The sequence below is a fragment of the Campylobacter gracilis genome (assembly GCF_018374135.1).
GTDB lineage: Bacteria > Campylobacterota > Campylobacteria > Campylobacterales > Campylobacteraceae > Campylobacter_B > Campylobacter_B gracilis_A.
In genome coordinates this window covers 1-46,328 of sequence record NZ_JAHAFS010000018.1, presented here as the reverse complement: position 1 = coordinate 46,328, position 46,328 = coordinate 1, and the positions used below count along the sequence as shown (strand labels likewise).

Genomic DNA, 46,328 nt, shown 5'->3' with positions numbered 1-46,328 from the left:
GAAATTTCTGCGCTCAAGTCCCTTAATTTCACGTAATCTTTCGCCGTGCATAGGATATGCTTCGCGTCCTCGCGCCTTAGCAGCTCTAAAATCCGCTCTTTTTTGAAATCGTAATGATCTGGAAAGAAGGCGTGGGCTTTTGCGAGCGGCAAAAAGCGCTCTAAGCGCCAAGGCTTGGCGATAGCGCTGATTAAGATCGTGCGGGATCTCTCAAAGCTCGTCTCTTTGGAATTTAAAATTTTATTCGCGGCGGCGGGGTTTAAATTTGAAATTTCATCTGTGGCGGTTTTCAAATTTAAATTCGAAATTTCATCCGCGGTGGAATTTGAAATCTCATCCGTGCCGTTTAGCTCCTCTTGCAGATCCGCCGCCGAAACAATTTTAAATTCCTGTGAAATATCGCTAGACGCCGGTATGAAATCCGCAAATTTATAAAAAAACGGCGGATAGCGATACGCGGCGAAGGGCAGGCAAAAGGGCAGCTTAGGCGCGCTTTGCGGGCGCAGCAAGATATCAAATTTAGTGATATTAAATTTAGAAAACCCGTCGTCTAGGATTACCAGCTCAAAGCCGAGAGTTTGCGCGCGCAAAATCCCTGCGGCGCGATCTTCACTGACGATCACGTTTGCACCGCGCAAAAACAGCGCGTATTCCATCGCCTCATCTCCGCTTTGCCGCACGTCGCAGAGTATCCGTCCGCCGAGCGCTACTTCGAGCAGGCCTCTGCTTTTGCGCCCGTATCCGCGAAGGATGATGCAGGTTTTAAGCTCCCCGCTAAATTCTTTAAAAAGCGCTCGCACCAGCGGGGTTTTGCCGCTTCCGCCGAGGGTTAAATTTCCGACGCTGATTATTGGAATTTTAAATTTTTGCGGCTTAGCAAAGAGCCTTTTTAGGCAGACGATAAGCGTATAAAGCAGCGATAACGGCGCTAAAATAACTCCGAGCGCAAGCCACGCGGGGCTCGGGTCGTATAAGTTTCGCTCGATTAGGAGTTTAAACACGATTTTGCGCTATCTCTTTGATCTGCTCGCAGATGTAACTCACATCGTCGTCGCTAAGCGCCGTGTAGATCGGCAGGGATAAAATTTGCTGATAGTTTTTAAGCGCATTCGGGAAATCATTGACTTTATAGTTGTATTTGCTTTTATAGTAGCTTAGCAGATGCACCGGTACGTAGTGCAGCGATACGCTTACTCCGCGCGCGATCAGCGCTTTGGCGAAATCGTCGCGGTTTTTGTCGATCTTTACGATGAATTGAGTGTAGATATGCTCCTCGCTGTCACTTGGAAGCGTCACGTGCGGGCAGTTTGCAAGCTGCTCGCGGTAGGCTGCGGCGATCTGCTTGCGGCGCTTTATAAAAGCGTCGGTTTTTTCAAACTGAGCGATGGCGTAGGCGGAATTTATAGCGTTAAGATCGTATTTTTGACCAATGCGATCGACATCGTAGGTAAAGGACATATTGCCGTCTTTGTAAAAGGCGTCTCCCACGATGCCGCCGTTTCTTAAAATTTGTGCGGCGCTTGCGATCTCATCGTCGTTCGTAACGAAAAAGCCCGCCGTAGAGATTGCGTCTTGCGCTTGAGGATTGATCTGAAAGCACGATATGAGCGAGCTTTTAAGCGCTCCGATTTTTGCGCCCTTATAGGTAGCGCCCATAGCGCGGCACGCATCGTCGATGAGGATGATATTTTCGCTTTTGGCGACCTCGCTGATGGCGTCCATATCTGCAGCAAGCCCAGCGATGTGCGAGATGAAAGCACATTTGAGCTTCTTGTGGCGGTTCTGATCTATCGTGCGAGCAAGGCTTTCGCTCGTGATGTTAAAGCTTATCGGATCGATATCTACGAAAACAGGCTCTGCGTCGAAGTGGCGGATAACTTCGGCAACGTTGGGGAAGGAATTTACGGAGCATAAAATTTTATCTCCGCGCTTAATATCCATCGCACAAAGCGCCAGATGAAGCGCCGTCGTGCCGCTCGTAGTCGATACGGCATGCTTTACGCCGAAATATTTACAAATATCCTCTTCAAAAATTTCGCTATATCTTATATCGCTGTTATAAAGGGCGCTTTTAATTAAGTCTTCCTCTTTTTTATCGATTTGAGCCTTATAAAACGGTATCTCTTTCATAAATCTCTCCTTAGTATGCGGGCTCTATGCGAGCGACCGCGGGTGCGCGAAGCTTAAAATTATTTTTAAGAATTCTACGGACGATAAATTTCACCAGCTCTTGATTATGGCGTGAGTTTTGCAGATATTTTAGATCGTTTGCGGTTATTTGCTCGCCTGAGCGAAATTTCGTCCGCAACGCTTCGTGCGAAAAAATATCTCTTAGCACGCTATCTAAGATCTCGTAGCTGTATCCAAGCTCACGTTCGTCGCTTTGATTCTCCCATAAATCGGCGCTTGGGGCTTTTTTGATGATCGCATCGTCTATGCATAAAATTTTTGCGAATTTAAACAGATCGGTTTTTAAAATTTCGCCGATTGGATTAAACGCGCAGGCTAGATCGCCGTAAATCGTGCCGTAGCCGAGCATCCTCTCACTAAGATTGCTCGTGCCTACGACTACGCCGCGTTTAGCCGCGCTGTAATCATAAAGCAAGCTCATTCTTACGCGCGCGGCGAAATTTCCGATGCGAAGAGCGCTTGCATCGGGATTTAAAGTGGTAAAATTTTCTACAAATGGTGCGATCTCTTGGATTTCGTAGGGGATATTAAAGGATTCGCAGTGAAAGATGCCGTCTGCCATATTTTCTAAATTTGAACCAGCGCTAGGCAGGATAAGCCCGTAAGTGGGGATCTCAGTAAGTGCACAAAGCGCAGAAACCACGGCGCTGTCAAGTCCACCGCTGATACCCACTACAAAGGCGTCCGCGCCCGTTTCATCGAGTCTCTCCGATAAAAAATCGGTCAGTTGCGGCAGCAAATCGTCCAAAAACATAATATTTAGCCTTAAAATTTTACGTTAAATTGTGCGAATTTTAACTATTTTTGGCTAAATTACGGCTTTAATTTAAGCTTAAAAGGAGGATTTAAATGCAAATTTTAAAAAAAGCTTTCGGTGATTATATGACGAACTGCTACATTCTAAAGGGCGAACAGGGCGATCTGGTGATCGATCCGGGGCAGGGCAGCTTTGATTGGGTGATGCAAAATACGGGAAAGATCGCCGCGGTTTTGAATACGCACGGGCACTACGATCATGTTTACGACGACGCGAAGTTGCAGAGAATGGGCGCTAAAATTTATATCCACGAGGAAGACGCCTTTATGCTGCGGGCGGATCCCTTTGAGACGATGCCGGAGCCCATAGAAGCTGACGTACTCGTAAAAGGGCAGGAGCAAAGCCTTGAAATAGCAGGCTTTAACGTTAAATTTAGCCTTTTTGCAGGACATACGCCAGGCAGCTGTATGATCGAAGTGGACGGCGTGGTTTTTAGCGGTGACGTAATATTTAAAGGCTCTATCGGCAGGTGGGATTTTCCCTTTTCAAGCGGCGCACAGATGAAAGAGTCTTTGCATAAAATTTTGCAGATAAAGGGCGATTTTACGCTCTATCCGGGGCACGGAGCAAATACGAGCCTAGTGGCCGAGAGGCAAAATTTAAAATATTTTTTGCAGCTTTTTGAGCGCTGATCGTTTAAATTTATTTAACTGCGCTTCGTCGCACAAGAAGCAGTGAAGCGGTGTGAAGCTGCTCGGCGCCGAAAAATTTATACCGCTTTGCTCGTGGGCGTTAGAATTTATGCCGCTTAATTTACGGTCGCGGGCGCTAAATTCTGCGCTACGTTCGTACTGCGCGCATTGGCGAAGATGCACAGATAAAATTTTAAAATTTACCGCCACTTGATTAAATTTAGCAAAATTTCGCGCCGCCGCGAGTGCAAGACGCAAAACGTAACGCACGAGGCGAAATTAAAATTTGCGTCGCCGTACCGATCTGGATCGCTACAATGCGATCTAATCCAATTCGAGCTCGCTAAATTTAGCTAAATTCCGCGCTCTGTCGAATGCAAAATCATCCCTGCGAACTGATTAAATTCAGTAAAATTTACGCGTTTTTAGAGGCACGGATCTCATTTCATATCGGTGCACGGGTACACGAAAGATGTTTCAAAGGTGCAGATCACGCCCGAAGTCGCACATAAATACGCCGTGGGGCGGGGTAGCCCTCGATCGTGCGCGAGCTATCGAGCGGGTCAAGGAAATTCTCCAGGCTCTGCCCGTCGATCCACTCCGTTTTGCGCTGCTCGCTAGCATCCGTGGGCTTTTGAGCCAAAATTTCAAAATCTTTAAATTTCGCCCGTTCGCACCAATTCTGCAGCGTGCCGACGGTCGGGACGAAGTAGATATTTGAAATTTTTGAGTAGCTGTTTTTCGGACACAGCGCGAAATCGCCCGCTCCTTCGATATACATCGTGTCTAAAAACACCTCGCCGCCCGCATTTAGCGAGGCTCGCAGATCTTTTAGCATCTTTACGGGATCGCTGCGATGGTAGATGACGCCGAGGCAGAAGATCGTGTCGAATTTGTGCTCGTAAAACGGCAGATGCTCCACGCCCAAAAGCTCGAATTTCGCGCCGCTGCGGAGGAATTTTTCGATGAAGCGAAACTGCAGATAAAATAGCGCGCTCGGGTCAAACCCCACTAGTCGCGCAGGCGCTAGAGCGCTTGCGCGAAACATATAGTAGCCGTTGTTGCAGCCCACGTCGGCGACGGTTTTGCTGCTCAGATTTAAAAACGGCCACAGCAGGTTAAATTTCACGAAGCTTCGCCACTCGGCGTCGATAAAAAGATCATTCAGCGCAAAAGGCCCCTTGCGCCACGGCTTTAGCGCTCGCGCGATACGCAAAATTTCATCTCTCTGCTTCGCGCTAGCGCTAAAGCTTGCCCGTACGACGTCGCCGCACTCGCAGTCGCACTTGTCTATTCGTAGCGCCTCGATCGCGCTTAAAATTTCGCGGTTTTGCCCGCTTTGCAGCTTTTTAAAGTTCTCGTCTCTGATTTTTTGCAGATCCATTTTAATCCTAAAATTTCAAAATTTAGCGCCATTTTAACATAAAATTTTATCCATTTTAAGGCGCAAAGAGATAAAATCGACTTGCAATTCGAGCAAAGGAGCAAAAAATGCAAGAAGCAAAAACGAGAAAATTCAGTCTCAGGTTTAATCACGAAATTTCAAGTAGCGGCGCAGAGGTGCGGCTTTGGCTGCCGTTAGTGCTGCAAGAGCCGTATCAGAGGTTGCTTGGCGAATATCATGCCCGCTCAAATGCACAAGAGTCGGCTATCTGCGGAGATCATATAAGCACGTACTACGCGCGCTTCGCACCCGATAAAGAGGCAAGAGCGGGCGTCGGCAAATACGGCGAGCAAGGTGTCGTAGGCGAAGATGACGATTATTTTGAGCTTAGCTTCGATATTGAAATTTCGGAGCGAAACACCGATTTTAGCAAGGTAAGCTTTAATGAAAACGAGCGCTTGAGCCCTGAGATCGAGGAGTTTTTAAAGCCTTCAAAGCTAATTCCAGTAGAAGGCGCTGCGAAACAAAAATCAGACGAGATCACCAGCTCGCTTAAAGGCGATCTGGAAAAGGCGCGCGCGATCTACGAGTGGGTCGCAAAAAATATGAGTCGCGATAATAGCGTGATCGCATGCGGCAGCGGCGACGCAGCGACAATTTTAAGCAGCGGTAAGCTAAGCGGCAAATGCGCGGATATAAATAGCGTGTTCGTCGCGCTCTGCAGAGCAGCGGGCATTCCTGCGCGCGCTATTTACGGCATCCGCACAGGCGCGGCGCAGAAATTTTCGCCTGAAATGGGTGCCATGGGCGCCCTAAACGGCGGTGCGCTTGAAATTTCGGGCGCGCAGCACTGCAGAGCGGAATTTTATCTAAAAGGCTACGGCTGGATACCTGTCGATCCCGCGGACGTTACGAAGGTGCGACTCGGCGAAGGCTTAAGCGAGGATGATTCCAAGCTGGCGCGGGTACGGGAGTATCTTTTCGGTAACTGGGAGCCGTGCTGGCTGGGCTTTAACTACGCTCGCGAAATTGTGCTAAATCCGCGCCCAGTGCATGTCCCGATTGAAATTTTTTCGCATCCGTATTGCGAAGTGGGCGGCACGCCGAAAGATCCGTACTCGCCTAAAAATTTTATCTACGAGTATTTTTCGCGCGAAATTTAGCCTTCTGACGGCTTGCATTTTACCGCCTTACCGCCGCATTTTGCTTAAGCTAAGCTACCGCGCTTCGTCGAAGCTTAACCATTTCATCGAAGCGTACGCTTGGCTTTGCGACAGCGGCGCTTTTTGCGTGGTTTTGCCTACGCCGCCCGATACATACTGCCTACGCGCCTAGTTTGCGGGCTATCATGCCCGCTTTGGCGAAATTTCGCGCTATGTCTTAAAACGGAATTTTGAAATTTTAAAATTCCGCAGCGGGCAAAATTATAAAATTTTAAAGCGAGCGAAATTTTGAAATTTTAAATATGGATAGAATTTTAAAATTTACGGCTTGCGGAATTTTAAAATTTAGCGATTTCAAAGCCGCAAAAGGCTAAAATCAGCGCGTAAATTAGGGCTAAGGCTTAGCCATTTTATTTTGAAGGCATTTCATGCAAAGACGCGATTTTTTAAGAAACACTGCGATTTTAGGCGCCGTTATGGCAACTCCGAGTACCATTTTGGGTGGGGAAAAAGCCATTGGCAAAAAGAGAACTTTCGGGCTATCGCTAAATCACGAAATTTTGGAAGAGGGCAAGCATACTCGGCTTTGGATACCGCTTCCTCTTATCACGGAGTATCAAAAGGTAAGCGACATAAAATTTGACGGCAATTTCAACGATCCGTCCGTGGACTACGGCGAAATTCCGACGCTCTATGCTGGCTACGTCGGGGTGGTAAAGCCCACGCTAAACATTAAATTTAGCGTCGAGACCTTTGAGCGAAATACCGACTTTAGCAAGGTAAAATTTAATCCGAACGAAAAACTTAGCCCAGAAGTAGCGAAGTTTTTAGAACCTAGCACGCAGATTCAAATCGACGGCGTCGTCAAGCAAAAATCAGACGAGATCGCAGGCAGCATAAAAGGCGATCTGGAAAAGGCGCGCGCGATTTATACGTGGGTGGCGAACACTATGCAGCGCGATAACAGCGTGCTAGGCTGCGGGCTAGGGGACGTGAAGCAAATTTTAAGTAGCGGCAAGTTAAGTGGCAAATGCACCGACATAAATAGCGTTTTCGTTGCACTTTGCCGCGCACAGGGCATCGCCGCAAGAGAGATGTTTGGCATCCGCGTCGGCGCGTCAAGATTTAGCGCTCAAATGGGCGCTGCGCCTAAAGACGGCGTCAGCCATATCTCGGGCGCGCAGCACTGCAGGGCGGAATTTTATCTAAAAGGCCACGGCTGGATCCCGGTCGATCCCGCAGACGTTACGAAAGTGCGCCTAGGCGAGAAGCTAAGCAATGACGATAGCAAGCTCGCTAAAATCCGCGAGTATTTATTCGGCAACTGGGAGATGTGCTGGATCGGCTTTAACTACGGCAGGGACTTCACGCTAAGCCCGCGCCCGGCGCAGTTTCCGATCAATAATTTCGGCTATCCTTACGGCGAAGTGGACGGTAACACGCTTAATTACTACTCGCCGAAAGATTTCAGCTACGATTACAGATCGAAGGAGCTGTAGTGGCTCGCGTTTTGCTATGCGATGCGTCGGGTTTGGGCTTTTGAGCAGCATGCAAAGAGCTTGGCTAGGCGACTTTGAAGCGGATACGTAAAGGTGCACCTGATCTGCGCGCTGCCGCTCCTAGTTTGACTATGCGCGCTGGGGCGCGTAAAAGCGCGCCTTGTTTTAGCGCCAAATTTTGGAATTTTTTAGGATTTTGCGAGCGACATAGCGGCGAAATTTTGAAATTTTAAAGCGAGTAAAATTTTGAAATTTTTCGGCGCGTGAAATTTTAAAATTTACGGCTTGTGGAATTTAAATTTTACCGCTCTGCCCCACTCTACGCGAAATTTGGTAGCGATAAAATTTGTAGATAAAATTCCGCGCGCCGGGTTAGCGGCGGCATGGCAATACCTATAACTGAAAGGCAAAATTTGAAAACCGAACTAGAAAATCCCGCGCAAGAAACCTTGGCGCAAAAGCGAGAAGATCCTGGCAAAAATCGCTTCGGTGCGCGCAGTCTCTGGCTGATATTCGCCGCGATTTTTAGCGCGGTCGCGGCGACGTTTTGTTGCCTGCCTGCGCTTTTATTTTTGATTTTCGGCGCGAGCTTTTCCATTTTTTCAGGCGCGGAGGCGCTGGAAGGTTACCGCGCGCCGCTTTCTGCGTTAGCGCTTTTTTGCTTCGCGCTTTCTGCATTTTTCTTTTTCAAAAAGCCGCGCGCATGCTCACTGCAAAGCGGGCGTAAAAAGTGGATTTTAATCTACGCGCTCTTAGGAGCCTTGCTTGCCTTTATGCTTACATATCCCGAAATTTTAGGAGGGCTTTATGCGTAAAATTTTGTTTTTGATGCTTGGATTTACGACGCTTTTTGCCGACAAAGAGGTTAAAATTTACGTGGAAAAAATCCACTGTCCGCTCTGCACTACGATCGTGCGAAAGGCGCTTTTGCAAACGTCAGGCGTGATAAGCGCGAAGGTTTCGCAGCAGAGCAAAACCGCAATCGTCGCGGCAAAGGATGACGCAAACGAGACCGCGATGCTTGAGGCGATCGCAAGAACGGGCTATGAGGGCGTAATCGTAAAATAAAAATCCCCGGCAAAATTCGGACTAAATTTTAAATAAGATTCTTGCTAAATTTCGGTAAAATTCCTGTGATTTGCATAAAATTTCATTTTGCGCAGCTTGCCTGTGGCGTAAGCTGGCGCGATTGAAATTCTGCGCGTATTTTGCGGAAGCGCTATGTCGGCGCTGTCGCGTTTAAATTTAGCAGAATTTCGCAAGCACTTAAGCGAGTGCGGGCGTGCTTAAATTTAACGGGCGTGTCGCAATAACGCGCGGATATAATAAATTCAAAAGGAGCAAACATGCAAAAAAACGAGGTTATGAACGATTTTAAAAAGCTGTGCGAGATACCGCACTGCAGCTGCGAAACGGAGCAGATGAGGGAGTTTTTAGCGGATTTTGCGCGCTGCCTGGGCTTTAGCGTGAGCGTCGATGAGGCGGGCAACATCCACGCCGTAAAGGGCGAGCCTAAAATCTGTCTGCAAAGCCACTACGACATGGTCTGCGTGGGCGCGGCGCCGAATTTAGAGCTTATCGAAGAGAACGGGATACTAAGAGCGAAAAACTCGACTCTGGGCGCTGACGACGGTATCGGCGTGGCGATGATGATGGGCGCGATGCGGGAGTTTGCGAATTTAGAGTGCCTATTTACCAACGACGAAGAGGTCGGGCTCGTGGGCGCAAACGCCTTTAATGGTAAAATTTTATCGCCGAATCTGCTAAATTTAGACAGCGAGGAGGACGACCGCGTGACGCTGGGATGTGCCGGCGGTATAAACGTGAGCGCAAAAATCGGCGCTGCGAGCGTCAAAAAGAGCGGTAAAATTTACGAGATCGGCGTCACTGGGCTTAGCGGCGGGCACTCGGGCAACGAGATACATAAAAATATCCCAAACGCGACGAAGCTACTGGCGAAATTTCTCGCCGAGGAGGGCTGCGAGCTAATCAGCCTGGATTTTGGCGAGAGGAGCAACTCGATCCCCGCAAATGCCGTGTGCAAGGTGCTCTGTGCGCATGAGCCAAAACAGCGCGGGCTGGCGTGGGTAAAGAGCCTGGGCGAGGGCGAAGCGGACGTGCTGGTAAACAGCGGCAAAATTTTGGCGCTAATTAACTCCTTCGCCCAGGGCGTGCGCAGCTACGACACGCAGCTTGGTATGGTAAACGAAAGCATAAATCTCTCGACCGTTAAGCAAAAAGAGGGCGTGATCGAGTTTGACTTTTTCGGACGCGCGATGAAGCGAGAGGGGCTCGAAAATCTGGGTTTTGAGACCGCTACGCTGGCTAGCGCGCTGGGTTTTGAGGTCAAAGTAGCCGACCGCTCGGCGAACTGGGCGCCGAGCATCAGCGACTTCGCGCATCTAGTGCTTGAAGAACTGCAAAAACAAAAGCCGCAGGCCAAATTTGCCGCCGTGCACGCAGGCCTTGAGTGCGGCGTACTGGTCGCAAAACAGCCCGAGCTGCAAGCCTGCTCCATAGGCCCCAACATCCACTCGCCTCACTCGGTGAACGAGCACTGCGAGATAGCGTCAATGGAGATGATGGCGGAGGTGGTGAGAAACATCGTCGCTAGGTTGCAATAAATTTAGCGGCTTGTCTTTTGTTGTCTCATGCTTCGTTGGATTTAAATTTTACTCGGTCACTACCGATTAGGTAGCTCCCATCGTAAAATTTAAATCCGCCTCGTCTAGAACAAAAATACTTCGCCTTAGCTTCTTGCATTACAAATTTGATTTTAAAATTTGCAGCGATTTTTATAAAACACAGATCATAATAAACACAGCTACCAAGAATCAAAATTTTAAAATTCCGTCAAATTTAAGTTCGTAAATTTAAGCTCGCATTTGCAGGCTGAAATTTTACGGAAAATTCTTATCCTTGCTGCTGCACAGCTCGTTTAAAAAGCACTCCTTGCAGTTTGGCTTTATCGCCTTACAGGTGTAGCGGCCGAAAAGCACCATGCCTTGGTGCAGCTTGCCAAGATCCGTCTTAAAAGCCTCGCTCAGATCGCGCTCCGTAAGCTCGGGCGTCTTTGCGCGGCTCAGCTCCAGGCGATGCGCGACGCGAAAGACGTGCGTATCCACCGCCATCACGTTTGCGCCCGCACCCTCTAAAAGCACGACGTGAGCGGTCTTTTGCCCTACGCCCGCAAGAGATTTGAGCCCCGCTTCATCAAGCGGCACGACGCCGTCAAAGTCGCGAACCACCGCCTGCGCCATTTTGATTAAATTTACCGCTTTGTTGTTGTAGAAATTGCACGAGCTAATTAGCAGCTTAACGCTCGCCAGATTGGCCTTTGCAAGCTCTGCAACGCTAGGAAATTCCGCAAAAAAGCGCGGCGTGATCAAATTTACCCGCTTGTCGGTACACTGCGCGCTAAGCATCACGCAGACCAAAAGCTGATAGTTGTCTTTAAATTTCAGCTCGCTGCGCTCTTCTGCGAAGTTTTGCAGAATTCTCTTTTTTATCTCTAAAATATCTTTTTTACTTCTCATTTGCACTTCCTCAAGGCGGAATTCTACCCTAAAATTCTAAAGTACAGTTTGATTGTTAACAACTTTGAGTTATAATCGCCATTAAAATTTTTTTAAGGAATTATGATGAAAAAAGTTTTATTTACAGCACTTAGTTTGGCTGCCGCTATCAGCCTCAACGCTACCGTTTACGCTACCGTAAATGGCAAAGACGTAACCGAAAAAGAGCTTGCTCCGCTACTTCAAGGCATAGGCAATGTAGATATCGCCGCTCTTAATGCCGATCAAAAAAAGGAGCTTATCGATAAAGGCATCGATCTGATGCTGCTAACGGATGAAGCTAAAAAATCGGGCGTTATGGACGAGGACGTTTATAAAAAAGAGCTTGAAATCGTAAAAGATAACTTAGCGCTTCGTGTATGGCAGGCTAAAGAGGCCAGCAAAATAAATATCGACGATAAAGAAATAGCCGATTTTTATAACAAAAACAAAGCGCGCTTTACCGAACCTGCGAGAATAAAAGCAGCTCAGATCGTCGTTAAAACCGAAGCTGAGGCAAACGATATTATTAAGCAGTTAAAAGGGCTTAGCGACAGTGCGCTATTTACTAAATTTGCAGAGCTTGCCAAAGCTAAATCTATCGATCCGCAGGCCAAACAAACTGGCGGCGAGCTAGGCTGGATGCCTAGTGATCAGGTCAAGCCTTTTGCCGATGCGATCTCTAAGATAAAAGATGGTCAAATCACTACTAAAGCGATTAGAAGCAGGGTTGGATATCACGTCGTGTTAAAAGAGGAGTCTCAAGCTAAAAAGCAGTTAAGTCAAAGCGAGGCAAAGCCTTTTATTGAGCGCGTGCTTAGACAGCAAAAAGCGGCGAAAGTAGTCGAGCAAAAAGCGGCAGATCTTCACAAAAACGCTAAAATCGAGTATAAATAATATAGGAGCTAAAAATGGGCGTTTTAGATATAGTAAAACCGGGCGTTTTAAGCGGCGATGACGTAAGTAAGGTCTATGCGTATGCGAAGCAGCAGGGCTTTGCGATCCCTGCGGTAAACGTAGTGGGATCAAATTCCATAAACGCCGTCTTGGAAAGCGCTAAAATCGCAAATTCGCCCGTAATAATTCAGTTTAGCAACGGCGGCGCGGCGTTTTATGCGGGCGCTACTTGCCCTAATGCCGCAGTTTTGGGCGCTATTGCAGGCGCACGTCAAGTGCATGCTCTGGCAGCTCATTATGGCGTTGCGGTGATTTTGCATACTGATCATGCCGCGAGGAAGCTGCTTCCGTGGATTGACGAGCTCATTAAGGCCAACGTCGCGAATAAAAAAGCTCACGGCGTGCCGCTGTTTAGCTCGCACATGCTCGATCTTAGCGAGGATGATTTGGAGTTAAATTTAGCGACCTGCGAGAAGTATTTGGAAATTTTAAGCGATCTTGGAATTTCGCTTGAGATCGAGCTTGGCGTCACGGGCGGCGAAGAGGACGGCGTCGATAATACCGGCGTCGATAACGCGCGGCTTTACACCCAGCCCGCAGATGTCGCGCTTGCTTACGAGCGACTTGGCAAAATCAGCGATAGATTCAGCATTGCAGCGAGCTTCGGCAATGTCCACGGCGTGTATAAGCCGGGCAACGTCGTGCTACGACCTGAAATTCTAAAAAATTCTCAAAAATTCGTGCGCGAGAAATTTAACCTACAATCCGAAAAGCCCGTAAATTTCGTCTTTCACGGCGGCAGTGGAAGCGAGACCTCCGACATCAAGGCAGCCGTAAGCTACGGCGTTGTTAAGATGAATATCGACACCGACACGCAGTGGGCGTTTTGGGACGGCGTGCGCGCTTATGAGGGCAAAAATCGCGGCTATTTGCAAGCTCAAATCGGCAATCCGGAAGGTGAGGATAAACCGAATAAAAAATTCTACGATCCTCGCAAGTGGCTAAGAGCTGGCGAGCAGAGTATGGTGGCGCGCTTGCAGGTCGCATTTGACAATCTAAATTGCCTAAATAGGAACTAATATGGATCGCCCAAATAACGAAGTGCTCGATATCACGCTACCTGAGGCGAAGGAGCGCTCGTTAGCGGGCGTTTTTTTTAAGATTGCAGCTCTGCCTATCGCGGTTTTTGTGGTGTTTTTGCTGGGCTATTTGGGGCTTATCGGGCTGAAGGTAGAAACGCACTCGATCCTGATGCTTGCAGTTTTGCTCATTATTGCACTAATTTTAGCTCGTCATAATGCAGAATATGGCTGCTTAAATTTTCAAAATAATATCGATGATTTCAAGCGTGAGCTGAAAAATTACATCGTCGCCAATCTCTTAAGTATCGGCGGCAAGAAAAAATCAGATGCCAGCTTTGATCTTTTTGTGGACGAATACGGCTATTCGCTGCGTAATCAAAACTACGCTTCCGTCGCGTCGGCAGTCTTTCCGATGCTTGGAATTTTAGGAACTTTCATCTCGATTGCGATTTCGATGCCACACTTTTCCTCAAGCAATATCGATGGGCTCGAAACTGAGATCGCGCAGCTTCTAGGCGGCGTAGGTACGGCGTTTTACGTCTCGATCTATGGAATTTTCTTAGCGCTTTGGTGGATATATTTTGAGAAAAAAGGCATTAGCAAATATGAGCGTCTGCTCATTAAATACAAAAATTCCACTAAAAATTTTTTCTGGAACAAAGACGAAATAACACAGGGCTATCTGAGTGAAATTTTAAACGCTAATTCTGAAATTTTGCGCTCATTTGCAATGATGAGCTCTACGAATTTTACTGAAAGGCTAAACCGCCTAATCGATGAAAAAATCGGCGCTTTTGAAAGCGTGATGGAAGCCGAGAAGCGAAGTATGGCGATTACACAAGAAGAGCTTGAAAAAGCAGGAGAGATGATCCAAAGGACAAATCTCGCTCACGGTGAGCTAGATAAGAGCTTCGCTCAAATTTTATCTGCGCTTAAGTCCGTGTCTGCAAGCCTAATCGAAATTCAAAACGGAATTTCCGCGCAGTATCTAAATCAGTCTAAGACTTTAACGGACGGGCAAGGCGAGCTGGCTAACGTTACGAGTGCATTAAGCGCTCAAATCAAGAGCCTAAATGCTTCCTTGGGAGGGTTTGCGGGCGAAATTTCAAGTTCGCATAATGCTTACGCCGCTAAAATTGACGCTAGCTTTAAGGGGCTAAGCGCGGATTTGAAGGCACTTTTAGCTGGAGAGGACACTGCGCGAACGAGCAACGAAAGCATCATCGAAGAGCTTCGAAAAACGCTTGCGAGCATCGATGAAAAAGCACTTTTAGATGAAAACGAATAACGAAGAAAAAGAGACCTTTTGGATTGCGTACGCCGATTTGATGGCGGGGCTGCTTTTTGTTTTCGTGCTTTTAGTAGGCGGCATCATTGTCAAATACTTCCTCACGCAAAGCAACCTGCAAGAGAAAGAAAGCCAAATTTCAAGCGCGCTAGCAAGCCTTCAAAGCCAGGAGAAAAAAAGCGCCGAGCTTGAAGCGCTGAATAAAATTTTTAGCGACCAGCTCGAGAAGCTAAACATCGAAAATACCGATCTTCGCAAGCAAAATTCCATCTATTTCATACAGATCGAAGACCTAACCGAGATGGCGGAGAAGCTGAAAAAAGAGAATTTAGACATCAACTCGCTTCTGCAAAAAGCGCGTGACGATGCCAACGCTACGATCAGCCAAAACGAGCTTAAAATCGCCTTTTTGCTCGATCAGCTCACGAAGAAGGAGAGCGATTTTAATAAAATTTTACAAGACCTCAATGTCACGAAAAATCGCATCCGCAACCTAACCGGAATGAAGGTCAAGATCATCGCCGATCTGAAGGAGAAGCTGGGCGGCAAGATCCGCATCGATAACGAAAGTGGCGCAATGGCGCTAAGCTCGTCGATCCTTTTCGACAAAGGCTCAAGCGAGCTGAAAGAGGGCGCCAAAGAGACGCTCCGCTCGACGCTGCAGAGCTATTTCGCCGCGCTTTTGAATAACGACGAAATTCGCGAAAATTTAGATCAGATCATCATCGAAGGGCACACGGACAGCGACGGCGGGTATTTGTACAACCTTGAGCTGTCGCAAAATAGGGCGTTTGCGGTGATGGATTTCATCAACTCGTGGAATAAAGATGAGCGACTGCAAAAATATCTCATCGCCAGCGGTCGCAGCTACACGCAGCCCGTGATGCGCAGAGGCGTCGAGGACAAGGACGCCAGCCGCCGCATCGAGATAAAATTTACCCTTTCAAACAAAGAGGCGATGGAGGAGATCAGGAAATTTTTGCAGTTCGACGCGAACGCTACAAATTAGCGGCTCGCTCGAAATTTTAACCCGCAAAAAGGAGAGCTTAAAATTTTAAAATTCCTGAAGAATTAACGGCTCATCTGAAATTTTAACGGCGGCGGAACGCATCTCTTTATTTTGGCGCAAATATTATGAACGGGGCGGCTCACTAAATTTTACGCAGCGTTTACACAGCATCTGACGCGGCGGAATGTGTTTAAAATTTAGACTCGCGTATTTTGACGCGCTTTTAGCGCTGCCGCGCGGATAATATGGTTTAAATTTAGACCTTTAAATTTAAGCCTTTAAATTTAAGCGGACTTCGCGAGCGGCTTAAAATTTAAATGAATTAAAAGCCTAGCTCGTTTAGTTTTTTATATCCGTCACAACCGACTTGAGATCCTAAATCGCAAGCCTTATTTAAATATTTTTTTGCAGTGTTTGTATCCTGTTTTACGCCTTCACCATAGAAATATGAAATCCCAAGATTATAGCAACCGTCGGCAAATTCCAAGTGACAAGCCTTCGAAAATAGCTCGTTTGCTTTTTTAGAATCTCGCTCTACGCCCTCGCCCGAATAGTATAGAACTTCCATATTGTAGCACCCATTGACTAATCCTAGATCGCAAGCCTTAGAATATAACTCATATGCTTTTTTGTAGTCTTGCTTTGTGCCACTACCATTTTCATATGAATTCCCGAGATTATAGCAGCTTTGGGCAAGCTCTAACTCACAAGCTCTGGAGTATAGTTCATTCGCTTTTTGGTAGCTTTGTTTTACGCCTTCCCCTTTTTCATATAAAATTCCAAGATTGTGGCAGCTTTCGCCATGTTTTAAATCGCAAGCTTTAGAATATAGCTCGCTCGCTTTTTTATAATCCTGCTTTACGCCTTCGCCCGAGGCATATAAAAGCCCGAGATTGTAGCATCCGTCACCTTCTTGCAAATCGCAAGCTTTGGAAAGCAATTCGGTTGCTTTTTTGTAATCTTGCTTTACTCCTTTGCCTGAGTAGTATAAAACACCCAGATTACCGCAAGCTATGCTATTTTTTAAGTCGCAGGCCTTAGAATATAGTTCGGTCGCTTTTTTATAATCTTGTTCTGCGCCCTTGCCGTATTCGTATGACGCCCCTAAGGTGGTGCAACCCCAGCCATCGCCCAAATTACAGGCTTTAGAATTTAGCTCTTTTGCTTTCTCATAATCCTGCTTCACACCATCCCCTGAATAGTATGCCATGGCGAGATTTACGCATGCTAAGGTGTTGTTATTATCGCATTTGCTTCGCAACTTGCTTATACCGGGATCCTCTTGTTCCGTCGATGACAAAGCCGCGGCTTCTGCTAGCGATAAAACCGCCGTGGCGATCAGCGCCAAAAATATCTTTTTCATACATCGCTCCGTTTAAAATTTCGGCTATTTTATTTCATTTTCGCTTAATCTTTTGAAAATCGGCGGGCCCAAAGGGTCTTTAAATTTATACAGTCACAAGCTTAAAGGCGAAATTTAGCAAAAAGCGTTAAAATTCCAAGCATTACAAGGAGCGAAAATGAAAATTTTAAGAAGTACGGACGCAAATTTCAAAGAGGAGTTTGCAAGGCTGGTGCGCCGCGGCGAGACGGATATGAGATCGGTAATGCCCGTCGTAAGCGGCATCATCGAGGAGATCAGAACGCGCGGCGATGAGGCGCTGGCCGAACAGATCGAGAAATTTGATAGATGGCGCGTGCAGGGCGATCTGGCTATCACTCGCGAGCAGATGAGCCACGCGTATGAAGGCTTAACTGCAGAGCTCAAAAACGCGCTTCAGATCGCATACGAGCGCATCTACGCCTATCACGAAAAGCAGCTTGAGAGAAGCTGGTTTAGCTTCGATCCAAGCGGCGCGATGCTTGGGCAAAAGATCACGCCGGTAGATCGCGCGGGGCTGTATATCCCGGGCGGCAAGGCGGCGTATCCGAGCTCGCTTCTGATGAATGCGATCCCAGCAATCGTCGCGGGCGTGGAGGATATCAGCGTCTGCACCCCTGCCGTGGGCGGTGTCGTAAACGAGCTACTGCTTGCGGCGATGCATGTACTGGGGATCAAAAAAGCCTACAAGGTGGGCGGCGCAAGCGCGATCGCGGCGATGGCATACGGCACGCGCACGATCGGCAAGGTCGATGTCATCACGGGTCCCGGGAATATCTTCGTCGCAACCGCTAAAAAGCTCGTGTTTGGCGACGTGAATATCGATATGATCGCGGGTCCTAGCGAAGTGGGCATCATCGCAAACGCCGCGGCAAATCCGCGCAACATCGCCGTGGATCTGCTCAGCCAGGCCGAGCACGACGAGATCGCAAGCAGCTTTTTGATAAGCGACGATGAAAAATTCGCCCTCGCCGTCGCAGAGCATATCGCGCGCGAGCTTCCTACGCTCGCGCGCGAGCCGATCGCTCGCGCTAGCGTACAAAACAAGGGCGCAATCATCATCACGCGCGATATGAATGAGTGCGTGGAGCTGATGAATGAGCTTGCGGTCGAGCACCTCGAGATCGCGACCGAGAACGCCTACGAGCTGCTTCCGCGCATACGCCACGCAGGCGCGATATTTTTGGGTCACTACACGCCCGAAGCGATGGGCGATTACCTCGCAGGCCCTAACCACACGCTGCCGACCGGCGGAAGCGCGCGATTTTTCTCGCCTTTGGGGGTTTATAACTTCATCAAACGAAGCTCGATCATAGCGCTAAATAAGCGCGCCATAGACGAGCTCGGAGGTGCGTGCATGGCGCTAGCGGATGCCGAGGGGCTCGGCGCGCACAAAAAATCGGTGCAGATTAGATTTGAAGAGAAGTGATTTTGCGCTGCAGCTCTAAGAGGCGGCGAGGTCGGAATTTAAAGATCGTCGGCGATAGTTGCGAAACCGCGAGCCGAAATTTAGAATTTAAAGACGAGTTAAATTTTAAAAAATGTAAGCGTCGCGACGAGAGTAAAATTTTAAAATTTCAAAAGCGCTATAAATTTAAAAAAACGGTCGTATTTGATTAAAATTTAAGGTAAATTTACTAAGCGAAATGATATACTTTCGCTGATTTTTTACAAGGAGAGAAAAATGAAAAAATCACTTTTAGTTTTGGCTAGTTTTGGCTTTGCGCTAAGTCTTAGCGCCGCAGATCTTTCAGATAGCTGCAAGGAGTATTTCGCAGATCTTGATAAGATGGTCGATACCTACAAACAAGCGGGTCAAGAGCAGCAGGTCAAGATGTATGAGGATCAAAAAAAGCAGTCTATGGATCAGATCAGCGCACTTCCTAAGGAGCAGCAAGAGGCCACTTGCAAACAAGCTAAAGAGATATTTAAGCAGATGATGGATCAGATGAAACAACAAGGCGCTATGAAATAAGCCACCTTTGCGGGCACGATGATGCCTTCTTCAGTCGCGGCGATGTGATATCGTCGCGATTAATTCTTTTTAAACTCACACTTTTTTAAAGATTTTTAAATTTTAAAATTCGGATGTTTTATCCTCGTTGCTTTCGGGGCTTGCTAAGAATTTCAGATTTGATATTTAGCTTGTCGCAGAAAGTCAAAACTAAATAAAGCGCTCACCGTCGTTAAAATGCTCCGCAAGGCGACGCATCTTGGTGGGATGCTGTGATGCACCAAAGATTTACGAGCCGTTTTGGCACGGCTCGAGACAGCGTCTCATCAATATGACGAATTCAGGGCTCGGTTTGCGGCTCTGCTTATGAAATTTGCGGCTAAAATCATCTCACAAAATCCCCTCGGATTTTAATCCTTAGTAACGATCGCGCCGTTTTGTATTTCGTGCACGCAGACATTTCTGTGCAGCAGCTCCTTACCGGCATCTAAAGTATAGTAGTGCGTTGTTACTGTGCAACGTAAATCGGCGTCGATGACGAACTCCTGCTTAGCGCGCATTGGCGGCTTGCTTTTACCGCAGTGCACGTAATCGGCGTAAATTTCGCGACAATCACTTATACGAAATGCGTCGTTTAAAAGGCACATAAAAACATATTCGTGCCCGTGCTTGCTATCTTGAAAATCCCTCAGATAAAGCCTTAGCAGAATTGTTTTAGCGCTCTTTTCGGGCAAACGACAAGCCCTTATCTCCCTAATCCTCTCCCAATACGCGCTTAGATTGTCGATTAAAAAATTCTTCTTTGCGAACGAAAACAGCTCATTTTTATCTAGTAAATTTTTATCGATAGCCGCTAAGGGCGAAATTTCTCCCGGATAGCGCATCGGCAGTTGCGCGATCGGCAGATTGTCGTAAATATCTTTCATACTCTGATAAATCTCCGGTCGCGGCGCATCGTCTCCCTTGGCCGCAGCATTTTCCATACCGCATAGCGCAAGTAGGCACAGCAAAAATGTCCACACCTGCTTCATAGCATCCCCCCTTGTTTCGATCGCAACCTCTTTGCTCCTGATCATACTGCAAATTTTAAAGCCTTAATATGAAGAAAAAAGATCAAAAATCAAAGCGCCCTTTTTACAACCACTCTCGCGCTGTCTTTTTCTGCCCTTGCTTTTGGGTTAATTTAATCCGATTTCTCTTGTTCTTGCGTGAAACGGACGATGCGCGACTATTCGCCTTCCGTAGCCTCTTCGGTGAAGCTAACGATGCGCGGAGCTGCGATGCGCGCATAATCCTGCGCGTTTAGAATGATCGAGTGATCGAGCAGACCCGCATTGAAGGCGATCTCATCAAAGCGTCCGAATAGCGACGGATCAGCGATTAGCAGCAGCTTGTCGTGGAAGCTAAACGGCGGTACCGAGCCAATGACGCAGTCCGTGAGATCGCCCACTTCATCGGGGCTTACGAGCGATGCTTTTGTGCCACCGAGCCCCTCTGCCAAGCGCTTTAGATCGGTTTTATGATCGGCCGCGAAGACCGCTAGGACGTAGATCCTGCCGTTTCTACCCGCGGGTTTGTCGCTAGGAAGCTTTAGCTGCTGCGGCACGTTGGCGCAGATTTGATCGGCGGTTAAAGCTAAATTTTCAGCGCAGGCGCCGTTTTCGCAGCCTTGAGCGGTTGCAATGCAGGAAGCGTCGGGGTTTTGCACGTCATAGACGCTTGCTAAATTTAAATTTTGCGAAAAAGAAATTTGCCCGTCCTTAAAGCCCTTGATCGTGCAAACCAGCGCCTTTGCGCCTTGTCCTAGCTGTGTGCCGCGGGCTTTGGCGACCTCGGCGGAGGTGCCCGCGCTTTCGTGAGCTACGACGCGGAAGCGCGCGCCCTGCTGCGTCAAAAACTCTTTTAGACTTTCAAAAATTCTCTCTGACATGCTCTCTCCTTGTTTTTGCGAAATTATACTGAAATTTTAACCAAACGACCCATCGATGCCGAAATTCCATTCTTCTCCGTAGAAAATTTGTCTTGCGCCGTAGAATTTATCTCACCTGCGCGCAAAACCATTGCGCAATGATAAATCTATTGCGCGGCGGAAATTCCGCCACGCATAAGCTCGGTCCGCCCTGCTTCTTGTGAAATTATTTCATCTTGCGGATTTTAGGCTCTTTGCTCTCTACAAGTTCGTAAATTTTAAGCTCGACCTTGACATCTTTGGGCGCTAAAATTCTAATTTCGCCCGGAGTGTAGAAAAAAGGCGCTCCAAGCTCATAATAGACCCATTTTTTTTGCTTCTCGGTTTTGCACAGCATCAGCGTCTGAGCAAGCTCGTTGCCGCCGCTAAACTCGTAATAAAGCAGCCCGTCCGAGCCCTCTTTTTGCTCTATTTTGCCGCCGATCAGATACGCGTCGTTGCAGTCGGCTTCGATCTCTTTTGAAAAGACCGCTTCGACTTTAAACTGCTGCGGCGGCATCTTTGACGGCGTTAGCTCAAAGACGTTCAGCTGCTTCTGCGCCTCGCCGCCGAACAAAAACAGCGGCAATAGGAAAAATAAAACGCTTTTTCTCATTTATTACTCCTTAAAAAGATATTTTTATTTAAAATTTTAGCGAAATTTTTACTCATTAAACTGAAATTTCAATCGACTTTGTTTTTATCTGTAGCAGATAATATTTTTTAGCGCCTCTACCTCCGGTTTTAACGCCTCGCTATCGGTTTTTTGTGCGGTGCCCTTTTTGTTTGCTAAATTTTTACTATAGCTTTGCGGCGAGGGCTTTTCGTGCGAGTTTAAAGCCTTAACGACGTCGCGCGATATTTCGCCCTGCGTTTGCACGGTGGAAATTTCGCCGCTAGCCCCGCCAGTCTTGCTTGCATGGCGGCTTAGCACGCTTTTGACGCTTATCTTTTCGCCTGCATAAAACGCCTCGCAAAGCCCGCCTCGCGCCTCATAGTCCGTCACTTTGACGCTGCCTTCTTGAAATTTATAAAATTTCACCCGTTTTGCTCTGCGCAGCTCCTCCGCTCCGCGCCATACGCCAGCTTCCGCGTCAAGATCCGCGAGCGCGAATGCGCCGTTTGCCGCCTTATACATATTGCCGAGCCTTATCGGTATCCGTTCGCCGCTCTTTTTGGTAAGCACGAAGCCGATCTTTTCGCCATCTTTTGGGTGCGGGCGGAACTGTTTGGAGAAAAACGCCGTGAAAAATGCGACCTCCTTGATCTCGCCGTCGGTGCCTAGGTATCTCGTCCAGCCATCTTCGGGCACGTCGATCTCGGCGACGTCTCGCCCGTCTTTTGCGCCGCATTTTAAGCCCGCGCAGCCGCTAAGCGCTAATGCCGCAAGCGCGGCTAGAAATAGATTTTTCATATTTTCCCTTCAAATAAATTTTGGCTCAGAGTAGGCGCCGCCTGCGCCTCGGCGCGTAAATTTGCACGAAATAGGGCGCACTTGCTTGCTTTGCTAATTGGCTTACGCTATTGCGCTTCAAGGTATGCAGATACGCGCGAGATAAGCGGTAGTGCGGAATTTTAATGTCGCTCGGCGCCTTTTGTAAGCGCTTTGCGGCAAATCCGCTCGAAACCTCGTGCATGCAAAGCTCGTATTACGGGCTAAATTTATCAAGCCGATGTCGCCCAGATGCGTAAAAATCACTGTCCGCTCGCCTCAAACGAGCATTCCTGCCAGTCTCAGTCGTTCTCGCCGCCCATTGCGAAATTACGAGGCTCGTCTGATAGCCCTGCCGCGCTCAAAGCAGCCGCTATCCGCTCTTTCATAAAATCATCGGGCTCGCAGGACTTGAATTTTTCAAATTTTATCTCGTAAAGGGAGGCGAACCCAAAGTCCGCGCGCACGAGCTTGCCGCACTCCCGCGCAAACTCCGCCGCGCTATATTCGTGCTTTGGGGCGTAGTACCAAACCTCCAGCTCCTCGATGCTTTCGCCCTCAAATTTTATGGATTTTATCATTTCGGCTCCCATTTCGCTCGTCGCGGCGGTTTAAATTTCGTCGCTAGAAATTTATAAATTACACTTGCGCCCATACGACGCATGGCTCACGCGCAAGATAAAACCTTCGCCATTTGGCGCAAGCGCGCTGCGCGGTCAAATTTTAAATTTAATCCGCCGCGCTTTAAATTTAGACGCCGAAGTCCGCCCGCATCCCCTCTTTGCCTTTCGGCGTAAAATAGCAAACGACGTAGCAGAGCATTCGGTCTTTGCAATCGTATTTGGCTTCGAGGCCACGGGTAATGCGCGCAAACTCCTGCGGCGGCTTGTCCGCAAAGGCGCCTCGCAGCTCCTCTGCGGGGATGTGTTTCGGACTAAGGAGCAGATACGTCGCGACGATAAAATTTAATCGCAGCACTCGCGCAAGGCCGCGCAGGTAAAATTTCGCGGCTAAATTTTACCGACGCATCTCCAAACGCTACTTTATCTTTTTATATTTCCACGTCTTTTCCGTTATGAGCTCGTATTTTCTGTCCTTAAGCTTAAATTCCTTAAAGCTCGTTATCGCGTAGATACTAGGCATCTCAAACATCATCAGCGCGGCTCCGTGCCCCACGCTGTCTGATGGGATTTGGGTATCGTAAGTAGCTTCCGAGCGCCCCGATTGCACCCATTTGCCGCTCGCATCAAGCTTGTAGATATCCATCGCTGTATTGCTGCCGTGCTCGTCGTAACTATAGACGTATTTGCCGCTGCTGGAATTTGATTCGTAGCTTTGCTCTAGTAGTCGCTCGCCAGATTTATCGTAAATTTCGCCGTTTGAGTAGCTTTTGACCCACTCTTTAAGCCGCTCGTCCCACAGATAAGAGGTCATATTAAGATCCGCCCCCTTCTTGATAACGGTCTGTTTGCTCATGTTATCCCACGCGCCCTTCTCGTCGTTCCAGATGAAGCTCGTAACGATCCCCTCGCCCTTTGCGGCATCAAGCTCGTGCTTGCTCATCGTCGCGTTTTGCCACGCACCGTTTTGAAAAGTGCTGCGGATCTGCTCGTAGCTGCCGTTTCGATCGCCGTTAAGTATCTCTCGCTCGCTATTTTGCCACGCGCCGTTTACAAACTCGTAGCTCACGTATCCGCTCATCTCTCCTGAGGCGTCGTAGAAAATTTCGGTCTTATCTTTGGGCTGCCAGCTCTTGCCGTCCCATTTGAAGCTTATCGTAAGCTCCTCCTTATCCCACGCGTTTTTTACGGATCTGTTCATGCTATCTTTCTGCCATTTGCCCTTTATAAACTTATATCGCACATCCTGCGTCGCGTTACCGTCGTAGCTGGAGACGGTTTTGCTCGCATTGCGCGTGCCGTCATCTGCTATCGAATTCGTCTCGCGCGTCGTGACATTACCCTTTATGCTTTCCGTGTAGTCTTCTATTTTTTTCCACTTGCTGCTTTTAAGATCGAGGTTAAATACTTCAAATTTAACCATATCCCCCTTTTCGTCAAAGTAGCTGATCTCTTTTAGCTAGAGCCTAGGCCGTCCGAGGAGTTCGTATCTCTTACCTGCTCTAGCTTGCGCGCCGCCGCATCGTAGCTTAGATACGTGCTCTCCTTGCGCTCTCCGAGTGAGCCGTAGCTCATGCTTTGCACCATATACTCATACTCCTTGGCAAACGTCGCCGCACAGAGCAGCGCAAGTATCGTAGCGAGCTTTTTCATCCTCTCTCCTTGGAAAAATTTTTTGATAATTATATAATGTTCGTATATAAAAACGAATAAAATTTCGCCACGCGACTAAATTTAAAAAACTTCGATTTTTAGGCGGTAGCGGTGGAATTTTATGCTGCGGTATGCTCATGCAATTCTGCGTAGATCGGCGAGCGGAATTTTATGTCGCTAAAGCCGGTTTTACTCAAATATGCGGCGTAAATTTTACGCAAGTCGCTAGGAAGCGCCTTTGGGTAAAATTTAAGAGAAATTTCTATAAAATTTCGGCTCAAATTGCATTAAGGATCGCTTATGGGATACGTTTATTTGGGGCTTGCTATAGTTTTGGAGCTAGCGGGAACCAACTGCATGAAACTCTCGGACGGATTTAGTAAGCTGAATTATTTTCTAGCCACGCTAGCGGCATACGGCGCGTGCTTTTGTTTTTTAGCGCTTGCGCTAAAAACGGTAAAGCTTGGTGCCTCACATGGGGCGGGCTCGGCATAGTATTAGCATCGCTGCTTTCGGTGTTTTACTTCCACGAAAAGCTCTCTGCACCCGCGATCTGCGGCATAGCGCTCATCGTGATAGGCACGGCGATGTGTAATTTCTTCGGCGCAGGCCACTAAGACGGCGCGTTTGGACGAATAAATTCCGTTGCGCCGAGCAAATTTTTGGATTTTGATGCCGAGACGGCATTTTGAACGAAAGAGCACATATTAATTTTATTGCTCGATCTATTCGTTGCCGCAAAATAGATGCCAGTCTTAAATTTTATACCTAAATTTAAAGTTCTATAAATCAAATTCCGATGGCTTACATTCTAATTGAGTATATTTTTAAAATGCGTCTTTGCCAAATCGCCCAAAATATGAAACTTAAATGTTTTATCTAACATAAAAATTTATAAAGCGAAAGCTTACTTGCAGAGGCGAATGCGACACTAAATTTTTAGTAGCTAAAAATTTCAGATAATGCCAGTTTTTAAAGAGTGCCGCTGATTAGGCGATACTAATCGCAGAAGTGCTTATCCGCATTATTTGCTTTGCGCTTGGCTAGAAAGTCCGCCTTTTTAGCGGGATCTGCGAAAAACTCGTCTTGTTTAAGCAGCGCGGCGTCCATTTTGTCCTCGGCTGCCTTGAGCGCGGCGGCGCGATCTGCGAAGTGAGACGGAAATTTCTCATCAAATATCGCTTTATACGGGTGTGCCTTGACCCAGTCCCTAGCGCGTGTCGCCGCATCGCGTTGTTTAGCGAGATCGCAGAATGCGTATGGATTTACCACGTTGCCGACGAGCTGTAAAAACGCCGCATTCGCAGATTCGGTCTCACGAAACATCTCGTCCTTGACGTCGATGACGCGAGCGAAGGTTAGGAAGCGATTTTTGCCCGCGTAGAACCAAAACACCGCGTCGTCCTTAAGCCCTAGATCATAAGCGCGTGCAGCGACCGTCATCAGCGTGGTCGGAGCGGCCATATCCGGGGCGTCCTCGATGATTTTGATCGCCTTTTTTAGGCTCGCCGCGTCGTTTTTCATCAACAGATCGTCGATCGGCTCGTAAACGTGCACATATTCGGGCTTGCCCTCCTTAGCCGAATAAAACGGCGAAACATAGATGTCGATCGAAGTGATTTTTTCTACCTTATCCTCGCCTTGGGCGCTCAAAGTCGCAGCCGCCGCCACACAGAGCAGTAGTGAGCGAAATTTTTTCATGGTCTCTCCTTTGGCTAAATTTTGTAAATTTGCTTCGTAATTATACCTTGAAATTTAAGAGCGCGAGCTTGATTTTTAACGAATATATTTTTGCGGAATTTTAATTTTTGCGGCGGCTCTATTTTCTTTTGATTTGGCTTTAGCCCGACGCTTTACGCGGCCAAATTTAACGCCGCTAGTCGTAAAATTTAGCTCATAATTTAAATTGCTTAGCTAAATTTTTCCGTTTGCGCTTAATCCGAAAACGAATTTCGCCTTTACGTTTAAATTTATCGCCGAAAAAGTCGCTGTCGATGTCGCAAATCTCGATATTTTGCCGCACTTGAACGCCGAGTTTATATTTTATCATCAGTTCCGCCAGTCGTTCGCCGTCAATCAAAACAATCGTGTAATTTTGCATGTTTGCGGCGCATCTTGCGGCATCTTTGCTAAATTTTGACGTCGTGATAAATACACCCTTTTTGGTCTGCTTATCCGATATCGCGCCTACGAATTTTTGAATTTCAGGACGCGAAACCGCACCTTGCCAGCTTTTAGCCTGGACGTAAATTCGCGATAGTCCAAGCTCATCTTCATATATAATACCGTCTATACCGCGCCGTCCGCGCCGTTTTTGGTTAGTCTGCCTACCCCGTAGCCCATTTTTTCAAGTAAGCGCGCCACCAAATACTCAAAAAAGCTCGGCTTTTTCTGCGAAATTTCGTCTAAAATTTGAGATTTTAGATTTTGCGCGAGCTCGTTTGCCGTCTCGGCGATGACGTCGCTAGGCGTCTTTTCTTGCGTCACGATTTGCGAGATTTTGGTGCTTGGCGCGCTTTTGTTTTTATAAATTTCATCGTACCAAGCCTCAAATTTTGCCTGAGCGTCCTTACTTTTTAGCATTTGTTTGCCAAGATCCGTTATCTCGTACACGCCTCTACCTGATCTTTTGATAGGCTTTTTAACGTCAGGTAAATTTACAACTTCTTTATTTCCTGCAAAATACGACAACGCCCAGCCTGCGCGGTTAACGTACAAAAGCATGCCGCTAGGGATCCTTTGCGAGAGTTCGTCGTCGTTAAATTTATAGTGCTTTGTAATGAACTCGAAAATTTCTTTTCTGTCTGCCTTGCCGCGCTCGCCGATAAATCTTAAAATCGGAAACATCATCTCTTTGTAGCTTGGTATCATCGTTTTTCTCCTAATTTTTTACAATTTTACCTCTCTAGGCCTGCAACTTAAAAACTTCAAATTTTACCACCAAATTTAATGTTGCGCATTAAATTGATCCTGGAGACCCGTTTTCTCCGCGTCGCGGTAGAAATCGATCTGATCTTTTTTGATGATGCGGATGTAGTCGGTGCTGCCGGGATGGCCGCTTTGAAAGCCCGCCGTCATCACGTAGGTGCCGCCTTCTTCGATGAGCCCGCGCTGTAGAGTCTCGCTTATGATACGTGCGAGCAGCGAGTTGATGCTCGTTTTTTCCCTGACCATCGCTGGATTTACGCCCCACACGAGACTTAGCGCGTGCGCGGTCTGCTCGTCGTGCGCGATTGCGATGATGTCGATTTTAGCGCGGTTACGTGCGAGTTTGATCGCCGAGCGCCCCGAGCCCGTGATCGAAAGTATCGCGCCTGCGCCCAGCCTTGCGGCAAGCGCTGCGGTGCTTGAAGTGATCATATCGGTCTCGTCGTAGAAGTCGTAATCGTTAAATTTATCGTAAGGATAGATTTTTTCGGTCTCGCGGATCGTCTCGCTCATCGCGGCGACCACGGCTGCGGGGTTTTTGCCGATGGCGCTTTCCTCGCTTAGCATTACGGCGTCGGTGCCGTCGAGTACGGCGTTTGCGACGTCGCTGATCTCGGCTCTGGTGGCGCGCTCGTGCTCGGTCATGCTAAGCATCATCTGCGTGGCGGTGATGACGGGCTTTGAGCGGGCGTTGGCTAACGCTATGATGCGCTTTTGGATACGCGGGATCTCATAAAACGGCATCTCGATGCCCAGATCTCCGCGCGCGACCATTATGCCGTCGCTTGCTTCGATGATCTGCTCTATATTTTCGACCGCGTCGAATTTCTCGATCTTGGCGTAAATTTTAGCTTTTGAGCCCAGCGAGTTTAAAATTTCGCGCACGCGCAGGATGTCGTTTTGCGACTGCACGAAGGAGATGCCTACGAAATTTACGCCGTGCGCCGCGCCCCAGCGCAGATCTGCGAGGTCTTTTTGCGTGATGACGTCGATATTTAGGCGGGTGTTTGGGAAGTTCACGCCTTTATTTGAGCTTAAAAAGCCGTCGTTTTCGAGCACCGCTCGCACGCCTTGCTCGCTTACCGCAACTACCTTGGCGCGGATCGAGCCGTCGTAGAGGTAGATGAACTCGCCTACCTTCATTAACGGCAAAATTTCGGGGTGGTTGATACACAGCTCGTATTCGCCCGGGGCGGTCTTTTTGCCGATGATTTCGCGAGGAAGGAAGGTGATTTTATCGCCCGTTTTTAGTTTAAAATTTTCCTCAAGCTTGCCGACGCGAATCTTTGGGCCGCTGATGTCCTGAAAGACGCCTACGCGCACGCCCAGACTCTTTTCTACGGCGCGAATTTTGTTTAAATTTGCCTCGTGGTACTCGTGCGTGCCGTGGCTGAAGTTCATCCTAAAGGCGTTGCAGCCCGCCTTTACCATCGCGCTCATCATCTCCTCGCCGTCGCTTGCGGGCCCGATGGTCGCTAAAATTTTGGTTTTTTTAAGCATCTTTTCTCCTTTAAATTTAAAATTTATCGCCGCATTGGGCGAAATTTTGCGCAAAATTTTGAAATTTCTAAATTTTAAAATTCGCTAGATGAAGGAATTTTAAAATTTTATGCCGCGAGAGAATTTTAGAATTCCAAGGCACGGCGAAATTTTAAAATTTCATAGCTTGCAGTGCAGGTTAAATTCTAAGAATTCGCGTTTGAATGAAATTTTTAAAATCCCCTATATACGTAAAGCACGAGCAAAATTCTAAAATCCTCGCTGAAGTAAAATTTTAAAATTCTTGCCCGAGCGAGATTTAAAAATTCCTCTTTATTGCATCATTTCCGCGTCAAATTTTGCATCATCAAAGCTCACTCCTAAATATTCGCAGGCACTTTTTGCGTCGCGAAGTGCGTTGCCTAGGCAGCTCGTAGCGCCGGGGCTTGGGGTCATATTAAAGATAATCCCCGGATTTTCGCCTATTCTAGCTTCGCCTAAAAGCAGCTTTTTTTGCGAGTGTGAGATTACTTGCGGACGCACGCCGCCAAAGCCCTTGGCATAGTAAATATCCTCCTCGCGGATGCTAGGTATGATCTTGCGCGCATTTTTGACGAAAAGCTTTTTACCTAAAATCGGTATCTCAAAGCCTATATTGCGGACTAAGAAGTCCCTTACCTCGCTATCGCCAAAATTTTGCCAAATGACCTTGGCTACGTCCATGTCAAAATTTAATGACTGAAAAAATTCCGGCACCGAACGACAGCCCTTGTAGCGCTCGAGCTTCGGCATCGTAAGTGCGGTAGGACCAAATCTCGTGCAGCCGTCCGCCAAAAGATCGGGGTCGCCGTGAAGCGCGGCAAATGGAAGCTTTGGGTTTTGCACCATGTAAACCTTGCCGTTTAGAAGCTTTTGCTTGGTTAGATAGAAGCTGCCCGCAATGCAAATCGTGCTAAGATCCTGCCCAAGCCCCATTTTGTGCGCTAGCCACAGCGAGTGAGCGCCCGCATCTACGACTACGAAATCGGCGCTTAGTGAGAGTCTATTTGCGGTGCGGATATAGAACTTATCGCCTACTTTAGTGATGTTTTGCACTTCGGTATTTAGGTACAGATCGCAGGTTTTGCCCTTCACGTTTTTAGCGTTTTGCACGAAGGAATTCGCCATCGCGCCGTAATCGATCGTCGTGTAAACTCCCGATTGCACGCCCATCGCGACGATATCCTCCGCTCGCTCCTCGCCGCGCCCGTCAAAAACTAGCTTGGGCTCGATTTTTTTGAGCTCTTCCTTGTCGAAAAGCTGCAGATACGGATAAAGCTCTTTAAATTTCTCAAAGCGGTCTTTAATTAGCTCTACCTCGCTTTCGCCCACGCCAAGAGCCATTTTCTGCCCCTGAAATAAAAATTTATTCTCATATCCGTGCTTTTGGCAATATTTCACGATCATATCCGCCTTGCGCTTGACTTCGGTCGCTTTTTGCAGGTCGTAGTTGGTCTCGATGTCGCCGCAATGAATCGTCTGAGAGTTTGCGCTGGCTTTAGAATTTAGCGTCGCAAGCCCTTCGTATTTTTCAAGTAGAGCGATATTTTTGATCCCGCTAAATTCTGCCAGCACGTACGCTAGCGCGCTGCCCGTGATACCGCCGCCTATGATGATTACGTCGTAATGTTTTTCTTGCATGCCCTTTCCTTATCGAATTTGGCTGCAATTGTGCGAAAATTTCGCTTAAAAGCTAGTTATAAAAGCGTGAATTTAGATGATTTTATATAAAATTCGCACCATTTCATTTTGGGAGTAGTATATGAAAAAATCGATTCTTGTCGGATTAAGTTTGATTATAGCCACGTCGCTGTGGGGCGCGGATAAGAAAGTTTATCGCCTCAAGCTAGCTCAGACTTACGAGCTTAGTATGCCTATCGTAGGCGATGTCGCTAAGCGTATGGCAGATCTTGCAGATAGTATGTCTGATGGCAGGCTGAAAATCAGCATCGACGCGCCTAGCAAACATAAAGCGCCTTTTGCGATCTATGATATGGTTAAAAACGGGCAATACGATTTAGGCTATACTGCGAGCTACTATTATAAAGGCAAAAATAGCGCGAATATGCTGTTTACGACTGTGCCTTTTGGTATGACGAAAGACGAGCAGCACGCTTGGTATTACTTCGGCGGGGGTAAGGAGTTAGCGGATAAATTCTATGCTAAAAGTAATCTAAAGGTTTTTAATATTCTAAATAGCGGCATGCAGATGGGTGGCTGGTTTAAAAAAGAGATTAATACGCTAGATGATCTAAAAGGGCTTAAATTTAGAATTCCAAGTTTTGGCGGGGAGGTTATGAACCGCCTTGGCGTCGCAGTCGCTACGATACCGGTAGGTGAACTATATATGGCGCTAGAGATGGGCACCATCGATGCAGTCGAGTGGGCAAGTCCTAGCTTTGATATACCTCTAGGCTTTCACAAAGTCGCAAATTACTATTATACGGGATGGCAAGAACCCGCTAGCGAGCAGCAGATTGTGATAAATCTACAAACTTGGCAGAAGCTTCCTAAGGACTTGCAAAACATCCTAGAGGCTTCGATCGCTAAGGCGCGCGAATACGCAGAAAACGAGACGTTTTATAAAAATGTAATAATTTGGGACGAGATCAAAAAGAAATATCCAAACGTTCAGATTCGCTCTTTTTCGCCTGAGATTATGCGTGCGCTTCGCAAGGCGACGGATGAAATTTTAGCCGAAGAAAGCGAGAAAAATCCCGATTTTAAAGAGATTTGGGAGAGTCAAAAGGCGTTTTTAGCTAAAGCTAGAACGTGGACGAAGATGGGTGATTTTACATATATCGAAAAAACTGGCGATGTTGAAGCCGAGCAGAATTTTACTGCTTCGGTGAAAAAAATCTCTGTTCCTGAGCCCATAAATAGCGCAGCCAGCGAGATAAATGCAAGCACTGCCGCACCAAAAAATGAGGATAATCAGACGAAATAATGCTTCGCTTTTAAGTTGCGTATCAAAACCTAGCATCAAGTCAAGAAGCGGCTTAAATTCGGTCGGCGATTTAAGAGATTTAGGCTGAAGTGCGGGCGATTTACTTATTTGCAGCTGTGTAGTTCGGAGTATTTTTAAAATTTTAATTTATGAAAGCGGTGATGAAATTTTATCGCCGCTTTAGCATTTAAGTTAAGGCGCGAAATTCGCATCACTGCGTTTAAAGTCCAATTTAAAAGCCGCTCGGTCGCCGCCGCACAAAGCTAGAATTTTATCAAGCTCCAAGCCTCCTCTTTTTTTGCTTTATTCCTTATATCTTTTGCGTTATTTAAGCTTAATGTTCCGCCGTGCTCGCTTGCGGGCGACATCATGCGCGGGAGAATTTAATCTTACTTTTACATTTTGCGTAGTTAGTGGAGGAGCTTTGGCGAAGCGTGCCAATCTGAGATTTTAAATCAGTAGCGTTCATAAATTCTACATTTTAAAATTTCAGCGCTTTTATCTTGCAAATGCCGCTTTTAAATGGAATTTGCTTTGGGTTTTTTTGCTGTATAAAGCGGCAAACTTCAAATAAAATGCAAAATTTTAAAATTTATACGCTTAAACATCACAAGTAAGGAGGATTTAAAATTTTACTCTTCGGAGATTAAGTACAAAGCGCGTTAGAAAAAATTTTATAGGTCAAATTTCATTTTAAGCGATTGCAAATTTAAAAGCTTGCATGTAAATTTTTTAAAGCCTGCTCTAGTTAGAATTTATCACTAAATTAGACGGGCTCAGCCTTGGAATTTCACCGCGCCAATTTTAAAATTTTGCGTGAGCTGGGCTTAAAATTTTAAAATTCGATTCTACCTGCAAAAACTCTTAAATTGCACGGCTTAGAATTTTGATGGAGAATTTTGCCGTAACGCTACTTTTGGGCGCACGATAAAATTACGCGACATGCAAAGCTACGTAGAATATTGAGCTAGGCTCGCTGCTGCAAGCCTAGCGAATGTCGTAAGCTAAAAAGGCGCTACTGCAAAGCGTAAAATTTTATTTCAAAGCCTTAAAAAGCTCCACGCTATCGAGCTGCTCCCACGGGTATTCGTCATTTCCGACCTGTCCGCGTGCGGCGACGTCGGCGTAGAGAAAGCCTCCTTTGCCGGGGCGATCAAGGCCGAATTTATCGATGATCCAGCGCGGCGTGAGCGGGAATTTTTCAAGCACGAAAGCGGACAACTCATCGTCGCTTGCCGCGCCTAAATTCGTCCCCATGCAATCGACGCTGACGCTGACGGGTTTAGCCACGCCGATTGCGTAGCTGAGCTGGACGATGCATTTTTTCGCAAGCCCCGCCGCGACGATGTTTTTGGCGATATAGCGCGCCGCATAAAGCCCGCTGCGATCGACCTTGGTGTAGTCCTTGCTGCTTTGAGCGCCGCCGCCTATAGGGCTGTAGCCGCCGAAGCTATCTACGATCAGTTTTCGCCCCGTTAGGCCGCTGTCGTGAAGCGAGCTATGATTTACGTAGCGACCGGTAGGATTGATGTAGATGATCGTTTTGCTTTTGTCGTAAAGCTTCTTCGGAAGTCCCGCCGAATCGATTAAATTTCCGATCAGATCTCGGACGCGCTCGATACTCATACTCTCGACGCATGGCGCTGAAACCACGATCGTATGGATGCTTTGCGGCTTACACTCCTCAAAATTGCTCTTCGTGCCGTAATCGACGCTAACCTGCGTCTTAATATCGACGCCAAGCTCGTTGGGATGAGACTTTGCATAGGCGTAAACGTGATCGCAAAGCGCTCTTGCGTAGGTGATCGCCGCCGGCATAAAATTTTTCGTCTCGCAGCTTGCGAAGCCGAACATTATGCCCTGATCTCCCGCTCCGATCTCGCCGCCCTCTTGATCGACGCCTTGGTTAATGTCGGGGCTTTGCTGGTTTAAAAATACGTCCACTTGCAGATCCTGCGGATGCAGACACTGCGCGCGCGTAAAGTAGGGGTTGTCGTTGTAACCGATCTCGCTAAGCGCGCCCTTTACGATGTGGCGGTAATCGTCGTGGGTAAAATCGATCTTGGCGTTTACTTCGCCGCCGATTACTACGTGTTTGCCCGCTATGAAAACCTCTGCCGCGACGCGCCCGTTTGGGTCTTGCTTTAAAATTTCATCCACGATGCTATCTGCGATGATGTCGGCGCACTTATCCGGATGCCCTGGGCTTACTACTTCGCTTGTGAAAAGATACATATCTGCTCCTAATTAAAATTTCGGGGCATTTTAGCTAACGAGGTTTTAAGATTAACTAAAAATTACGAAATTCCGCTCAAATTTAAATGTGCTTAAATAAAATTTCGATATATTTCAAACGACGTTTTGATTGAAAGGTAAAAAATGAGTTCGATTCAAAAATTAGTAGCCAGCTACAAAGATAAAAATCTAGTTCTGCGCATAGTTACCGGCTTGATAATAGGCGCTATTTTGGGCTTTGCCGCACGTTCAGCGGCGGGCGATATTGCGGCAGAGCACAATTCGTTTTTAATAAACGTAGTAGCTTTTGCGGAAATTTTAGGAAATTTATTCGTAGGCGCCCTTAAAGCGGTAGCTCCGATTTTAGTTTTTATCTTGATTTTAAGCTCGATCGTAAATAAACAATACGGCAGCGCAAGCGGCTTAAAACGCGTAGTCGTCCTATATATCGTAGGTACCTTTTTAGCCTCGTGCGTGGGGGTAGCAGCCAGCTTTTTATTTCCGACGCAGCTTGCTCTAAGCAATGTCGGCGCGGCGGAAAATGCAGTCCCTGCAAGCGTTTGGATCGTGCTAAAAGATCTGCTTTTTAAGGTCGTAGATAATCCGCTAAATGCTATTGCGCACGGGAATTACGTAGGAATTTTAACCTGGGCGATAGGTCTTGGCGTCGCGCTTAAATTTTGCACTAATGAAACAAAGAAAATTTTTACCGATCTGAGCGAAGCGGTAACCAAAATCGTGCAGTTCGTAATCCAGCTCGCGCCGTTTGGAATTTTCGGTCTAGTAGCTTCTACTGTGTATCAAACCGGCGTCGATGCGCTGCTTGGATACGCGCGAATCGTAGTCGTACTAGTAGGTGCGATGGCGTTCGTAGCCCTCGTGGTAAATCCACTCATCGTCTTTGCGGTGATTAAGAAAAATCCATATCCGCTCGTATTTACCTGCCTGCGCGAAAGCGGCCTCACGGCGTTTTTCACCCGCAGCTCGGCGGCAAATATCCCCGTAAATTTAAATTTATGCAAAAAGCTCGGTATCAGCGACGAGCTAAGCTCGATCTCGATCCCTTTGGGCGCTACGATAAATATGGCGGGCGCTGCGGTGGTAATCGCGATCTTGGCGCTTGCTGCGGCTCATACGCTTGGCGTGCGCCCCGATTTTTGGACGGCGCTACTGCTTTGCGTGGTCTCGGCGGTCGGTGCATGCGGCGCTAGCGGCGTGCCAGGCGGCTCATTGATGCTGATACCGCTTGCGTGCTCGCTCTTTAATATCTCAAACGACATTGCAATGCAGGTAGTCGCGATCGGCTTTATCATCGGCGTGATCCAAGACTCTGTAGAAACTGCGATAAATAGCTCCACGGACGTGATTTTTACGGCGATCGCGTCGCAAAGTATGCAAAAATAACTCACCTTAAAATTTTACCGCTAATTCCGTCCATAGGGCGGATTTGCGGTTTTTAAAATTTTACTTATTCTTTTTTGATAAAATTATCCAAAAATTTTAAAAGGAAAACGATGAATTGGAATTTAGGCGAGCTGTTTGCAAACGAGGCGGAATTTAGCGGCGCGATAGATAGCGCCTCCGCGCAGGCTATGGATTTTGAGCTTAAATTTAAAGATAAGCTGCACGCTCTTAGCGCGGAAGAATTTTTAGGCGCGCTTGAGCTTTATGAGGGCATCAGCGAGCAGATCGGCAAGATAATGAGCTTTGCACATCTTAGCTTTGCGCGAGATACGAGCCTTGGAGCGCAGCAGGCCAAGGCGGAGCAGGCTTGCAACGACATTTCGCAGAGCCTACTTTTTTTCGAGCTCGAGTTTAACGAGCTTGATGCCGCAAAACAGGACGAATTTATCGCAGGGGGCGGGAGATTCAGATACTATTTGAGCCTACTTAAGCAGCGCAAGGCCCACCAGCTAAGCTTGCCGCAAGAAAGCGTGCTTTTAAAAACTTCGCCCGTAAGCGGTGAGGCGTTTTCGCGACTTTTTGACGAGAGCATGGCGCGGATGAGCTTTGATTTTCGCGGACAGAAGCTCGGCGAGGAGGAAATTTTAAGCCTGCTTCATAGCCCTGATCGCGAGGTGCGAAAGGATGCCGCAGCTTCGCTAAGCGCGGTACTAGAGCAGAACTCCCACCTGCTTGGCTACATCTACAATATGATCAAAACCGATCTTAAAATTCGCTGCGAGCTGCGCGGCTACGATAAAGCCGAGGCGGTGATGCACGAGGAAAATCAGATAAACATCGCAAGCGTCGATGCGCTGATCGCAGAGACGGAACGAAGCTTCGCTCTAGTCAGCAAATTTTACGCCAAAAAGCGCGAAATTTTAGGCTACGACGCGCTGTATGATTACGACAGATACGCGCCGCTTGGGGGCGATGAGAGCGAGTTTAGCTTCGAGCAGGCTAAGCAGATCGTGCTTGCGGCATTTGAAAAATTTAGCCCGAAATTTAAACAGATCGCGCAGGCGGCATTTGAGCGAAACTGGATCGACGCGATGCCCGCGCAAAATAAGCAAAGCGGCGCATTTTCGCATTCCGGCTCGCGCGACACGCACCCTTTCGTGCTTTTAAATTTCACGCGCAAGCGCCGCGACGTATTTACCCTCGCGCACGAGCTGGGGCACGCGATACATCAGTATCTAAGCTACGGCGTGGGCTATTTCAACTCCTTCACGCCGCTAACGACGGCTGAGACCGCGTCTGTTTTCTGCGAGATGCTAGTGTTTGATTATATGCGCGAAAATTTTTCAAATTTAAACGGCTTGTCGAATTTCAAAAGCACCGCCGCCTTGGACGGCTTGCAAAATTTAAAGCGCAGCGCTTCGCAAGAAGCTCAGGGCGGTGAAATTCCAAACGAGCACGCCGTAAAACGCGCCGCCTCTCAAGACTCTGCTGATTCGTGCGAATACGCAGCGCGCGATACGGATACGCTCTCGCAGACCGCAAGCGACAAGGCTGCGCTAAGAGCGATGCTTGCGGCAAAGATCGAGGATATCTTCGCTACGCTTTACCGCCAGATCGGATTTACGACCTTTGAGCGGCGCGTGCATGCAAGCGCGGATGAGCTAAGCACGGGGCAGATCGACGAGCTTTGGATGGAGGAGTCGCGCAAGATGTTTGCGGGTGAGCTAATCTTGCAGGATCATTACAAAAGCTGGTGGAGCTACATCCCGCACTTCGTTCACACGCCGTTTTACTGCTACTCCTATGCCTACGCACAGCTTTTGGTGCTCGCGCTTTACGGGCTATATAAGAGCGGCAGGCTCGAAAATTTCGTTCAAATTTACACCGAGTTTTTAAGCTCGGGCGGCAGCGACGCGCCGCAAAATCTAGTGGCGAAATTCGGCTTTGATATCAATAAAAGCGAGTTTTGGCGCATCGGCATAGAGCAGGTTGCGGCGCTTGTAGATGAGTTTGTGAGGGGTTAGGATGATAGATAAAATTTTAAAAGACGATAAATTTATCGCTGCGAGTAGTGCAAATATAGGCGCGGTTTTGGATTACGTTTTGGCTCTTGGATATGGATTTGGCATCGTTGCGAGGACGGATCAGATAAAATTTGACCCGCCGCTGCCGGAGGAAATTTTAAAAAGCTTCAAAATGCCCGCGATCTTTTTGCAGCTGGAGGAATATACGCTCTCTAGCGCACACCTTAGCAAGGATGAGCTGGTTTTCGAGGCGGGATTTGGGCCGCAGGATTTTGCAAGCACGCTTAGCGTGCCATTTTACGCGGTCTTGCAGATCGTCGTGGACGGCAAGCCTATCGCGGTAAATTTTTCCCAGCCCGAGTCCGAGTGGCTTAAGCGCGAAAAATCGCGTAAAATTTTCTCAAAATGAGTGATATTTTAGAAGGTCTTAATCCCGCTCAGCGCGAGGCTGCGAGCCATGTGGACGGAGCGATGCTAATCCTAGCGGGTGCTGGTAGCGGCAAAACTAAAACGATCACCGCGCGCCTTGCCTATCTGCTATCAAACGGCGTGCCCCCGGGAAATACTCTCACGCTTACGTTTACGAACAAAGCCGCCGCCGAGATGCGCTCGCGAGCGCTTAATCTGATAAGCGGGTTAAATTTAAGCGGAGTGCCGCTTCTGTGCACCTTTCATAAATTCGGGCTTTTGTTTTTGAAATTTCATATTAGCGAGCTTGGCCGCAGCGCAAACTTCCAAGTAATCGATACCGACGATAAGAAAAAGATCATCAAGGGCTTTGAAATAAATTTGCCCACGTCGCTATTGGCGGCTAAAATTTCAACCTACAAAAATTCTCTGATCGGCCCCAAAGATATCGACGAGCTTCTAAAGGGCGAAGAGGATGAGCTAAGCAGGATGTATAGCGGATTTTACGCGCATTGCGCTGACGCGTATAAGCGCTACGAGGCGTATTTGGCGGCGAATAATCTGGTGGATTTCGATGATCTGCTAATTTTGCCGTATAAAATTTTAAACGCCAATGAGCGGCTATGCGATGAAATTTCGCGCCGTTACGCCTATATCACGGTGGATGAGTATCAGGACACCAACGACATTCAATTTAAACTGCTGCAAAAGCTTTGTACCACGCATGAAAACCTCGCGGTGGTGGGCGATGACGATCAGAGTATCTACGGCTGGCGCGGCGCACGGATAGAAAATATTCTAAATTTTAAAGATCAGTTCTCAAACGTAAAATTTATCAAGCTCGAGCAGAACTACCGCTCCACGGATGAAATTTTAAATGCCGCCAACGAGCTCATCTCGCATAACAAAAACCGCCTCGGCAAGAGCCTTACTAGCATGAACGGCGGCGGCGAAAAGATCGAAATTTTGCGTTCAGACGAGGAGGGCATCGAGGCGGCAAAGATTGCAGAAGCCATAAAAAAGCTGCTCTCAAGCGGCGTAGCGCCCTCTCAAATCGCCGTGCTTTACCGCGTAAACGCTCTTTCGCGCGCGCTGGAAGAGGGGCTGAATCGCGCTAAAATCCCGTACAAAATGGTAGGCGGCGTGAAATTTTACGAGCGCGCCGAGATCAAGGATATGATCGCCTATCTGCGCTTGGTAAACGACGAGCACGACGACTTTTCGATGAGGCGGATCATAAACGTGCCCAAGCGCGGCATCGGCAAGGTCTCGCTGGCAAAGCTGGAGGAGCTTTCGCGCCTGCGACTTATCAGTCTATTTGACGCTTTTAGCGAGCCGGACGCGGGGCTTAGCGCCAAGGCGGCGCAGGCTCTAGCGGAGCTTAAAAGCGGCATCGCTTCTATCTCCGCGCTAGCCGATACTATCAAAAAAATAGAGGCATTGGAGCCCACTTTTGGGCTAAAGGCTTACTACGCCTCGCTTCCGGACGGCGCTGATCGGGTAGCAAACATCGACGAGTTTTTGGCTATGCTGAAGGATGAGGCGAGCAATAAGCCCGATTTTGATCTGGCGGAATTTTTAAATGAGCTGAGCCTTCTTAGCGATCAGGACGCCATTATGGGCGATGCGATAAACATAATGAGCGTGCACGCAAGTAAGGGGCTTGAGTTCGAGCATCTTTTCGTAATCGGGCTGGAGGAGGGGTTTTTCCCGCTTTTGGGCGATAGTAGCGACATCGAGGAGGAGCGCAGGCTCGCATACGTAGCGATAACGCGCGCCAAGCGCACGCTTACGCTTAGCTTTGCCGCCAGCCGCTTTTATCGCGGCAAGCGCGAGAGGCTGGACGCTAGCAGGTTTATAGCCGAGGCGGGTTTGGTAGCTAAAGAGCCGCCGCGCGAGCAAAGTAGCGGCTTTAGCAAGGGCGAGCTGATTAAGCACAAACTCTTTGGGATCGGACAGATCACGGCGGTAAACGGCGACCGACTCACTATAAATTTTGGCGGAATTTCGCGCGTGATAATGTCAAATTTCGTAGAAAAGATCGGCGCTTATGAATAGATTGTTTTTGGCGGACAAGCCCGCGGGCATCGGCAGCAATAAATTTTTAAGCGCTCTTAAGCGCAAATACGGCGTGAAAAAGGCGGGCTTTAGCGGCACGCTCGATCCCTTTGCGAGCGGCGCGCTGATCGTGGCATTTGGGCAATACGCGCGCTTTTTTAGATTTTTAAAAAAGGAGCCAAAAGTTTACACTGCGACGCTGTGGCTGGGCGCGCAAAGCCCAAGCGGCGATAACGAAAACATAGGGCGCGTGGAGCAAATTCCGCCGCTTTCGCGCGAAATTTTAGACGTCGCGATGGCGCAGATGCGCGGCGAGATAAAATTTATCCCGCCCGCCTTCAGCGCCAAGAAAATTAGCGGCGTGCGCGCATACAAGCTCGCTCGCGCGGGCGAAGAGGTGAGCTTGAAAGAGAGCTCGATGCGGGTTTTTGATGCCGAAATTTTAAGCTACGCTCACCCATTCGTGAGCTTTCGCGTGGCACTCAGCGAGGGCGGATACGTGCGCTCTTTCGCGCAAATTTTAGCAGAAAAGCTGGGCGCCACGGGCACGCTAAGCGCGCTTAGACGAGAAAGCGAGGGGGCTTTTGATTTGAAAGATCCGCGCTTTGCGAACGAGGCGGCGCTAAATCCGCTCGAGTTTTTGGACCTCGCGCCGAACTTTTACGACGGCGACGCTCGCGACGTGATCTTGGGTAAAAAGCTTGCCGCAAAGGATCTGGCGAGCCGCGCGGACGGGCGCTATCTGCTTATCTGCGGCGATTTTTACTCAATCATCGAGATAAGCTCGGGCGAGGTGCGCTATCTTTGGAACGACGTTCCGATCGCAGGCGGCGTGTTTTAATCAGCGCCTCTAGCTTGCGGCGGAATTTTGATCGGGCGGTTCGAGTTCGAAATTTGAGCGGTTATAAATACGGCGCGTTTTAAATTTACTCGCATAGCGCGCCGCCCCGCGCGGCTAAATTTATCGTGCGGAGCAGCGGGCGAGCGATCACGCTTTTTTTGTTGCGCACGGATCGCAGATCGGCATCGGGCGGAGTAAATTTAAAATTTAAATGCGGCTAGGCAGGCGACGCTCTCTCGAAAGGAATAAATCCATGGGGGTTAAATTTAAACGCGGCGGATCTGGCGGAACGGCGTTTTGATTTGCTTTTCGGTGCGCGATGACGACGCGCCGCAAGATTAAAATTCGCGATTTAAAAAGCGCGCAGGTTGGAGCTTATTGCGCCGCAGCAAGCAGTTTTTGTCGAATGAAATTTCGGCTTGCGGTAATGCGTAGTCTGTGCCGATGGGTTTGATTTTGCAGCGGGTGGCGCACCGCTAAGTTAAATTTACGATTTAGCACAGCGCGGCTAGAATTTTGTCGGCTTGGAATTTTAATCGCAAAGATAGATTTGCACCGCGAGTTGAAATTCGGCCGCATGCGTCGCAGATTTAAATTTCCGCGCTTTATAAAATTTACGTATCGGGCGCCGCGATCGCGAGTCAAATTCCACGGCGCGCGCTTCACGGCACGCGGTTTTGAAATTTTAATCGCACTGGGCTTACCGCGGGCTAAATTTAATGCAAGCGCGCCAAAGCGCAGAAGGAGTAAAATTTTGAAAGCTTATGCAAAGATCAATGTTTTTTTAAAAGTCGTCGGCACGCGCGGCGGTTACCACGAGATTGCCTCGCGCTTCGTACTGCGCAGGGAGCTGTTTGATGAGATAAGCTTCGAGCGCGCGAGCGGCTTTGCGCTTGAATGTGGCGCCGCGCAGATCGCGGATAACATAATTTTAAAAGCCAAGGCGGCGCTTGAGCAGGCGGGCTTTGCGCGCGAGCTTGCGGAATTTTTCAGCTCGCATAAGATCGTGCTTAAAAAACATATTCCGATCGGTGCGGGTCTTGGGGGCGGCAGTAGCGATGCGGCGGCGTTTTTGCGGCTTGCGAACGAGGAATTAAGCTTAAAAATTTCGCGCGAGCGGCTTACCAAAATCGCGCAAAATATCGGTGCGGATGTCGCGTTTTTTGTTAGCGGGCTGGAGGCCGCAAACGTGCGCGGCATCGGCGAGATCATCGAGCCTTTCGAGGATCTCTTGCCTGCGATCGAAATTTTAACGCCTGCAATCTTTTGCTCCACCGGCGCCGTTTATAATGAGTTTCGCGCAAGCTTTATGCAAAATATAAACGCCGCGCAGGCGCAAGATATGTTGCGTTTAAGCAGCGAACAGCTGCTAGCGCAATATGGCGGCTTTACGTTAAACGATCTTTTCACGCCGTGCATAAAGCTATATCCGCAGATGAGCAAATATCGCGATATGTTTCTAAGCGGCAGCGGCAGCAGCGTGTTTTTCTTAAAATAAGAATTCCAAGGCGCGCGGTTAAAATTTAAAAGCTAAATTTAAAGATAAAATTTAAAATTCGCTCGCCCGCTTTTAAATTTAAGCAAAAACGGGCTAAGCTTAGGACTAAATTTAGAAGGAAAAAGATGAAAGAACTGAGTAAAAATCGCAAGGCATTTCACGATTTTACGATACTTGAAAGCTTTGAAGCGGGCATCGTGCTAAAGGGCAGCGAGGTCAAAGCTCTGCGCGCGGGCAGGGGCAATCTCAAAGATAGCTTTTGTCGCGTGATCCGCGGCGAGCTGTTTTTGCTAAACGCCCATATCAGCTATCTTGAAAGCACCAACGCCCACTTTCGTCCAGACGAAGGGGCGGCGCGAAAGCTTTTGATGCATCGTAAGCAGATCGACAAACTGCTTGGCGCGGTTAGCAAAGAGGGCCTTACCATAGTGGTTTTGTCGCTGTATCTCAATGATAAAAACCGCGTAAAGGCGCGTATCGCTTTGGCTAGTGGCAAAAATCTGCACGATAAGCGCGAATCGCTAAAGCGCAAGGAAGCCGACCGCGAAGCGCAAAGCGCGATGAAGCGATACGACAAGCATTCATTTTAAATTCACAAAACTTTGGTTAAAATGCGGGCTTAAATTTAAACCCGAAGGAAATTGAATGAAAAAATTTTTACTATTATGTTTGGCGATTTTTGTTTTAAGTGGCTGCGGAGATGATTCGCAGAAAAAGACGGGCTCTGCGGGCGAGAATCCTGCCGCGAGCGAGAATCAGATGGCAAAAAATTCCGCTCAAGATAAAAATGGCGAGCGTATTGGCGGCGAGAGCGGCGAGGAGGTAGCTTTTACGCCGTTTAAAACGGGCGAACGATTTACGCTTAAAAGCGTCGTAGGCGGCGAGGTAACGATCGAGCGGACAGAAAAGGGCTTTAAGCTCGCGGACAGCGATAAAATTTTAATGTTTGATATTTTTGGTACTTACTGCCAGCCGTGCCGCATCGAAGCGCCGCATCTGATGGACTTTCAACTAAAAAACTCCGCGGATTTTTTGATGGTCGGCTTGATTTATTTCGAGGATATTACCGATGCGCAGGTGATCGAAAATTTTACGAAAAAATTTAACGCATATTATTTCATCGCTAATTCGAAACAGAACGAGCGCATAGTGGGTCAAATTTTAAGCGACATCGATTATCGCCACGCGCTTTCGATCCCTTTTAAGGTAGTGCTTAAAGATGGAAAATATCAAAGGCTTACCGACATTAACGAGGGCGATGAGCGGGGCAAGCCGTATTACTTAGGCATGGTCGATACCGATGTGATAAAAAGCGATATCGCCAGGATAAAAGATGGCAACTAAAACCGGCGTGCAGATTCGCACTCGCGCCAAAACAAAATCTTTCGTGCCTCGCCCGTATAAGGTGATTTTGCTAAACGACGACGTGACGACGATGGATTTCGTGGTTTATATTTTGATGGAGATTTTTGCTAAAAACTTTAACGACGCCGTAGATTTAATGATGAAAGTTCATAGGCAGGGTCGCGCGGTTTGCGGCGCGTATCCTAAAGAGATAGCCGAGTGCAAGCAACAAGCGGTTTTACAAGCGGCAAAAGCCGCAGGATTCCCTCTTAGATGTGAGATAGAAGAGGATTAAATTTAAAGGAAAGCAATGATAGGATTTTTTTTAAACAAACATTTTGAACAAGCAATCAGCGTTGCAAACGACGGCGAGGACGAATATATCACTACTTCGCATGTAGTTTATGCGATTTTTAAATACAATAAGCCCTTTCACGGGCTCATCGCCAAAGAAATTCCGGATATTAACTACCTAAATATCTTGGATAATCTGGGCGGGCTTTTGGATATGATGCCTAAATCAAGCGGTAAGGCTCCAGCGCAGACGATAGAATTTAAGCAGTTCTATACTGAATTGAATAACGCTAAAGAGCCTAAAAACGAGCTTGATTTTATGCTTAAAATTCTAAATGATAAGGAAAACGACTGCACTAAAATTTTAAATCACTACGGTATCAATGCCGCGATTTTTGAGCTCATCGTGCGAAAGTACAAATCTGCTTTCGATCACCGCGACGAGGTCGTTTCTCGCGACGAAACCGCAGCGATTAAGCTAAACTCATACGATATCGACGATATCACGCATGCGATGAATTATGACGAAAGCCGCAGGCAGTGGCAGAATACGGAATTTGAGCCTGCGTTTGAGGGCGAAAAGGACGCCATAAATGAGCGCGATATTAAAAAGGATTCGCCTAGCTCACTTTATACAGCAAACCTCAATAAAATCGCACTTGAAGGTAAGATCGATCCACTCATCGGACGCGAAAAAGAGATCGAAAAGACGCTGCAAACCCTCTGTCGCCGCAAGAAAAACAATCCTATTTTAGTTGGCGAAGCGGGAGTTGGTAAAACCGCGATCATCGAGGGTATTGCGCTAAAAATCGTCCGTGGCGAAGTGCCAGAAAAGCTAAAAAATAAGGTAATTTACGCCCTCGATGCTGGCGCGCTAATCGCAGGTACTACGCTGCGCGGTGAATTTGAAGAGAGGCTAAAGGATCTCATAGATGAGTTTAGCGCTAATCAAAACGCGATTTTATTTATCGATGAAATTCACACGATCGTGGGTGCAGGCACGGGCAATCGCAACGAACTTGATATGTCAAACATCCTAAAACCTTCGCTTGCAAGCGGCGAGCTATCGGTCATCGGTGCTACTACATACGGCGAATATCGCTCGTTTTCGCAGGATAAAGCGCTTAGCCGCAGGTTTTGTAAGATCGACGTGAGCGAGCCTAGCATCGACGATAGCGTCGAAATTTTAAAAGGCGTAGCCAAAAAATATGAGGAATTTCACGGCGTAAAATTTAGCGACGAAATTTTGCGTGATAGCGTAACGCTTGCTAAAAAATATCAAAGCGATAAATTCCTTCCCGACAGCGCCATTGATCTCATCGACGAGGTGGGTGCGAGCTTTGCATTTAAGCCGCACGAAGCTCCGCTTGAAATCAGTAAGGACGATTTAGTAAATACGCTTTCGATTAGCGCGAATATTGCAAATTTAAGTAGTAGCGTCGATAATAAACAGGTACTAAAAAATCTAGAAGCTAATATCAAGCGTGAAATTTTCGGTCAAGACGAGGCGGTTAGCAGCCTTTGCAAGGCACTTTTGCGCTCTTACGCCGGGCTTGGAGGCGCAAGCTCCCCAATCGGTGTATTTTTGTTCGCAGGTAGCAGCGGTGTGGGCAAAAGTGAGCTAGCTAAGGTCTTAGCCGCGCAGCTTGGAGTGCATTTTGAGCGCTATGATATGAGTGAATATATGGAAGCTCACAGCGTCTCGAGGCTCATCGGTGCGCCTCCCGGATACGTGGGCTTTGAAAACGGCGGAATTTTAACGAACAACATCAAAAAGCACCCTTACAGCGTCATTTTATTTGATGAGGTAGAAAAAGCTCATCCTAGCATGACGAATATTTTTTTAGGAATTTTCGATAACGCAAGTCTTACCGATAACAACGGCGTTACGACCGATTTTAAAAATACAATCATAATAATGACGTCGAATTTAGGTACGAAAGAAGCGCCGCAGGTCGGATTTACAAAAGATGAGAGCTATAAGGTAGATAGTGCCATAAGAAGCTTTTTTGCGCCGGAATTTCGCAACCGCATCGATAAAATTATAAATTTTAACCGCTTAAGCGGCGAAATTTTAGAAAAGATCGTGGATAAAACTATCGGCGAGCTAGAGTCGCAGCTAAAAAACGTAAAGATTAGTCTAAACAAGGAAGCAAAAGATTTGATTATCTCGCGTGGCTATTCGGACGAGTTTGGCGCGCGAAATTTAAAGCGCGAAATCAGCTCTCATATAAGCGATCATATAAGCGGTGAGCTGCTTTTTGGCGCGCTACAAGAGGGTGGCTTAGTTAGCGTGAGCGTAAAAGACGGCGAGCTAAGCTTTAGC

The 46,328-nt window shown here is 47.8% G+C and carries 43 protein-coding genes and 1 pseudogene; 24 read left to right on the top strand and 20 right to left on the bottom strand.

What is annotated here, in order from left to right:
* The 3 genes from lpxK to nadE form a co-directional block, all read right to left on the bottom strand.
* A partial coding sequence (gene lpxK / locus KH703_RS08830; RefSeq protein ID WP_304295495.1) for a tetraacyldisaccharide 4'-kinase occupies window positions 1-1,001 on the bottom strand: 1,001 nt, incomplete at its 3' end.
* Complete coding sequence (locus KH703_RS08825) at window positions 994-2,130, bottom strand: DegT/DnrJ/EryC1/StrS aminotransferase family protein (protein WP_304295494.1); 1,137 nt, start codon at window positions 2,128-2,130, stop codon at window positions 994-996. The genes lpxK and KH703_RS08825, both read right to left, overlap by 8 nt.
* A 10-nt stretch (window positions 2,131-2,140) precedes the next feature.
* Complete coding sequence (gene nadE, locus KH703_RS08820; RefSeq protein WP_304295492.1) at window positions 2,141-2,944, bottom strand: NAD(+) synthase; 804 nt, start codon at window positions 2,942-2,944, stop codon at window positions 2,141-2,143.
* Window positions 2,945-3,039: 95 nt separating this feature from the next.
* On the opposite strand from nadE, the gene KH703_RS08815 reads away from it, so the two are divergent.
* Window positions 3,040-3,639, top strand: coding sequence for an MBL fold metallo-hydrolase (locus KH703_RS08815; RefSeq protein WP_304295490.1), 600 nt, complete (start codon window positions 3,040-3,042; stop codon window positions 3,637-3,639).
* Window positions 3,640-4,129: 490 nt separating this feature from the next.
* Here KH703_RS08815 and cmoB read toward each other — a convergent pair whose 3' ends face one another.
* Entirely contained in the window at window positions 4,130-5,023 is an 894-nt protein-coding gene (cmoB, locus tag KH703_RS08810) for a tRNA 5-methoxyuridine(34)/uridine 5-oxyacetic acid(34) synthase CmoB (protein ID WP_304295488.1), read from the bottom strand.
* A gap of 107 nt (window positions 5,024-5,130) precedes the next feature.
* Between cmoB and KH703_RS08805 the strand changes: the two genes are divergently transcribed.
* The 5 genes from KH703_RS08805 (at window position 5,131) to KH703_RS08785 (ending at window position 10,309) form a co-directional block, all read left to right on the top strand.
* On the top strand, window positions 5,131-6,186 hold the full coding sequence (locus KH703_RS08805; protein WP_304295487.1) for a transglutaminase-like domain-containing protein: 1,056 nt from the start codon (window positions 5,131-5,133) through the stop codon (window positions 6,184-6,186).
* Window positions 6,187-6,614: 428 nt separating this feature from the next.
* On the top strand, window positions 6,615-7,685 hold the full coding sequence (locus KH703_RS08800; RefSeq protein WP_304295486.1) for a transglutaminase-like domain-containing protein: 1,071 nt from the start codon (window positions 6,615-6,617) through the stop codon (window positions 7,683-7,685).
* Window positions 7,686-8,098: 413 nt separating this feature from the next.
* Entirely contained in the window at window positions 8,099-8,500 is a 402-nt protein-coding gene (locus KH703_RS08795; RefSeq protein ID WP_304295485.1) for an aryl sulfotransferase, read from the top strand.
* Window positions 8,493-8,753 carry a heavy-metal-associated domain-containing protein gene (locus KH703_RS08790; RefSeq protein WP_304295484.1) on the top strand — a complete coding sequence of 87 codons (261 nt, stop codon included), beginning with the start codon at window positions 8,493-8,495 and terminating at the stop codon, window positions 8,751-8,753. The genes KH703_RS08795 and KH703_RS08790 overlap by 8 nt, the downstream gene beginning before the upstream one ends.
* Before the next feature lie 278 nt (window positions 8,754-9,031).
* Entirely contained in the window at window positions 9,032-10,309 is a 1,278-nt protein-coding gene (locus tag KH703_RS08785) for a M20/M25/M40 family metallo-hydrolase (RefSeq protein ID WP_304295482.1), read from the top strand.
* 276 nt (window positions 10,310-10,585) lie between these two features.
* Here KH703_RS08785 and nth read toward each other — a convergent pair whose 3' ends face one another.
* Window positions 10,586-11,221 (bottom strand): endonuclease III, encoded by a 636-nt coding sequence (nth, locus tag KH703_RS08780; protein ID WP_304295480.1) that lies wholly within the window; start codon window positions 11,219-11,221, stop codon window positions 10,586-10,588.
* A 105-nt stretch (window positions 11,222-11,326) separates the two neighbouring features.
* Here nth and KH703_RS08775 point away from each other — a divergent pair, with 105 nt between their 5' ends.
* Genes KH703_RS08775 through KH703_RS08760 form a run of 4 tightly spaced genes read left to right on the top strand, consistent with a single transcriptional unit; the run spans window position 11,327 to window position 15,515 of the window.
* A complete protein-coding gene (locus KH703_RS08775; protein ID WP_291936539.1) occupies window positions 11,327-12,136 on the top strand; it encodes a peptidyl-prolyl cis-trans isomerase in 810 nt (269 codons plus the stop codon).
* A gap of 14 nt (window positions 12,137-12,150) precedes the next feature.
* Complete coding sequence (gene fbaA, locus KH703_RS08770) at window positions 12,151-13,215, top strand: class II fructose-bisphosphate aldolase (RefSeq protein WP_304295479.1); 1,065 nt, start codon at window positions 12,151-12,153, stop codon at window positions 13,213-13,215.
* 1 nt (window position 13,216) lies between these two features.
* The gene (locus KH703_RS08765) at window positions 13,217-14,506 is read left to right on the top strand and encodes a MotA/TolQ/ExbB proton channel family protein (RefSeq protein WP_304295478.1); all 1,290 of its coding nucleotides are present in this window, start codon (window positions 13,217-13,219) and stop codon (window positions 14,504-14,506) included.
* Window positions 14,493-15,515, top strand: coding sequence for an OmpA family protein (locus tag KH703_RS08760; protein WP_304295477.1), 1,023 nt, complete (start codon window positions 14,493-14,495; stop codon window positions 15,513-15,515). The genes KH703_RS08765 and KH703_RS08760 overlap by 14 nt, the downstream gene beginning before the upstream one ends.
* A 322-nt stretch (window positions 15,516-15,837) precedes the next feature.
* On the opposite strand, the gene KH703_RS08755 is transcribed toward KH703_RS08760, so the two are convergent.
* Window positions 15,838-16,878, bottom strand: coding sequence for an SEL1-like repeat protein (locus KH703_RS08755; RefSeq protein WP_304295476.1), 1,041 nt, complete (start codon window positions 16,876-16,878; stop codon window positions 15,838-15,840).
* Between the two features lie 157 nt (window positions 16,879-17,035).
* Between KH703_RS08755 and hisD the strand changes: the two genes are divergently transcribed.
* Window positions 17,036-18,325, top strand: a complete 1,290-nt coding sequence (gene hisD / locus KH703_RS08750; RefSeq protein WP_304295475.1) for a histidinol dehydrogenase — start codon at window positions 17,036-17,038, stop codon at window positions 18,323-18,325.
* Between the two features lie 255 nt (window positions 18,326-18,580).
* Entirely contained in the window at window positions 18,581-18,871 is a 291-nt protein-coding gene (locus KH703_RS08745; RefSeq protein WP_291936556.1) for a DUF5339 domain-containing protein, read from the top strand.
* Between the two features lie 389 nt (window positions 18,872-19,260).
* Here KH703_RS08745 and KH703_RS08740 read toward each other — a convergent pair whose 3' ends face one another.
* From KH703_RS08740 to KH703_RS08705, 8 genes are all read right to left on the bottom strand, one after another.
* Window positions 19,261-19,926 carry a hypothetical protein gene (locus KH703_RS08740; protein WP_304295474.1) on the bottom strand — a complete coding sequence of 222 codons (666 nt, stop codon included), beginning with the start codon at window positions 19,924-19,926 and terminating at the stop codon, window positions 19,261-19,263.
* 152 nt (window positions 19,927-20,078) lie between these two features.
* Window positions 20,079-20,780, bottom strand: coding sequence for a YbaK/EbsC family protein (locus KH703_RS08735; protein WP_304295473.1), 702 nt, complete (start codon window positions 20,778-20,780; stop codon window positions 20,079-20,081).
* 205 nt (window positions 20,781-20,985) lie between these two features.
* Window positions 20,986-21,414, bottom strand: coding sequence for an ecotin family protein (locus KH703_RS08730; protein ID WP_304295472.1), 429 nt, complete (start codon window positions 21,412-21,414; stop codon window positions 20,986-20,988).
* An 84-nt stretch (window positions 21,415-21,498) separates the two neighbouring features.
* Window positions 21,499-22,212: a hypothetical protein gene (locus KH703_RS08725; protein ID WP_304295471.1), complete on the bottom strand. Its 714-nt coding sequence runs from the start codon at window positions 22,210-22,212 to the stop codon at window positions 21,499-21,501.
* Between the two features lie 320 nt (window positions 22,213-22,532).
* The gene (locus tag KH703_RS08720) at window positions 22,533-22,811 is read right to left on the bottom strand and encodes a hypothetical protein (RefSeq protein ID WP_304295470.1); all 279 of its coding nucleotides are present in this window, start codon (window positions 22,809-22,811) and stop codon (window positions 22,533-22,535) included.
* A 169-nt stretch (window positions 22,812-22,980) separates the two neighbouring features.
* The gene (locus KH703_RS08715) at window positions 22,981-23,208 is read right to left on the bottom strand and encodes a hypothetical protein (protein WP_304295469.1); all 228 of its coding nucleotides are present in this window, start codon (window positions 23,206-23,208) and stop codon (window positions 22,981-22,983) included.
* 60 nt (window positions 23,209-23,268) lie between these two features.
* The gene (locus KH703_RS08710) at window positions 23,269-24,273 is read right to left on the bottom strand and encodes a hypothetical protein (RefSeq protein ID WP_304295468.1); all 1,005 of its coding nucleotides are present in this window, start codon (window positions 24,271-24,273) and stop codon (window positions 23,269-23,271) included.
* Between the two features lie 32 nt (window positions 24,274-24,305).
* On the bottom strand, window positions 24,306-24,503 hold the full coding sequence (locus KH703_RS08705; protein WP_304295467.1) for a hypothetical protein: 198 nt from the start codon (window positions 24,501-24,503) through the stop codon (window positions 24,306-24,308).
* Between the two features lie 300 nt (window positions 24,504-24,803).
* On the opposite strand from KH703_RS08705, the pseudogene KH703_RS08700 reads away from it, so the two are divergent.
* Window positions 24,804-25,015: pseudogene (locus tag KH703_RS08700) on the top strand (multidrug efflux SMR transporter); the annotation flags it as partial.
* 487 nt (window positions 25,016-25,502) lie between these two features.
* On the opposite strand, the gene KH703_RS08695 reads toward KH703_RS08700, so the two are convergent.
* The 5 genes from KH703_RS08695 to KH703_RS08675 all read right to left on the bottom strand — a co-directional run bounded on the left by KH703_RS08695 (window position 25,503) and on the right by KH703_RS08675 (window position 30,590).
* Window positions 25,503-26,204, bottom strand: a complete 702-nt coding sequence (locus KH703_RS08695) for a cytochrome-c oxidase (protein WP_304295465.1) — start codon at window positions 26,202-26,204, stop codon at window positions 25,503-25,505.
* 193 nt (window positions 26,205-26,397) lie between these two features.
* Window positions 26,398-26,784, bottom strand: a complete 387-nt coding sequence (locus KH703_RS08690) for a restriction endonuclease (RefSeq protein ID WP_304295496.1) — start codon at window positions 26,782-26,784, stop codon at window positions 26,398-26,400.
* Window positions 26,785-26,792: 8 nt separating this feature from the next.
* On the bottom strand, window positions 26,793-27,374 hold the full coding sequence (locus tag KH703_RS08685) for a winged helix-turn-helix domain-containing protein (RefSeq protein ID WP_304295464.1): 582 nt from the start codon (window positions 27,372-27,374) through the stop codon (window positions 26,793-26,795).
* A gap of 75 nt (window positions 27,375-27,449) precedes the next feature.
* On the bottom strand, window positions 27,450-28,931 hold the full coding sequence (gene pyk, locus KH703_RS08680) for a pyruvate kinase (protein ID WP_304295463.1): 1,482 nt from the start codon (window positions 28,929-28,931) through the stop codon (window positions 27,450-27,452).
* Window positions 28,932-29,243: 312 nt separating this feature from the next.
* On the bottom strand, window positions 29,244-30,590 hold the full coding sequence (locus tag KH703_RS08675; protein WP_304295462.1) for an FAD-dependent oxidoreductase: 1,347 nt from the start codon (window positions 30,588-30,590) through the stop codon (window positions 29,244-29,246).
* 121 nt (window positions 30,591-30,711) lie between these two features.
* Here KH703_RS08675 and KH703_RS08670 point away from each other — a divergent pair, with 121 nt between their 5' ends.
* Window positions 30,712-31,896 (top strand): TRAP transporter substrate-binding protein, encoded by a 1,185-nt coding sequence (locus KH703_RS08670; RefSeq protein WP_304295461.1) that lies wholly within the window; start codon window positions 30,712-30,714, stop codon window positions 31,894-31,896.
* Window positions 31,897-32,931: 1,035 nt separating this feature from the next.
* Here KH703_RS08670 and metK read toward each other — a convergent pair.
* A complete protein-coding gene (gene metK / locus KH703_RS08665; RefSeq protein ID WP_304295460.1) occupies window positions 32,932-34,131 on the bottom strand; it encodes a methionine adenosyltransferase in 1,200 nt (399 codons plus the stop codon).
* Between the two features lie 144 nt (window positions 34,132-34,275).
* On the opposite strand from metK, the gene sstT reads away from it, so the two are divergent.
* From sstT to KH703_RS08615, 10 genes are all read left to right on the top strand, one after another.
* Window positions 34,276-35,535 carry a serine/threonine transporter SstT gene (sstT, locus tag KH703_RS08660; protein ID WP_304295459.1) on the top strand — a complete coding sequence of 420 codons (1,260 nt, stop codon included), beginning with the start codon at window positions 34,276-34,278 and terminating at the stop codon, window positions 35,533-35,535.
* A gap of 110 nt (window positions 35,536-35,645) precedes the next feature.
* The gene (locus tag KH703_RS08655; protein ID WP_304295458.1) at window positions 35,646-37,559 is read left to right on the top strand and encodes a M3 family oligoendopeptidase; all 1,914 of its coding nucleotides are present in this window, start codon (window positions 35,646-35,648) and stop codon (window positions 37,557-37,559) included.
* Window position 37,560: 1 nt separating this feature from the next.
* On the top strand, window positions 37,561-37,968 hold the full coding sequence (locus tag KH703_RS08650; RefSeq protein WP_005871775.1) for a hypothetical protein: 408 nt from the start codon (window positions 37,561-37,563) through the stop codon (window positions 37,966-37,968).
* The gene (locus KH703_RS08645) at window positions 37,965-40,025 is read left to right on the top strand and encodes an ATP-dependent helicase (RefSeq protein ID WP_304295457.1); all 2,061 of its coding nucleotides are present in this window, start codon (window positions 37,965-37,967) and stop codon (window positions 40,023-40,025) included. Before KH703_RS08650 ends, KH703_RS08645 begins: the two co-directional genes overlap by 4 nt.
* On the top strand, window positions 40,018-40,866 hold the full coding sequence (truB, locus tag KH703_RS08640; RefSeq protein ID WP_304295456.1) for a tRNA pseudouridine(55) synthase TruB: 849 nt from the start codon (window positions 40,018-40,020) through the stop codon (window positions 40,864-40,866). The genes KH703_RS08645 and truB overlap by 8 nt, the downstream gene beginning before the upstream one ends.
* A 754-nt stretch (window positions 40,867-41,620) precedes the next feature.
* Window positions 41,621-42,364: a 4-(cytidine 5'-diphospho)-2-C-methyl-D-erythritol kinase gene (locus KH703_RS08635; protein ID WP_304295455.1), complete on the top strand. Its 744-nt coding sequence runs from the start codon at window positions 41,621-41,623 to the stop codon at window positions 42,362-42,364.
* 125 nt (window positions 42,365-42,489) lie between these two features.
* The gene (smpB, locus tag KH703_RS08630) at window positions 42,490-42,954 is read left to right on the top strand and encodes an SsrA-binding protein SmpB (RefSeq protein ID WP_177386608.1); all 465 of its coding nucleotides are present in this window, start codon (window positions 42,490-42,492) and stop codon (window positions 42,952-42,954) included.
* 55 nt (window positions 42,955-43,009) lie between these two features.
* A complete protein-coding gene (locus tag KH703_RS08625) occupies window positions 43,010-43,708 on the top strand; it encodes a TlpA family protein disulfide reductase (protein ID WP_304295454.1) in 699 nt (232 codons plus the stop codon).
* Window positions 43,698-44,003 carry an ATP-dependent Clp protease adaptor ClpS gene (locus tag KH703_RS08620; protein ID WP_297964302.1) on the top strand — a complete coding sequence of 102 codons (306 nt, stop codon included), beginning with the start codon at window positions 43,698-43,700 and terminating at the stop codon, window positions 44,001-44,003. The genes KH703_RS08625 and KH703_RS08620 overlap by 11 nt, the downstream gene beginning before the upstream one ends.
* 15 nt (window positions 44,004-44,018) lie before the next feature.
* The coding region (locus tag KH703_RS08615; RefSeq protein WP_304295453.1) for an AAA family ATPase at window positions 44,019-46,328 on the top strand (2,310 nt) is incomplete at its 3' end.

What these genes read in the sequence shown, in the direction of transcription:
- KH703_RS08825 (WP_304295494.1), bottom strand. Translation starts at nt 2,130, where the DNA reads ATGAAAGAGATACCGTTTTATAAGGCTCAAATCGATAAAAAAGAGGAA.
- nadE (WP_304295492.1), bottom strand. Translation starts at nt 2,944, where the DNA reads ATGTTTTTGGACGATTTGCTGCCGCAACTGACCGATTTTTTATCGGAG.
- KH703_RS08815 (WP_304295490.1), top strand. Translation starts at nt 3,040, where the DNA reads ATGCAAATTTTAAAAAAAGCTTTCGGTGATTATATGACGAACTGCTAC.
- cmoB (WP_304295488.1), bottom strand. Translation starts at nt 5,023, where the DNA reads ATGGATCTGCAAAAAATCAGAGACGAGAACTTTAAAAAGCTGCAAAGC.
- KH703_RS08805 (WP_304295487.1), top strand. Translation starts at nt 5,131, where the DNA reads ATGCAAGAAGCAAAAACGAGAAAATTCAGTCTCAGGTTTAATCACGAA.
- KH703_RS08800 (WP_304295486.1), top strand. Translation starts at nt 6,615, where the DNA reads ATGCAAAGACGCGATTTTTTAAGAAACACTGCGATTTTAGGCGCCGTT.
- KH703_RS08790 (WP_304295484.1), top strand. Translation starts at nt 8,493, where the DNA reads ATGCGTAAAATTTTGTTTTTGATGCTTGGATTTACGACGCTTTTTGCC.
- KH703_RS08785 (WP_304295482.1), top strand. Translation starts at nt 9,032, where the DNA reads ATGCAAAAAAACGAGGTTATGAACGATTTTAAAAAGCTGTGCGAGATA.
- nth (WP_304295480.1), bottom strand. Translation starts at nt 11,221, where the DNA reads ATGAGAAGTAAAAAAGATATTTTAGAGATAAAAAAGAGAATTCTGCAA.
- KH703_RS08775 (WP_291936539.1), top strand. Translation starts at nt 11,327, where the DNA reads ATGAAAAAAGTTTTATTTACAGCACTTAGTTTGGCTGCCGCTATCAGC.
- fbaA (WP_304295479.1), top strand. Translation starts at nt 12,151, where the DNA reads ATGGGCGTTTTAGATATAGTAAAACCGGGCGTTTTAAGCGGCGATGAC.
- KH703_RS08765 (WP_304295478.1), top strand. Translation starts at nt 13,217, where the DNA reads ATGGATCGCCCAAATAACGAAGTGCTCGATATCACGCTACCTGAGGCG.
- KH703_RS08760 (WP_304295477.1), top strand. Translation starts at nt 14,493, where the DNA reads ATGAAAACGAATAACGAAGAAAAAGAGACCTTTTGGATTGCGTACGCC.
- KH703_RS08755 (WP_304295476.1), bottom strand. Translation starts at nt 16,878, where the DNA reads ATGAAAAAGATATTTTTGGCGCTGATCGCCACGGCGGTTTTATCGCTA.
- hisD (WP_304295475.1), top strand. Translation starts at nt 17,036, where the DNA reads ATGAAAATTTTAAGAAGTACGGACGCAAATTTCAAAGAGGAGTTTGCA.
- KH703_RS08745 (WP_291936556.1), top strand. Translation starts at nt 18,581, where the DNA reads ATGAAAAAATCACTTTTAGTTTTGGCTAGTTTTGGCTTTGCGCTAAGT.
- KH703_RS08740 (WP_304295474.1), bottom strand. Translation starts at nt 19,926, where the DNA reads ATGATCAGGAGCAAAGAGGTTGCGATCGAAACAAGGGGGGATGCTATG.
- KH703_RS08735 (WP_304295473.1), bottom strand. Translation starts at nt 20,780, where the DNA reads ATGTCAGAGAGAATTTTTGAAAGTCTAAAAGAGTTTTTGACGCAGCAG.
- KH703_RS08730 (WP_304295472.1), bottom strand. Translation starts at nt 21,414, where the DNA reads ATGAGAAAAAGCGTTTTATTTTTCCTATTGCCGCTGTTTTTGTTCGGC.
- KH703_RS08725 (WP_304295471.1), bottom strand. Translation starts at nt 22,212, where the DNA reads ATGAAAAATCTATTTCTAGCCGCGCTTGCGGCATTAGCGCTTAGCGGC.
- KH703_RS08720 (WP_304295470.1), bottom strand. Translation starts at nt 22,811, where the DNA reads ATGATAAAATCCATAAAATTTGAGGGCGAAAGCATCGAGGAGCTGGAG.
- KH703_RS08710 (WP_304295468.1), bottom strand. Translation starts at nt 24,273, where the DNA reads ATGGTTAAATTTGAAGTATTTAACCTCGATCTTAAAAGCAGCAAGTGG.
- KH703_RS08705 (WP_304295467.1), bottom strand. Translation starts at nt 24,503, where the DNA reads ATGAAAAAGCTCGCTACGATACTTGCGCTGCTCTGTGCGGCGACGTTT.
- KH703_RS08695 (WP_304295465.1), bottom strand. Translation starts at nt 26,204, where the DNA reads ATGAAAAAATTTCGCTCACTACTGCTCTGTGTGGCGGCGGCTGCGACT.
- KH703_RS08685 (WP_304295464.1), bottom strand. Translation starts at nt 27,374, where the DNA reads ATGATACCAAGCTACAAAGAGATGATGTTTCCGATTTTAAGATTTATC.
- pyk (WP_304295463.1), bottom strand. Translation starts at nt 28,931, where the DNA reads ATGCTTAAAAAAACCAAAATTTTAGCGACCATCGGGCCCGCAAGCGAC.
- KH703_RS08675 (WP_304295462.1), bottom strand. Translation starts at nt 30,590, where the DNA reads ATGCAAGAAAAACATTACGACGTAATCATCATAGGCGGCGGTATCACG.
- KH703_RS08670 (WP_304295461.1), top strand. Translation starts at nt 30,712, where the DNA reads ATGAAAAAATCGATTCTTGTCGGATTAAGTTTGATTATAGCCACGTCG.
- metK (WP_304295460.1), bottom strand. Translation starts at nt 34,131, where the DNA reads ATGTATCTTTTCACAAGCGAAGTAGTAAGCCCAGGGCATCCGGATAAG.
- sstT (WP_304295459.1), top strand. Translation starts at nt 34,276, where the DNA reads ATGAGTTCGATTCAAAAATTAGTAGCCAGCTACAAAGATAAAAATCTA.
- KH703_RS08655 (WP_304295458.1), top strand. Translation starts at nt 35,646, where the DNA reads ATGAATTGGAATTTAGGCGAGCTGTTTGCAAACGAGGCGGAATTTAGC.
- KH703_RS08650 (WP_005871775.1), top strand. Translation starts at nt 37,561, where the DNA reads ATGATAGATAAAATTTTAAAAGACGATAAATTTATCGCTGCGAGTAGT.
- KH703_RS08645 (WP_304295457.1), top strand. Translation starts at nt 37,965, where the DNA reads ATGAGTGATATTTTAGAAGGTCTTAATCCCGCTCAGCGCGAGGCTGCG.
- truB (WP_304295456.1), top strand. Translation starts at nt 40,018, where the DNA reads ATGAATAGATTGTTTTTGGCGGACAAGCCCGCGGGCATCGGCAGCAAT.
- smpB (WP_177386608.1), top strand. Translation starts at nt 42,490, where the DNA reads ATGAAAGAACTGAGTAAAAATCGCAAGGCATTTCACGATTTTACGATA.
- KH703_RS08625 (WP_304295454.1), top strand. Translation starts at nt 43,010, where the DNA reads ATGAAAAAATTTTTACTATTATGTTTGGCGATTTTTGTTTTAAGTGGC.
- KH703_RS08620 (WP_297964302.1), top strand. Translation starts at nt 43,698, where the DNA reads ATGGCAACTAAAACCGGCGTGCAGATTCGCACTCGCGCCAAAACAAAA.